At 57.7% G+C, this 57671-nt stretch carries 54 protein-coding genes and 1 pseudogene (1 of these 55 only partly in view); 40 read left to right on the forward strand and 15 right to left on the reverse strand.

The genetic code is table 11. The features are described 5' to 3' along the window. The 7 genes from VFQ24_00960 to VFQ24_00990 all read left to right on the forward strand — a co-directional run. Window positions 1–1882: the 3' portion of a carboxypeptidase regulatory-like domain-containing protein gene (locus VFQ24_00960; GenBank protein ID HET9176910.1), read on the forward strand. It extends 1397 nt beyond the left edge of the window; the window shows 1882 of its 3279 coding nt (coding positions 1398–3279); its start codon lies off the left edge, out of view; it ends in the stop codon at window positions 1880–1882. Window positions 1883–2086: 204 nt separating this feature from the next. Then, complete coding sequence (locus VFQ24_00965; GenBank protein HET9176911.1) at window positions 2087–4147, forward strand: beta-N-acetylhexosaminidase; 2061 nt, start codon at window positions 2087–2089, stop codon at window positions 4145–4147. 56 nt (window positions 4148–4203) lie between these two features. After that, window positions 4204–5199, forward strand: coding sequence for a 3-hydroxyacyl-CoA dehydrogenase family protein (locus VFQ24_00970; GenBank protein HET9176912.1), 996 nt, complete (start codon window positions 4204–4206; stop codon window positions 5197–5199). Window positions 5200–5316: 117 nt separating this feature from the next. Further along, window positions 5317–6627 carry a Gfo/Idh/MocA family oxidoreductase gene (locus VFQ24_00975; GenBank protein ID HET9176913.1) on the forward strand — a complete coding sequence of 437 codons (1311 nt, stop codon included), beginning with the start codon at window positions 5317–5319 and terminating at the stop codon, window positions 6625–6627. Window positions 6628–7142: 515 nt separating this feature from the next. Continuing rightward, a complete protein-coding gene (locus tag VFQ24_00980) occupies window positions 7143–8474 on the forward strand; it encodes an aspartate aminotransferase family protein (GenBank protein ID HET9176914.1) in 1332 nt (443 codons plus the stop codon). 5 nt (window positions 8475–8479) lie between these two features. Then, the gene (locus VFQ24_00985; GenBank protein HET9176915.1) at window positions 8480–9415 is read left to right on the forward strand and encodes a DMT family transporter; all 936 of its coding nucleotides are present in this window, start codon (window positions 8480–8482) and stop codon (window positions 9413–9415) included. 132 nt (window positions 9416–9547) lie between these two features. After that, window positions 9548–9931: a RidA family protein gene (locus VFQ24_00990; protein ID HET9176916.1), complete on the forward strand. Its 384-nt coding sequence runs from the start codon at window positions 9548–9550 to the stop codon at window positions 9929–9931. Window positions 9932–10960: 1029 nt separating this feature from the next. Here VFQ24_00990 and VFQ24_00995 read toward each other — a convergent pair. From VFQ24_00995 to ligD, 5 genes are all read right to left on the reverse strand, one after another. Then, a complete protein-coding gene (locus VFQ24_00995; protein ID HET9176917.1) occupies window positions 10961–11110 on the reverse strand; it encodes a lmo0937 family membrane protein in 150 nt (49 codons plus the stop codon). Between the two features lie 162 nt (window positions 11111–11272). Next, the gene (locus tag VFQ24_01000) at window positions 11273–11989 is read right to left on the reverse strand and encodes a lipid-binding SYLF domain-containing protein (protein ID HET9176918.1); all 717 of its coding nucleotides are present in this window, start codon (window positions 11987–11989) and stop codon (window positions 11273–11275) included. A 532-nt stretch (window positions 11990–12521) separates the two neighbouring features. After that, on the reverse strand, window positions 12522–13712 hold the full coding sequence (locus tag VFQ24_01005; GenBank protein ID HET9176919.1) for a DUF2914 domain-containing protein: 1191 nt from the start codon (window positions 13710–13712) through the stop codon (window positions 12522–12524). Between the two features lie 359 nt (window positions 13713–14071). Continuing rightward, a complete protein-coding gene (locus tag VFQ24_01010) occupies window positions 14072–14890 on the reverse strand; it encodes a Ku protein (protein ID HET9176920.1) in 819 nt (272 codons plus the stop codon). Between the two features lie 98 nt (window positions 14891–14988). Beyond that, a complete protein-coding gene (ligD, locus tag VFQ24_01015) occupies window positions 14989–17622 on the reverse strand; it encodes a DNA ligase D (protein ID HET9176921.1) in 2634 nt (877 codons plus the stop codon). Window positions 17623–17747: 125 nt separating this feature from the next. Between ligD and VFQ24_01020 the strand changes: the two genes are divergently transcribed. The 9 genes from VFQ24_01020 to VFQ24_01060 all read left to right on the forward strand — a co-directional run bounded on the left by VFQ24_01020 (window position 17748) and on the right by VFQ24_01060 (window position 24424). Then, window positions 17748–19157, forward strand: coding sequence for an NAD(P)/FAD-dependent oxidoreductase (locus VFQ24_01020; GenBank protein HET9176922.1), 1410 nt, complete (start codon window positions 17748–17750; stop codon window positions 19155–19157). A 213-nt stretch (window positions 19158–19370) separates the two neighbouring features. Then, entirely contained in the window at window positions 19371–19934 is a 564-nt protein-coding gene (locus VFQ24_01025; protein HET9176923.1) for a DUF3341 domain-containing protein, read from the forward strand. A gap of 36 nt (window positions 19935–19970) precedes the next feature. Next, on the forward strand, window positions 19971–20141 hold the full coding sequence (locus VFQ24_01030; GenBank protein HET9176924.1) for a DUF1328 family protein: 171 nt from the start codon (window positions 19971–19973) through the stop codon (window positions 20139–20141). A gap of 41 nt (window positions 20142–20182) precedes the next feature. After that, window positions 20183–20392: a CsbD family protein gene (locus tag VFQ24_01035; GenBank protein ID HET9176925.1), complete on the forward strand. Its 210-nt coding sequence runs from the start codon at window positions 20183–20185 to the stop codon at window positions 20390–20392. Window positions 20393–20512: 120 nt separating this feature from the next. After that, on the forward strand, window positions 20513–20668 hold the full coding sequence (locus VFQ24_01040) for a DUF3309 family protein (GenBank protein HET9176926.1): 156 nt from the start codon (window positions 20513–20515) through the stop codon (window positions 20666–20668). 172 nt (window positions 20669–20840) lie between these two features. Continuing rightward, window positions 20841–21023: a hypothetical protein gene (locus tag VFQ24_01045; GenBank protein HET9176927.1), complete on the forward strand. Its 183-nt coding sequence runs from the start codon at window positions 20841–20843 to the stop codon at window positions 21021–21023. Window positions 21024–21206: 183 nt separating this feature from the next. Next, entirely contained in the window at window positions 21207–21752 is a 546-nt protein-coding gene (locus VFQ24_01050; protein HET9176928.1) for an HPP family protein, read from the forward strand. Window positions 21753–21959: 207 nt separating this feature from the next. Beyond that, on the forward strand, window positions 21960–23240 hold the full coding sequence (locus tag VFQ24_01055; GenBank protein HET9176929.1) for a hypothetical protein: 1281 nt from the start codon (window positions 21960–21962) through the stop codon (window positions 23238–23240). 5 nt (window positions 23241–23245) lie between these two features. Continuing rightward, window positions 23246–24424, forward strand: coding sequence for a hypothetical protein (locus tag VFQ24_01060; GenBank protein ID HET9176930.1), 1179 nt, complete (start codon window positions 23246–23248; stop codon window positions 24422–24424). Window positions 24425–24433: 9 nt separating this feature from the next. On the opposite strand, the gene VFQ24_01065 is transcribed toward VFQ24_01060, so the two are convergent. Next, complete coding sequence (locus VFQ24_01065; GenBank protein ID HET9176931.1) at window positions 24434–25369, reverse strand: winged helix-turn-helix domain-containing protein; 936 nt, start codon at window positions 25367–25369, stop codon at window positions 24434–24436. 462 nt (window positions 25370–25831) lie between these two features. Between VFQ24_01065 and VFQ24_01070 the strand changes: the two genes are divergently transcribed. Then, complete coding sequence (locus VFQ24_01070; GenBank protein ID HET9176932.1) at window positions 25832–27487, forward strand: kelch repeat-containing protein; 1656 nt, start codon at window positions 25832–25834, stop codon at window positions 27485–27487. Between the two features lie 47 nt (window positions 27488–27534). Further along, on the forward strand, window positions 27535–27933 hold the full coding sequence (locus VFQ24_01075; protein ID HET9176933.1) for a hypothetical protein: 399 nt from the start codon (window positions 27535–27537) through the stop codon (window positions 27931–27933). A 226-nt stretch (window positions 27934–28159) separates the two neighbouring features. On the opposite strand, the gene VFQ24_01080 is transcribed toward VFQ24_01075, so the two are convergent. Together VFQ24_01080 and VFQ24_01085 are read right to left on the reverse strand one after the other, a co-directional pair. Then, window positions 28160–29794 (reverse strand): radical SAM protein, encoded by a 1635-nt coding sequence (locus VFQ24_01080; protein ID HET9176934.1) that lies wholly within the window; start codon window positions 29792–29794, stop codon window positions 28160–28162. 348 nt (window positions 29795–30142) lie between these two features. Next, the gene (locus VFQ24_01085; GenBank protein HET9176935.1) at window positions 30143–30571 is read right to left on the reverse strand and encodes a transposase; all 429 of its coding nucleotides are present in this window, start codon (window positions 30569–30571) and stop codon (window positions 30143–30145) included. Between VFQ24_01085 and VFQ24_01090 the strand changes: the two genes are divergently transcribed. Then, window positions 30557–31612, forward strand: coding sequence for a tartrate dehydrogenase (locus VFQ24_01090; protein ID HET9176936.1), 1056 nt, complete (start codon window positions 30557–30559; stop codon window positions 31610–31612). The two genes, VFQ24_01085 and VFQ24_01090, sit on opposite strands and share 15 nt — an antisense overlap. A 178-nt stretch (window positions 31613–31790) precedes the next feature. On the opposite strand, the gene VFQ24_01095 is transcribed toward VFQ24_01090, so the two are convergent. Further along, window positions 31791–32252 carry a DUF4019 domain-containing protein gene (locus VFQ24_01095; protein ID HET9176937.1) on the reverse strand — a complete coding sequence of 154 codons (462 nt, stop codon included), beginning with the start codon at window positions 32250–32252 and terminating at the stop codon, window positions 31791–31793. Between the two features lie 317 nt (window positions 32253–32569). On the opposite strand from VFQ24_01095, the gene VFQ24_01100 reads away from it, so the two are divergent. From VFQ24_01100 to VFQ24_01115, 4 genes are all read left to right on the forward strand, one after another. Further along, on the forward strand, window positions 32570–33223 hold the full coding sequence (locus VFQ24_01100) for a hypothetical protein (GenBank protein HET9176938.1): 654 nt from the start codon (window positions 32570–32572) through the stop codon (window positions 33221–33223). A gap of 63 nt (window positions 33224–33286) precedes the next feature. Continuing rightward, complete coding sequence (locus tag VFQ24_01105) at window positions 33287–33691, forward strand: spore germination protein GerW family protein (GenBank protein ID HET9176939.1); 405 nt, start codon at window positions 33287–33289, stop codon at window positions 33689–33691. 202 nt (window positions 33692–33893) lie between these two features. After that, window positions 33894–34373, forward strand: coding sequence for a hypothetical protein (locus VFQ24_01110; GenBank protein HET9176940.1), 480 nt, complete (start codon window positions 33894–33896; stop codon window positions 34371–34373). A 284-nt stretch (window positions 34374–34657) separates the two neighbouring features. After that, window positions 34658–35365, forward strand: a complete 708-nt coding sequence (locus VFQ24_01115; GenBank protein ID HET9176941.1) for an outer membrane beta-barrel protein — start codon at window positions 34658–34660, stop codon at window positions 35363–35365. 132 nt (window positions 35366–35497) lie between these two features. Here the strand turns inward: VFQ24_01115 and VFQ24_01120 are convergent, their stop codons facing one another. Continuing rightward, window positions 35498–36439: a YihY/virulence factor BrkB family protein gene (locus VFQ24_01120; protein HET9176942.1), complete on the reverse strand. Its 942-nt coding sequence runs from the start codon at window positions 36437–36439 to the stop codon at window positions 35498–35500. Between the two features lie 471 nt (window positions 36440–36910). Between VFQ24_01120 and VFQ24_01125 the strand changes: the two genes are divergently transcribed. Beyond that, window positions 36911–38275: a Gfo/Idh/MocA family oxidoreductase gene (locus VFQ24_01125; GenBank protein ID HET9176943.1), complete on the forward strand. Its 1365-nt coding sequence runs from the start codon at window positions 36911–36913 to the stop codon at window positions 38273–38275. A gap of 556 nt (window positions 38276–38831) precedes the next feature. Next, window positions 38832–39122, forward strand: a pseudogene (locus VFQ24_01130) (septal ring lytic transglycosylase RlpA family protein). A gap of 314 nt (window positions 39123–39436) precedes the next feature. Here the strand turns inward: VFQ24_01130 and VFQ24_01135 are convergent. Together VFQ24_01135 and VFQ24_01140 are read right to left on the reverse strand one after the other, a co-directional pair. Then, the gene (locus tag VFQ24_01135; protein ID HET9176944.1) at window positions 39437–39655 is read right to left on the reverse strand and encodes a hypothetical protein; all 219 of its coding nucleotides are present in this window, start codon (window positions 39653–39655) and stop codon (window positions 39437–39439) included. A 51-nt stretch (window positions 39656–39706) separates the two neighbouring features. Then, on the reverse strand, window positions 39707–40303 hold the full coding sequence (locus tag VFQ24_01140) for a hypothetical protein (protein ID HET9176945.1): 597 nt from the start codon (window positions 40301–40303) through the stop codon (window positions 39707–39709). A 184-nt stretch (window positions 40304–40487) separates the two neighbouring features. Between VFQ24_01140 and VFQ24_01145 the strand changes: the two genes are divergently transcribed. The 10 genes from VFQ24_01145 to holA all read left to right on the forward strand — a co-directional run bounded on the left by VFQ24_01145 (window position 40488) and on the right by holA (window position 50636). Next, on the forward strand, window positions 40488–42476 hold the full coding sequence (locus VFQ24_01145) for a hypothetical protein (GenBank protein ID HET9176946.1): 1989 nt from the start codon (window positions 40488–40490) through the stop codon (window positions 42474–42476). 399 nt (window positions 42477–42875) lie between these two features. Next, complete coding sequence (locus VFQ24_01150; protein ID HET9176947.1) at window positions 42876–43166, forward strand: GYD domain-containing protein; 291 nt, start codon at window positions 42876–42878, stop codon at window positions 43164–43166. 490 nt (window positions 43167–43656) lie between these two features. Beyond that, a complete protein-coding gene (locus VFQ24_01155) occupies window positions 43657–44172 on the forward strand; it encodes a transposase (GenBank protein ID HET9176948.1) in 516 nt (171 codons plus the stop codon). Between the two features lie 527 nt (window positions 44173–44699). Beyond that, window positions 44700–45653: a site-specific DNA-methyltransferase gene (locus tag VFQ24_01160; protein HET9176949.1), complete on the forward strand. Its 954-nt coding sequence runs from the start codon at window positions 44700–44702 to the stop codon at window positions 45651–45653. 8 nt (window positions 45654–45661) lie between these two features. Next, the gene (locus tag VFQ24_01165) at window positions 45662–46393 is read left to right on the forward strand and encodes a PaeR7I family type II restriction endonuclease (GenBank protein ID HET9176950.1); all 732 of its coding nucleotides are present in this window, start codon (window positions 45662–45664) and stop codon (window positions 46391–46393) included. 520 nt (window positions 46394–46913) lie between these two features. After that, window positions 46914–47333, forward strand: a complete 420-nt coding sequence (locus tag VFQ24_01170) for a heme-binding protein (GenBank protein HET9176951.1) — start codon at window positions 46914–46916, stop codon at window positions 47331–47333. Between the two features lie 471 nt (window positions 47334–47804). Continuing rightward, window positions 47805–48359 carry a sigma-70 family RNA polymerase sigma factor gene (locus tag VFQ24_01175; protein ID HET9176952.1) on the forward strand — a complete coding sequence of 185 codons (555 nt, stop codon included), beginning with the start codon at window positions 47805–47807 and terminating at the stop codon, window positions 48357–48359. Next, entirely contained in the window at window positions 48356–48733 is a 378-nt protein-coding gene (locus VFQ24_01180; protein ID HET9176953.1) for a hypothetical protein, read from the forward strand. Before VFQ24_01175 ends, VFQ24_01180 begins: the two co-directional genes overlap by 4 nt. Window positions 48734–48739: 6 nt before the next feature. Next, window positions 48740–49408, forward strand: coding sequence for a DUF4252 domain-containing protein (locus VFQ24_01185; GenBank protein HET9176954.1), 669 nt, complete (start codon window positions 48740–48742; stop codon window positions 49406–49408). Between the two features lie 175 nt (window positions 49409–49583). After that, window positions 49584–50636, forward strand: a complete 1053-nt coding sequence (holA, locus tag VFQ24_01190; GenBank protein HET9176955.1) for a DNA polymerase III subunit delta — start codon at window positions 49584–49586, stop codon at window positions 50634–50636. Window positions 50637–50694: 58 nt separating this feature from the next. Here the strand turns inward: holA and rpsT are convergent, their stop codons facing one another. Then, window positions 50695–50958 (reverse strand): 30S ribosomal protein S20, encoded by a 264-nt coding sequence (gene rpsT, locus VFQ24_01195; protein HET9176956.1) that lies wholly within the window; start codon window positions 50956–50958, stop codon window positions 50695–50697. 74 nt (window positions 50959–51032) lie between these two features. On the opposite strand from rpsT, the gene hpt reads away from it, so the two are divergent. The 3 genes from hpt to VFQ24_01210 all read left to right on the forward strand — a co-directional run bounded on the left by hpt (window position 51033) and on the right by VFQ24_01210 (window position 55447). After that, a complete protein-coding gene (gene hpt, locus VFQ24_01200) occupies window positions 51033–51581 on the forward strand; it encodes a hypoxanthine phosphoribosyltransferase (protein HET9176957.1) in 549 nt (182 codons plus the stop codon). Between the two features lie 82 nt (window positions 51582–51663). Beyond that, on the forward strand, window positions 51664–54270 hold the full coding sequence (mutS, locus tag VFQ24_01205) for a DNA mismatch repair protein MutS (protein HET9176958.1): 2607 nt from the start codon (window positions 51664–51666) through the stop codon (window positions 54268–54270). A 4-nt stretch (window positions 54271–54274) separates the two neighbouring features. Further along, complete coding sequence (locus tag VFQ24_01210) at window positions 54275–55447, forward strand: anhydro-N-acetylmuramic acid kinase (GenBank protein ID HET9176959.1); 1173 nt, start codon at window positions 54275–54277, stop codon at window positions 55445–55447. 8 nt (window positions 55448–55455) lie between these two features. On the opposite strand, the gene VFQ24_01215 is transcribed toward VFQ24_01210, so the two are convergent. Both VFQ24_01215 and VFQ24_01220 read right to left on the reverse strand, forming a co-directional pair. Beyond that, window positions 55456–56070, reverse strand: coding sequence for a YdcF family protein (locus VFQ24_01215; GenBank protein ID HET9176960.1), 615 nt, complete (start codon window positions 56068–56070; stop codon window positions 55456–55458). After that, on the reverse strand, window positions 56063–56692 hold the full coding sequence (locus tag VFQ24_01220; GenBank protein HET9176961.1) for an L-threonylcarbamoyladenylate synthase: 630 nt from the start codon (window positions 56690–56692) through the stop codon (window positions 56063–56065). The genes VFQ24_01215 and VFQ24_01220 overlap by 8 nt, the downstream gene beginning before the upstream one ends. A 237-nt stretch (window positions 56693–56929) precedes the next feature. Here VFQ24_01220 and rpsU point away from each other — a divergent pair, with 237 nt between their 5' ends. After that, a complete protein-coding gene (gene rpsU, locus VFQ24_01225; protein HET9176962.1) occupies window positions 56930–57127 on the forward strand; it encodes a 30S ribosomal protein S21 in 198 nt (65 codons plus the stop codon). 59 nt (window positions 57128–57186) lie between these two features. Further along, a complete protein-coding gene (locus VFQ24_01230) occupies window positions 57187–57486 on the forward strand; it encodes a zinc-ribbon domain containing protein (GenBank protein ID HET9176963.1) in 300 nt (99 codons plus the stop codon). The last annotated feature ends 185 nt before the right edge of the window (window positions 57487–57671 follow it).

A 57671-nucleotide genomic window follows, 5' to 3' on the forward strand; every position in this document is an offset into this window, starting at 1 on the left:
CTTCCAATTTGGTGGCAATTATGACTGGGTAGAGAATGGCCAACCCCTTAATGGGTTTGTTACCCCCAATGGCGCCGATGTTGTATCGAAAATTGGTTTGCAGGGCGTGAATCCCGGAAACTTGTCAGGCGAGGGCTTCCCTGACATGAGCATCAATGGATTGCCGACTATGAACGCTGCTGAGAATGGAGGAACCTCAGTCGATGCCAAAAATTATTCGTATACTGACGATGTGACTTGGGTGAAGGGCCGGCACGTCGTCAAGTTCGGTGCACAAATCAGGACGTACTACACCCGGAACGATCTGATTCCTGACACAACATTCGGAAGCTTCGCGTTTGACGGCCGTTTCAGCGGCTACCCCTATGCGGACTTCCTGCTGGGCCTACCTGGCACAAGCACACGGCTCGCTCCGATTGTGGACAGGTCGCAGCACGCTTACGAAATGGGCTACTACGCGACGGATACCTTCAAGGTGAATCGGCGCTTGACCCTGACCTATGGTCTACGCTGGGACTATTTTGGGTCGCCAACCTTTGGAGACGGCCTGCAGTACAATTGGGACGCGGCCACTGGAAATATCATCGTCTCGCAGGCAAATCTGTCCAAGGTCAGCCCCCTGTTTCCAAGCAACATTGGAGTTGTGGCTGGAAATCCCACGCCGAGCCCGGACGGCAAAAATTTTGTGCCACGAGTTTCGGCGGCATATCTCCTGGACGAGAAGACAGTCATTCGGGGCGGTTATGGAATCTTTAACGAGGCCTTGGGTCCGTTCACCATAACCCAGACGCAGCCATCGCAGGGAACAGGCCCGTTCGAACTTAGTGAGACCTATATCAACGCATTCCAAAACGGAACATCCGGACCAACGGTCTTCAGCTTCCCGAATCCTTTTCCCGGCACCGGCGCTCAGGTTCCATCGCAAAACCCTACCGGGTTTCCTCAACAAACGAAAAACGGGATGATTCACCAATGGAACCTCTCCGTGGAGAGACAAATCGCCAGTGTGGGCGTGCGCGTCTCTTATGTCGGCTCCAAGGGGAGCGATCTCAACTACTTCATCAATACGGACCTGCCTGTGCCGAGTTCGACGCCGTTCGACATCAGCTTGTTGCCGTACCCGCAATTCGTGGCAACCAACCTTCAACGTAACAACGGTAGCTCGGAATATAACGCTCTCAGCATCGAGGGGAAACGCAGAGTAGGTGCGGTTACCTTCGATTGGAACTGGACCTGGGCGTCGAATCTTGACACAATGGAAAACCTGCAAAATCCCTATGGTCCGCTTCCGTGGAACCATGATTATCTGACCCCTCATAACAGGGTTGTCCTGAACACAATGTGGGAGATCCCCGTTGGCAGAGGGCGGCGATTTGGTGCGAAATTGCCGGGCGCAGTCAATCAAGTAGTCGGGGGATGGAGCCTCTACTGGATAAGTTATTTCGAATCTGGCCTGTGGTTCACGCCGCAGTTTTCCGGGTCCGATCCTTCCAATACGAATACTTTCAGTCCAATTCCGGACCGGATTTGCAATGGGAACTTTCCGCCCAACCAACGCAGCATTAACGGGTGGTTTAACACGTCCTGTTTTGCTGTTCCTCCCAACGGAAGATTTGGAAACAGCGGTGTCAACATCCTGGAAGGGCCAGGCTTGAACAATCAAAGTGTCAGTTTGACCAAGAACTTTCCTGTGACTGAACGCGTGCACATTGAATTTTCGGCCATGGCCTCAAACGTTTTTAACCACCCGAACTTCGAAAATCCGGGCACCAACGACATTACGGTTCCGGGAGCGGGTGTGATAGGTGCCGTCCCCGATTATTACAGCGCAGTGAAGGCAGGGCCCCGGCTGGTTGAAGGACGACTCCGCGTCCTTTGGTAGTCTCTCCGGAAATTGGAGACGGAGCCAGACTTTTTGGAAGGGTACGTTTAGCTCTCAGGATAATTCTGCCTACGGACAGGGGGTCGCTTCGTTCTCATTGTGACAGAAGGTGGTTGCCCCAGTTGTTGCGGAAGTGTCGTCATCCTGTCTCTTTAAGCCTTTTTTTGCCTACAAGCAGTTGCAGCCGATGCAGGAGGCTCTTTGATGCGCAAGTTCGAGTTCACCACGCTGCTTATGTTCTTCCTATTTCCAGTCTGGGGGCTTGCTGCTCACAACCCCTTGCTGCCGCGGCCGCAGCAGATCACTTATGGCACAGGACATGTGGCTCTCCGGGGCCTGGCGATTGAGTTCGCTTCGGCGCCAGCCCCTGAAGATCGCTTTGCCGCTGAGCAACTCGCAAAATGGCTGGGATCCCGTGCTGGCGCTGAAATCCCCATTCGTGAAGTTAAGGGAAATGGTCCTGCCATCGTGCTGGAACGCACCGGAGCGGTGGATGCTCTGCCGATGCCGGGTGAAAAGCCCGGTCCTGATTCGCGCGAGGCGTACGAGCTGAAGGTCAGGCCCAGCGGAGTGACCGTCCGCGCTCGTTCCTCAGCGGGAATCTTCTACGGCGCCGAAACGCTGCGGCAATTGGTTGAAGGCGAGGGCGAGCAGGCGGTCCTGCCCGAGGTTGACATCCACGACTGGCCCAGCCTGGCTTATCGGGGAACAATGGTAGACATGAGCCACGGGCCGCTGCCCACGGCTGAGGAAGTCGAGCGGCAACTGGATTTCATGGCGCGCTGGAAGGCGAATCAATACTACTTCTACAGCGAAGACAGCATCGAGCTGAAGGGCTTTCCGCTGATCAACCCGGAGGGCCGGTTTACGCAAGATCAGGTCCGGGAGATTATTGCCTACGCCCGCCAGCGCCACATTGACGTGGTTCCCTGCCTGGAGCTTTACGGCCACCAGCACGATCTGTTTCGCGTGGAGCGCTACTCAAGCCTTTCCGACCTTGCCCATGGAACTGAATTTGATCCGCGCAACCCGGAAGTCATGAAACTACTCGCCAACTGGATCAATCAGCTTGCCGAGTTATTTCCCAGCCGCTTCGTGCATATTGGGTTCGATGAGACGTTCCAGATTCAAATGGCCGTGAAGGAAGGTGGTACCGGATCAAGCCCCACCAAGCTGTTTGTCGATCAGTTGAACAATGTCGCTCGGCTGTTCGAGCAGCGGGGCAAGCACGTGATGGCCTGGGCCGACATCATGGTGAAGTATCCGGAGATTGTGTCCCAAATGCCGGCCGGCATTGTTGCGGTGGCTTGGCATTATGAGCCCGAACCGGATCCGGAATACAAATACTGGCTGGGACCCTTGGCTGCCAAAGGCGTGCCCCATATTGTTGCGACTGGCGTGACCAGTTGGAACCAGATCGCGACAAACTTTGACAGGACGTTTGAGAACATCAGCACCTTTCTCGCAGCCGGCCGCAAGTCTCATGCCATCGGCTTGATCAATACCGTCTGGACCGACGACGGCCAGATGCTGATGCGGATGGCGTGGCCTGGCATCGCTTATGGGGCGGCGGCGCCCTGGCAATCGGCTCCGATGGATAAGGCGATGTTCTTTTCCGACTACGCGCGGGTGATGTACGCGCCGGCCGTCTCCTCTGAAGTGGCCGTCGCCTTGGAGGATCTCAACAAGTCTGAGTTGGCGTTGGAGGGAATTCTTGGGGACGAGACGATGGTCGCGCTTTGGCGGGAACCCTTCGATCCCCAGATACTGAAGAAATGTACGGCGGGCCAAAGTGATCTGCGGCAGACGCGCCTTCTGGCTGAAGACGCACAAGAGCATCTGGATCGCGCCTTGAGCCTGGGCGGCGACAGGACAACCCTCGAAAGCCTGCTGTTCGGCAGCCGGCTGCTTGACTACGCAGGTCAAAAATTCCAGACGCCGCCGGAGCTTGAGGAGCTGTGGCAGAAGCTGGGCCCAACGCGTCCTGGTAATGAGATATGGTGGAATGAGTGGGAGTCAATGACGACCTATCAGGACCATTCGCGGCTGGTCGACCTGATGGACACCATCACGGAGTTGCGTGCAAAATACCGCTCGGCTTGGCTCGAGGAATACACTCCATACCGTCTGGCCTCTGCGATCGGAAGGTGGAACGCGGAGTACGAATATTGGCGGCGCATGCAAAGCCGGTTGCTGACGTTCTCGGAATCTTCTCGGGAAGGAGAGAAGCTTCCGCCGCTTGAAACGCTTGCCGGGGCGCAGTAGCCTCGACCCCTGCAATGAAGTTCGAGAAAGCAGAAACCGAACGAGGAATTTCCACGATGAAGCGATCCAGTTGGCCGGACAAACCAGCAAACTTCCCGGTTGGCGTGGTCGGATTGGGATTGATGGGGACCAGCGTCGCCACATGCCTGCTGGCCGCCGGCCATCCTCTTGCCGCGGTAGAAATCGATGACAACAAACGGCGGAGTGCACGACGCAGAATTTTGAATTATTTGCGCCAGATGAAGAAGGAGGGGTTGCTGCGCTCCGATCCAAACGAGGTAATCGGCCGACTGACGGTCTCCAACGGGTATGCAAGTTTGGAAACGAGTCATTTGGTTGTCGAATGCGTTTTCGAGAACCTCAGCGTTAAAAAAGACGTTCTCCGAAAATTGGAGGGGGCGGTCTCTCCTAAGAGCATCATTGGCACCAACACTTCAGGCCTGCCCGTCACGGTGTTGCAGGAGGGAGCACAACATCCGGAGCGAATAGTCGGCATCCACTGGGGTGAGCCCGCCCACATCACCCGTTTCATGGAAATCATATGCGGAAAACACACCAACCGAAAATATGCGGACGACGCGGCGGCCCTATCCCATCGATGGGGGAAGGAGCCCTCCATCGTCAGGCGTGACATTCGAGGCTTTATCACTAACCGTTGCATGTACGCGTTGCTGCGCGAGGCTTTCTACCTGGTGGAGGCTGGTTACGCTACAGTCGCTGACGTGGACCGCTCGCTGCGGAATGATCTCGGGTATTGGATAACTTTGGCCGGACCCTTCCGCTTTATGGACCTCACGGGCATTCCGGCATACGCGGCGGTGATGAAAGATTTGTTTCCAGAACTGAACTGCGCCCAGAAGGTGCCCGCCCTGATGCGCAAGGTTGTGAAATCAGGCGCGAGGGGCGTATCCAATGCCAAGGGGTTTTACAGTTATACGCCGCAGGAAGCCGCGCGATGGGAAAAGCAGTTCATGAAGTTCAGTTACGAGATCCGGGCGCTGGCCCAGAGATATCCGGAGGTAACAGTCAAACAGGAGCGGGCAAAGAAGTGAGGTAGATTTTATTTTATCTATGAACTGGGAAAATAACCTGCGGCCCTGTGGCTTCGCAGGCAATGAGTGCGGCAGGAGTCTATCGGACGCCCCTCAAGGGAGAAAGAAATACTTTCCATGAATAGAAGAGAATTCATCAGTATGGCGGGCGCGGGAGTCGCGCTTGCGGGAAGTAGCCTGGGAGCCGAGGGACGCGTTCGTATTGGGGTGATTGGGACGGGGCACCGCGGCACCAGCTTGACGCGGCTCTTGACCTTGTTTGAAGAGGTGGAGATCCCAGTCCTGTGCGACATTAACCCCGAACATCTGGCGAACGGCCAGAAGGTGGTGACCGACTCGGGCCGGCGCAAGCCAGAGGGCTACTCGCGGAGCGAAGTGGATTACAAACGAATGCTGGAACGCGGCGATCTCGATGGCGTGCTCATTGCTACACCGTGGGAGTGGCACGTGCGCATGGCAACCGACTCGATGAACGCGAAGATATATACCGGCTGTGAGGTTCCCATTGCCAATACCATCGATGAGTGCTGGCAAATCATCAACACCCAGGAGGAAACTAAGACCCCTTGCATGATGCTCGAAAACTGGAGCTTCCGCCGGGATAATCTTGCCGTCCTGAACATGGTCCGCAAGGGAATGTTCGGGGATATCACCTATGCACAAGGCGCCTATGCGCATGAATGCAACGGGGAGTGGTTTTTCAATCCGGATGGCACCAACACCTGGGTGGGTGACCACTTAATGAATCGCAATGCCGACCAGTACCCGACGCACGGAATGGGGCCGATCTTGAGCTGGCTGGACATCAACTGCGGCGACTACCCGGAGTATCTGACCTCGACGGCCACGCGCGCCATCGCCGTCAACCGTTATTTCGAAAGGAGGTACGGCACCAACCACCCCACGGCCAAGCGAAAGGTCATGCAGGGCGATATTGTCACCACCGTGATCAAAACGATTAAGGGTAGAACTATCATGGTCTATAACGACATGGTTTCGCCGCGACCGTACGACAACAAGTGGCAGTTGTCTGGAAGCAACGGCATTTACAGCCACGAACACGATGCCCTTTACATCGAAGGCGTCAGCCCTCTTCCCCACAGCAATGAGGCCTGGGAACCCTTTGAGCCTTATCAGGAGAAATACGACCACACGTGGCATCGCGAAATCCAAGAGACCGCGGGCAAGCTGAAGACTGATGTCGTGTCTCACGGTGCTCCCGACTACCTGGAAGTCAAGTTCTTCGTCGAAGCTGTCCGAGACAACGGACCCCTGCCCCTGGACATCTACGACTCGGTGGTGATGAGCGCACCGGTTGGGCTGTCAGATATTTCCATCTCGAAGGGCAGCGCGCCTGTACCGTTCCCGGATTTCACGCGCGGCGCTTGGCGGACGCGCAAACCGTACTTCGCGCTGGAGCAATCCTGAGCAAGTTGTAAGTGGCGCGGACCATCGCCTCTACACCCCTTTTCATCAGCCTGGTAAGGAGGAGAAATCATGAAAGATTAGATAAGGATCGATTCCTTGTTGGAATGCGGTCAGCACAGTCTGCTGGCAATGTGCCATGGTTTGATCGTAGGAGGCCTGGAAGTGCTGGACTGCGGCCCGGCGTAAACCGGCATCAAAAATCGTCTCGATGAGGCTCGGCCCGGCGGACCAAAACCGACTGGGCCAGGTAAAACGACTCTGCGAGAGAAGTGGTCCCGAACCCGCCGGAAGCGCTCAACGGGAGCTTAGGGAACTAATTGGCCTTGGCGATGCCGATTTGTGCGTTCGCCAGTTAAGTGATTACGTGTATTCCTGAGGGCCATTTCGCATTGTGGCACAGCGTTGCTGGCCATGCCGGGATGAGGCCCGAGAAACGAGATAGGTAAACAGGTGGTTCCCGACCTGCAAAAAGCGCATTTCCAGTAGCAACATTTTGTTCCAAGGTTTTAGGTCAAATGGAGAAATACAAAAAGTCGGAGGAAGTTCTCGCCAAGAACCGCAATTTCATTAGCGGGGGAGTGGTTTCGGTAAACCGGGCCACACTCCCTGAAATCGTTTTTGTCAAAGGTGAGGGCGCTTACGTTTGGGATGCCGATGGTAACCGGTATATCGATTACCATGCAGCCTTCGCGCCGCATTTTCTGGGCCACAACGACCCTTATGTAACCGAGGCTGTGCTTCGCGTCCTACGGGAACGTGCCAGCCTTTACGGATCCGGCACGACCGTCCTGGAAGGCCGGCTTGCGGAGCTGATCTGCCGACACATTCCATGGGTCGAGAGCGTTCAATTCCTGAATTCAGGGAGCGAGGCCACTTATCAGGCCATCCGGCTTGCCCGGGCGGTCACCGGCCGGGACGACATCATTGTCATGCAGGGCGGATACAACGGCTGGCACAACGACGTCTGTTGTAATCTCATGACTCCGCTGGAGCGGCTGGGCGCTCGTATTTCTCCCGGCGAATATCGTTACGAGCCGATCAGCGCTGGCATCCCCCTGTCTCACCAGGCGCTGGTTCATCCGGTCAATTTCAACGATCTGGAATCGGTCGAATGCGTCTGCAGGAAGCATTCCATTGCTGCCCTGATTACAGAGCCTACTCTTCAAAACGTTGGGATCATCAAACCGCTGCCCGGATACTTGCAGGGTTTGAGGAGGCTGGCGGACCAGTACGGATTCATCCTGATTTTTGATGAAATCAAGACAGGATTCCGGCACAGCATTGGCGGTTATGCGCAAATCGCGAAAGTGGCGCCCGACTTGGTCGTATACGGCAAAGCGCTCGCAAATGGTTATCCGATCGCTGCCTTAGGCGGCAAAAAGGAACTGATGGACTGGTTCGTCCACCCTGATGCTTCGAAGCGTGTTCTGCTGGCAGGAACTTATAATGCCCATCCAATCCCGACAGCCGCTGCTATCGCGACCATCGAGCGCCTGCTCATGAATGACGGGGAGGTTTACAAGCACGTTGAACGCTTAGGGGATAAAGTCCAGGGAGGAATTGAAGCTGCCCTGCGTAGGTTCGGCCTTAAAGCTGTGGTGGCGAGGCAAGGTTCGGCTTTTTGTGTGTACTTCATGGATCACTGTCCGCAGGACTGGCACGATCTGGCATCGAATCACGACTTTGAACTGGATGGAGCTATGCGCCAAGGACTTATCGATCGTGGTATTTATTTCTTTCCCCTGGCGACCAAGCAGTGCTCGATTTCGTTCGCGCACACTGCAGATGACGTGGAAGCTACACTCCGAGCCTTCCACGAGACATTCGCTTCGATTTTAGCAAGGTAGGTCCAATGCGTTCCTGGCTTTTGCTCTTCGCGTGCAATCTGATGTGGGCCTTGCAGTTCACGTGCGTCAAATTGGTACAGGACCAGGTCGGCGCCCTGTTCACGGTTTGGGGACCGATGACGCTAGCTACTATCATGCTCATTCCAATGGTTGCGGGTGAACGGCGCGGGTATCACCCACAGGGCGGGCGATTCAGGAGCGACTTGCTCGCTTTCTTTCTTCTCGCACTGCTGGGGATATTTCCCGGGCAGGTCTTTATCACCTGGGGCACCCGCTGGTCGCTGGCGAGCAACGCGGCATTATTGATGCTGACGCTGCCGGTATCGACCGCCATTCTAGCCTACATATTTCTCCACGAGAAAATGACGCGGGTCCGCTGGATCAGTTTTGCCCTGGCAATTGCGGGCGTTCTGATGTGCTCCAACCTGGACTTCCGGCACATGAACTTCGGCAAGGGTTACCTGCTGGGGAACGCGCTGATCTTCTTTGGGACGTTGGGCAGCGCCTTCTACAATTCTTACAGCAAGAAGGTGCTTGAAAGGTACTCGCCGCTGGAGGTCCTTTTCTACACCTACGTGGGAATGTTCATTCTCATGACGCCGCTCGTCTTGGCCGAAGAATCGAGCGTGTTCCAGCGCATCCCGAGCTTCACCGCCAGGACCTGGGTGGGGCTGGCGCTGCTGACATTCTTTCACAACTTCCTGTCGATGGTGCTGTTCCTGAAGGCGCTCAAGCAACTGGATGCCATCCAGGCGGCCCTTTCGAACTACCTGATCACATTTTTCGGCATTCCGATTGCGGTCGTCTGGCTGGGAGAACGATTGGCCCCGCTGGCGCTGGTCGGGGGAATCATCATTCTCGGCAGCACCCTGCTGATTACGGTGTGGGAGAAGGAAAGCCCGCCCCCAGTGAAGTCGCGGCTGCCAACCATCAGCACTTGATTTGTTGAACACGGGAATCAAGGGCCGGGCGAGCTGACGATCACTTCACCTTCCGCAGAGAAGCCCTGCTTGTTAAGAGGCGGCGAGACCGGGGAAGAAGTGAAATCTTCCACAGCACCGGAGGCATGGCTCATGGCAAAGTCTGAAATTAAGCACCCCGAAAAGAAGGTTTCGACTGGGGCCTACTCGGCGGCTGTGTTGATTGATGGATGGCTCTACATCAGCGGTCAAGGCCCGCTTGACATGAGAACCGGAGCCATTGTCCACGGCACCGTCGAGGAGCAAACTCGTCTGACGCTCACGCACATCGGTAAGATTCTTGAAGCCGCCGGCTGCAACTTTTCTCATGTGGTGAAATGCACGTGTCATCTGAGCGACATCAGCGATTTCGATCGGTTTAACGGCGTCTATGCGGAGTTCTTCACGGGGGTTCGTCCGGCGCGGACCACAGTTCAGTCAGGCCTTGGCGAAGGAATGCGGGTGGAAATTGACGCGATTGCTCGGCTCCCAAGGTAGGGGCTGCGAGAGATGCTGTAACCTGACGTTGGTCTGCCAGACACAGATTGAGTGCATCACTTTTGGCTAACCTGAATTTCTGGGGACTCGCAATTCTAGTGGAACGATGCACCTTTACCGCCAGTCTCTCACGCGGACAACGTCGATCGATTGCGATAACTTGGTTAGAAAGCGATCTACGAATTGCAGGCCGGTACTGTATTGCCTATTCTCCGAACCAAGGCTGATGGAAGGCAGTCTTGGCACGACAGTCGATGAAACGGCTCTAGTGGTTCTGGTAACAGCCCATGTCCACCTTGCCGCCTTTCGTTCTCGGCCAACCATCGAGGTCCCTGACTCACAATGCCCCGGGGCAGAGTGCAATCTGGCAGGTTCCTATCAGCCGCATTTGGCCTGTTGCATGTCATTCCGGGCCGTCCGTCCTCCACTGGCATAAAGGCCTATACGAAAGGCAATCCCCGGCAGGTGCCTAAGGAGGCTTACAGTGCCAGTACTAACTCTCGCTCGGCTCGGAATGACATGCAGCAAGCCAAAGGCAAGCCGCAAATAGTGATTTCTTTGATACCTCCTTGTTCCGCTGCGCCGCCTTCTGGGGTCTGCTTTCAAACGCGCGATCGGACATACGCTGTGCCGCAGTGGACTGGGAACGCTGTCGGGAGCGCTTGGCTTCCATCGGTTGTGCGAAGATCACCCCACTCGCCCCGGATATCGCCTCATATGCTTTTCCAGCTGTTGCGAAGGGCTGCCTTGCCACTTGCATTCCTTCTTGTTCGTCTTGATAGATGTTATAGAACTGAGGGTACTGCCTTCAATGCCGAAGAGATCGTACGAAGTTTACGCGGTGATTTTTGCAGGAGGAACAGATCCGCGATCTACAGACGTTATCTGTCTGGTGAATGCAGTAATCACAAATATGGAACCGATGAGTGTGAAGAAGTCTGGCCGCCTCTTCCTGGGGGAATTACGACCAGAACGGATAGCCAGACTTCCATAAGCGAACGCGAGGCCTGACAAGCTATCTTGGAAATCTCAGACCACCCTGCGGCCCTGAATTATTCGGACCAGTAAAACCACGATCGCGATGAGCAGCAAGATGTGAATAAATCCGCCGAGCGTGTACGAGCTGATCATGCCGATCAGCCAAAGGGCCAGCAGGAGGACGAAAATGAATACCAGCATTCGATTTCTCCTTTCCCGCTTCGAGGCTCGCCATGAGGTTTCATCAGCACCGCCCTGAAGCGCTTTCCATTGCCCCTTGTGCTTACGTTACAGATTTGCTGCCCGGCAGAGCTTCCGCCTTGCCGGGCAGCACTGGGTTGCGCGGCGAACTCAGGCCGCTGGTTAAAGCGAAGACTCTTCCGCTTGTTTCCCGCCATGCGGCGAATACTTGGCCAGTGTGGCGGCGAGTTGCTGGGCCGCCTCTGTCGGCGGTTTCACCGTGCCGCTGAAGAGAATGGTTCTGGGCTCGACGGGATGACCATAAAGGGCTGTGTTGTCGTCCGTATCCTGCTTCAGGACGGCCCCGCTTAAAGCTACGCCCGCAAAAGCTCCGCGCGAGCGAGAATAGCTCAGGATTTCGGCGTGGAGCTTGAGATCGGTCTCCCCTGCCGCCGTACGGCCCACCGGCCCTGCCGCAACCGAAGCATCCGCACCGAGCTTGACCTTATCCTGCAGCAGTTTTTGTGCGCCCTTCTGGTTCATCACCAGAAACACCACGTCGGTGGCCTTGGCGCCAATCTGGAACCCAAAGCTTCCGCCCCCCAGGGTGAACAGAGAAGGCGCGCCCCAGTTGCCGTTTCCGTGTTCGCGGCATACCAGCACCCCTTTTCCATAGGTGCCTCCCACACCGAAAGCAGCTTTGATCTCGGAGGGCACAATCCCCACGCACACTGCCGTATCGAGCAGATCGTGCGGGATACCCTTGTCGGGTGTCTGCATGATTTCGTTCATCACCATGGAAGCTTTTCTCAACTGGTCATTCTGCTGAAGCTTGCTGTCCTTCGCAAACGCTCCGGACCATGGAGCGAGCATCAGAAACGCAATCAATATCGTTTTCATTTTTCAATCTCCTTTCATCCTGTCCCTGCTCCCCAAGCGCGCTGCCGGGCCTCGTGGATCTGCTTTTGCTGATGACCAGCGCGACTCCGCTCCGTGGCTCTCATTGTTCATCCAACATTTCCTCATTAGCTACAACGGGCCTTGCGGACTCAACCCTCGATCAATCTTCTGCTCTGGCGGCACCCCGGCCTTCTCCGCGAATTCGGAGCAAGAGCGGCCCTGCCAGAGCAAGTGTTCGATTGAGTCCCATCGAACAACGAGCACGTTCCCTTCCATGACGGCGAGGCAAACTGGAGTATGCAGATCAAGCGGTTAGAGGCCAGACAGCAGCTTGGTCTCCCGGCAGCCAGTCAAAATACCTAAGAAAGACGTACTCGCAGACCGGGAAAAATTCCACGGTATTCGCGGGTGTGGAGAAAAAAACCTCACAGGCTCAGAACCAACCAAAGCAGCGGAGCGACAGCGATTCCGGCGTCTCAAAAAACGCACTGGTGCGCAAAGAGAAGACTCTGGAATTCTCCATTACGACGGACTAACTGATTATTTCTTGCAGGAGTGGCGGCTCTTCTTTCTGTACGATAGCGTCGAAATTCAAGCGCCCAATCAGCCGGCCGGTTTGCGTTTCCACATTCACCCGCCACCGACCGGGGGTGATGCCAGACTCTCTGGAGAACGTCCGGTAGCCGCCTCCTCTCCCGCCTACCACGGTAAGCGGAACGCGGTGCCGGGTGGTCCAGGCGCCTCTCGTCGGGTCGTAATATTGCCATTCATGGATGATCTTCATGGAGAGGGCGGTCGGAGCAAAAACCGCGGTGTAAACCGCCAGTGACTCGCCGGGGGTGATGTGGACGGTCTCGGTGAAGGCGAAAAAACGGGCAAGAAAGTCGATGGATGCCAGCGCGTTTGTGTGAGGTTCAACGGTCGCGGTGTAATCGCCGGGACCTTTTGCGACAATCGAGTGGTAGACGCCAGCCTCCTTCAGGGATAACGGAAGGGGCGGAATAACGTTGAGGAAGTACAGCCCGTTCACAACAACGAGAATGCCCGCCAGAGATCCGAAAACGAACCATCCACGTCCTCCTGCGAAGCGCCGGCGGGAGAGAACCGCCACAATGAGCAGGATGGCAGCAATCGCCCCCACGCTGACCGCGCTGCTTAGCCAGAATACTCTTGTGCTGACTTCGTGGACGAGGATCGGCATCATGTAAATAGCAAAAGCATAAATCGCCAGGAACAAGAGTGCGATCTGGAACCACAGGCGGGCAAATCGTCGTTTCAGAGAGCCGTTGGCGATAAACGTCAGGGCAAGAAGTGAAAGAAAAGGCCAACTGGTGGTGATGGTACCGCTCCTGAAGTAGAAAACGAGATAGACGGAAAGAATGCCTCCGAAGAAGAACTGCATGACGTTTACTAACCAGAAGTGAAGTCTGCGCGGGTTCGCTTCGGGCCGCGCTCCACTCTCGTCCGCGGAATCGTCCAGCAGATTGATCCAGACGACGCAGGCCGTCACGATGGCAAGGTGGGCAACGACCCAGAAATTATCCCAAAACACGTCAACGCGGCGCAGGGCGAGCGCGTCGAACGCGAATCCGCCTACGATTGAGAGGGACGAAATCGGTCGCTCAAAACGCCCGTACAAGCGCCACAAGCCCAGCAAAAACGATTTTATGCGAATGGGAAGATGACCAGAGGTTGAAATGGGGTCATTGCAGAACTGGCTCAATGATGCTCACCTTACTGGAACTTACCGAATCCAAGGCCGTGACGGAAAACCTGAGGGCAGAGCCACAGCGCCCCTCACTGTAACAAGTGATCCAGACGCATTGAGACGATTCGGCACTGATATTATGACATCGCTTCAACTCGATTGAACAGGGGACCAGCCGGACGCCGCTGATGCTTCGGTCAGGAAAATTCACATGACTGCTGAATGAAGATCGATCGAGGGAATGCCGTCTGCAGAATCGGGCAACTCACCCGCCCGTCATACGGGCCAGCCCAGGGTTCGCTTCTGGTTTTTTACGCAGAAACTGCAATCGGCCACGCCGGACGATGAAGCCCTCGAGTGAAAGAAGCAGAAGATCAACTGGCTTTCTTGCGGGCTTTTTGCCGGGATTCTTTGGCGGACCGGCGTGCCTGTTCTTGTTCCGCCAGGCTTTTCTTGAGCGCATCCATCATGTTGATGACTGGAGCCGGTTTTCGTTCGGCGGTGACAGGGACTTGTTTGCCCTTCAACTTGGCCTCCACCAAAGCCTGCAGTTGTTCCTGGTATTTGTCGTGATACTGCTCCGGTTGGAAGTGTCCGGAAAGGTTGTCGATCAGTTCCTTCGCCAATTTGAGTTCCTGCTTGTTCACTTCACCGTCCTGCTGGCCGTATTCCGCCACCTCACGGATCTCATTGGCAAAATACATCGTGTGGAGGGTCAAGCCGTGAGTGCGAGGACGAATCACCACCAGGTACGAACGCTGGTACATAACGAACGTCGCTATGGCCGCCTTGTTGGTCTGCTCCAGGGTCTCAACCAGGAGCCTGTAAGGTTTTCCACCTGACTTATCGGGCACCGCCAGATAGGAAGTTTCGTAGTAAAGCGGGTCGATTTCCGAAAGCTCCACAAACTCGCTGATCTCCATGGTGCCGCCGGTCTCCGGCTTCATCTTTTCGATCTCTTCCTTGTCAATCAGCAAGTATCTTCCCTTTTCGTATTCATAACCCTTGACGACTTCTGAATTGTCAACTTGCCGATTACAGTGAGGACAGTAAAGTGGACGCTGCAGCCTGGTCTGGCAGGCTTTGTGGATCTGATGAAATTCGATTTTTTCTTTTCGGGCAGCAGGATACAGCTTTATTGGAATGGAGACTAAGCCGAAGGTGATGTGCCCTTTCCACGTCGTCGAAGGCATAACTCTCCTCCGCTCTATTACGCCAGATGGGATGTTTGGCGACACCAAAAGGATTCAGGCCGGAGTCCAGTTATCGTGCCGGGGCTTGTCGAAATCTCTTACCGGGAACTCTGCTTGAGCCGGGCATCCAGCAGGTCGATGGCCTTCGTCAGCGGCTGGGGCGCTTTCCAGAAGTCTTTCCAAAGGTCGCCTTTCTTCTCCAGACGCTTGAATATGGAATTCAGGTTGAATCGCTCTGGTTTCAGACTGCCGGTCAGCTCATCGGATGAGACCGGGCAGGAAATCGATGCTCCGGGCACCGCCCGCAGGGAGTATGGAGCTGCAAGAGAACGGCCGTAGGAATTCTGTGCGGCATCGATCAGAACGGTGCCGGCTTTGCGCTCTGATACCCTGCGATTGCTCGTGACCAATGCTGCTCTCTTCCCTGACGCGACCTGTCCGACGATTTCCGCGAAATTTCGGACCTGCTCATAGTCATATTCTCTTTTGATGGGCACGTAGATGTGAAATCCTGTCGCGCCGGAAGTCTTGAGAAACGCGCGTACTCCAAGCTCGGTGAGTACCCGATAAATTTCCCGCGCTATGGTGATGACCGTTTTGAAGCTGGTCCTTTCGCTCGGATCGAGATCGAAGAAAAAGTAGTCAGGGTGTTTCAGATCATCCCGGCGGCTGAACCAGGGATTATGGTCGATGCAGCCCAAATTGGTGAGGAACAGAAGAGAGGCGCCGTCCTGCGCGAGGAAGTAGTGAGTGACCTCTCCGTTTTCCTCGGATCTAACTGCGACGGTTTCCATCCAGGACGGGTAGGTCTCGCCAGCTTCTTTCTGGAAAAATGCTTTCCCTCCGGCGCCATCCGGATAGCGGCGCAGGACCAAGGGCCGGTCTCGTAGAAAAGGTAGAACCAACGGCGCCACCCGGTAGTAATAGGCAATCACGTCACGCTTGGTATGGCCGGTTTTCGGATAATAAATTTTGTTCAGATGTGTCAATCGCAGCGGCTTGCCGTCGAGCTTGATGTTGATGTCGTCGCGGCGGCCGTGGAATAGCTCATGTTCAATGTCGCGCTTTCTCGTGAGCGTTCCGTTGGTGGGGGTGCGGCGGGTGGACCGCGATTCCTTCGGATGCGCCGGCTGGATGCTGGGCCCCGGTCGTTGTGCCTTGGGCGATGCCTCGGTTTCAAACCGGCATTCCCGTGGATTATGGTCCGGCAACAGGCCGAGGAAAACGGGCGACCGCAGGCGTTTCTCGCGGGTCCAGTTGGCATATCTGATTCGCGCGACCAGCTTGGGTTTAATCCAGTAAGCCTTCTCTTTTGTCTCCGGGCGTTCTTGAAATGGGCAATGCTGGGTCCGCAGGCGCTCCATCAGGTCAAAAATCTTTTTTCGATACCCTTGGTCAAACCCGGTTCCCACACCACCGACGTAGAGCAACTTGCGGTCACTGTAAAGTCCGAGCAGAAGCGCGCCAAAATGCGTTCTGCCGCCTCGCGGAGCCGTGTAGCCTCCAACCACGGCGTCCAGTTCCTCGACAGTCTTGAACTTTTGCCATTGGCTGGTGCGCTCGCCGGGGTATAGACTCCGCATCTGTTTCGCGATAACGCCCTCGAGCCCTTTCTTTTTGGCCAGGTCGAAGAGTTCCTTTCCTTTCTCAATCTGGTGGTCCGAATACATAATGGGCGGGGTGAATTCGATGGCGTCTCGGAGCAACTTTTTGCGCTCGGCCAGGGCAGCGCGCCGGAGGTCATATCCGTCACAGTAGAGCAGGTCGAAAACAAAGTAGGTGACCGGATTTTGTTTCACCAGCGAAGGCGAAGGGTTGCTAACGTTCATCCGTGACTGCAGGCGCTCAAAGTCGCTATGCCCCGATTCGTCCAGAACGACAATTTCCCCGTCAAGGATGGCCTCTTTAACTCGCAGACGCTGGGGGAGCCCCGCAAGTTCCGGGTAATTGGATGTGATGTTCTGGTCCCGGCGCGACCGAAGCTGCAGGCGCTTCTTATCTACCCGGGCCAGGGCGCGGACGCCATCCCATTTGATCTCGAACAACCAATCAGGGTCGGAGAATGGACGCTCGGCAAGAACTGCCAATGTGGGCGAGACATGGGACGGTATTGGCGCTTTGCGCGCGCCTTCCACGGACTCGGGCGAAACTCTGCCGAATGGCTGGACATCCTCCTCTATTTCACGAATGCTGCGGCCGGAGATGACGGATTCACCGCGATCGTCAATGTTCCAGCGTGGATCGGCTGAGGCATCCCGGTGCTTGATCATCAGCCATGATTTGCCGTCCTTGCTTTGCCGCGAGGTCCTAACCAGGACGAATCCGCCGTGCAGTTTTCGGCCGTGCAGCACGAACTTGATCTCACCCCTGGTGATCTGTCGTTCGGCGTCGAGGCCGTCCTCCACCTCGTAGGTCCCGTTGTCCCATACTTCAACGGGTCCCGCGCCATAGTTGTTCTCCGGGATGACGCCTTCGAAATCGATATAATCGAGCGGATGATCTTCCGTCTGGATGGCCAGCCTTTTGTCGCCGGGATTCATTGACGGCCCCTTGGGCACGGCCCATGAAACCAGCACTCCTCCAACCTCCAGCCGAAAATCGTAGTGCAGGCGTGATGCGTCGTGCTTCTGGACTACGAAACGGTTTCTGCCTGAACGCATGCGGCGAGTTCCGGAGGGCTCTGACGTTTTCCGAAAATCTCTTTTGTTCTTGTATGCGCTGAGCTTAGCCATAGCATTGCCCCGCCCGCTGCCTTCCGGCAGAACTCATCAATTCAGCGTGGCTTCCTGAGAGTAAGATGCAGATAGGGGCCAGAATGGGACTAGTTCAATAAGGCAGCCGCTAAAGGGGTTCCGGGGTGGGTAGCCATGACGCAATCGTCGTAGGCTCTGGGCCAAACGGGCTGGCCGCTGCCATCCGGCTGGCGCAGGCGGGTCTATCGGTGCTGGTGCTCGAAGCTCAGCCTCGCATCGGCGGAGGGGCCCAGACCATGGAACTGACGCTGCCGGGTTTTCTGCATGATGTCTGCTCGGCGGTGCATCCTCTTGCCGCAAGTTCCCCTTTTTTCAGCTCACTTCCGCTGCCGTCCCATGGATTGCAATGGATTCAGCCACCACTGGCGCTCGCACACCCGCTTGACGATGGTACGGCGGCCATCCTGTCGAGGTCCATGGAAGAAACCTGCGGGCCGCTCGGGTCTGACGCTGACCAATATTGCCGATTGATGTCGCCTCTGGCTGCGAACTGGTCTGATCTTATTCAGGATGTGCTGGGGCCGCCGCGGGCTCCGAGGCATCCCCTGACCCTGGCGCGCTTTGGCTGGAATGCCTGGCGGGACGTCAAGAGTTTGGCCGGAAGGTTCAGAGGCCCGCACGCCAAGGCCCTCCTTGCAGGTATTGCCGCCCACTCCATGCTTCCTCTGGAGCGCGGCCCCAGCGCCGCCTTTGCCTTATTGTTGGGGGCCGCCGGACACGCGGTTGGCTGGCCCATCGCGCGCGGTGGGTCACAGGCCATTGCAAATGCCCTGGCCGGTCATCTGCGCTCCCTGGGTGGCGAGATCCGAACCGGGGAAAGCGTGAAGAGCGTGGAGGAACTGGCGGCGGCCAAGGTCATCCTGTGCGATGTGTCGCCACGCCAACTTCTCGCGATGGCTGGCGCCCGGATCAGGCCTCGCTACCGCCGGTGCCTGGAGCAATTTGAGTACGGCCCTGGGGTATACAAGGTTGACTGGGCGCTTGCAGGACCGATTCCGTGGACGGCCAAGGTCTGCCATGCAGCAGGCACGGTCCATCTGGGAGGAACGTTTGAAGAAATTGAGAATTCAGAAAGAGCAATTTGGCGGGGCGAGATCGATCCTCATCCGTTCGTCATTCTGTCGCAACCCTCTTCATTCGATCCAAGCCGCGCTCCGGGTTCCAAACACGTCGCCTGGGCCTACTGCCATGTTCCAAACGGATCCACTGTGGAGATGGTTGAGACCATCGAGAACCAGATCGAGCGTTTCGCGCCAGGGTTCCGCCGGCTGGTTCTTGCCCGCCACACCATGGACCCTGCCGCGCTCGAGCGCCACAATCCAAATCTGGTCGGAGGCAGCATCAACGGCGGCGCTCAGACCTACAGGCAGGCTATTCTGCGGCCGAGCTACAAGTTGTATGGGACTTCTGCACGAGGGATTTATCTCTGTTCGGCTTCGACTCCTCCCGGCGGGGGCGTGCATGGCATGTGCGGCTATTACGCGGCTCAAAAAGCTCTGCGCGATCTAAGCTAAAAAGAATGGCCTTGTTCCCTTCCTAGTAATTCTACGTATCAACCGAATACGATCTTTAACGAATTGTAATGAGGCCATGAGGCACCTATAGTCAGGTCGTAGCTGTGACAAAAGGCGGAAGTTATTGCTGGCCATGCAGGCGCCTTGCCTACGGCGGCTGTTTTTGCCGAGCCTGACGCTGAGCGATGCCGGTTCGCCAGAAAGAGGTCAACCATGGCTGAGAAAACGATCGCAAGCTTCGGTCTCTATCCAACTTACGCCGATTTGGAAAACGCTATCAGGTCTTTCAGCACTGAGGGCTTTCGCGATGCTGATATTTCGGTGCTCATGCCAAAGAACCTGGGTTCAAAGCACCTGGCTCCGGCGGAATCCACAAAAGCTCCGGAAATCGCCTCAGGGGCAGCGTACGACGGCGCCCTGTCGTGGTTTACCGCCATTGGCGTTCTGGCCATTCCGGGCGCAGGGCCATTTCTTGCAGCCGGCCCGATCGTGGCTGCGTTTACAGGGACGGAATCGGTGGGCGTTACGAGAGGAATTGCGGGAGCTCTCGGCGGGCTGGGAATCCTCAACTTCGAAGCCAGGCGCCTAGAAAGGCACATCTGGAACGGCCAGATCTTTGTTTCCGTCGATTGCGAGGGCACCGATTGCGTCAGGCGAGCCACCGAGATATTGCAATCCACCGGCGCCAGCGATGTCTCGACCACACATGGGACCAGTGCTGGGTACGCCGGCACAGACCAGCCCCTGCGCCGGGGCGAGTCGGGTGACGCGATTTAGGAAAAATCCTCCGTCACCTTCGAACAGCGAGGACAAGTGCTCTACTACACAGTTGTTTTTCTCATCATCGCGATCATTGCCGCCGTTCTCGGTTTTGGCCTGTTGGCCTACGCGGCGGCCACCATCGCGAAGATTCTATTCTTCGTGTTTCTCATCCTTTTCCTGCTCACTCTGATCAAACATCTCTCTCGGCACAGGGCGCATTAGGTTGCGATGCGCAGATCCCATGAAGAAAGGAGATTCCAGAATTGAACTGGGACCGCGTTGAAGGAAAATGGAAGCAAATGCGAGGAGCGGCAAGAGCAAAATGGGGCAGGTTGACGGATGACGATCTTGACCTGATCGCCGGCCACAGAGATCAACTGATCGGAAGATTGCAGGAACGCTACGGCATTGCCAGGGATGAAGCGGAGAAGCAAACCGACGACTGGGCTGCGTCTACGGTCGAAGATTGTTAGGGGCAAGCTCGCCCCGGTAGAGGGCAGGCAGTAGCGTGGAGCACAAAAGTGGGGCAGCGTCCTGGACAGCGATCCTGCGGTTCGCAGTCAAGCAGGACATGCGGCAGAAAGGAGACACTGATGCTCGGCACGGTCGTGGTGGTCATTTTGCTCCTGTTACTGATTGGCGCCTTACCGTCCTGGCCCTACAGCCGCCGCTGGGGTTATTACCCAAGCGGCGGACTCGGTCTTCTTCTTGTCATTCTGCTGATTCTCTTGCTGTTCGGATGGTGGTGAGACGCTTTCGCCGTCTGGACCGAAACCCAATACAGGGTTCCTGTTTCGAGTCCGAAAGCAGGCGAGGCCCAAGAGACCGACGAGCAAGCAAGCGCGGCGCATGCGTCCGGTGGGTTCGAGCAATGCCCCATCGATCAAGCGCCTGGCGCAACATCCGCCTGGAGGTTTAAAGATGCCATTAGAACGTCGCTGCCTCATCACGGACTGCGATTGTCCTGGCTATGCCTTCGACATGGATAACTACGAAGGGACGGAGCAAGAGATCGTAGAGACCGAGCGGGATGAACTGCAGCTCTACTGTTCATTGTGCGGTCATGCCGAGGAGGAACATGAAATGACGCGCTCCGATGAATGAGTGGCTGTAGCTTAAGGGCCTTATTTTCAAGACCCCTGAATGGCCGCAGCCAACCATCAGGAGCCCTCGCCTGGGCGCCGCGTTCATCCTGCTGATCGGGTTCGAATAATGTACAATTGACCCTGACTCTCCAGAGTGTCTTCGCGACTCGTGAAGGCGCTACCCGCCTGAAGGAAAACGTCCATGACACCTGACAAATCGCAAGGTATGGCGCCATTATCGCGGAAGCAGAACCTTGTTATTTCAACCTTGGGCGAAGGCGCGCTGATATTGGTCCTTGCTGCCATCGCCTGGATCACGCATGGGCCCTACATTTTCGCGAGCCTGGGCCCTACGGCGTATGAGCAGGTTGAACTGCCGCGATCCAGGTCCTCGCGACCCTACAACATCATCACAGGCCACCTGGTGGCGCTGGGCTCCGGGCTTTTCATGTTGTGGGTCCTGAATGCCTGGCACAGCCCGAACATACTGGCGCTCGGATACGTCTCCTCCCAGAGGCTGTGGGCGTCGGCCATCGCAGCCGCATTGACCGCAGGGATCACCCAGGCTCTTTACGCAAGCCAGCCGGCTTCACTGGCTACGTCCCTTCTCGTTACGCTGGGATTGATGCAAACCCAGAGGGACGCCATGGCCATTGTTATTGGCGTGCTTCTCCTGACCTCTGTTGGCGAACCTATGAGAAGGCTGCTGGCACAGCATCCGCCTCTCGCCAAAAACCAGCCGTCGTAATCTGGACCCATCATTTAAGCTCGAAAGCGGCCCCGGCCCGCCTTCCGATTGATATCCACCGGCTCTCTCCGGCCCCAAAATACAGTTGCAGGTTGCCTAAGGCTGTAGTAGTTTGCTGTTTAACTTGCGCGGCAATTTCGCGAAAGCCTCTGAAGACGATCCAGCTTGTTCAGGACCGATCCGGTCACGTTTCCATGGGAGTGTTCAATGATGACTCGGCGTGAATGGTTGGCGGGGATGCTGGCCTCCGCTGCCGGACCCAAGGCATGGGCCAAAGTTGTTGCCGGCGTGGGAAAGGGAAACGCCCGGCCAAAGATTGCTGCGGTCACCACCATCTACTTCAAATATTCTCACACGCAGCATATTGTGGACCGCTTCCTGTTTGGGTACGGCTGGAACAGCCAGTGGCATCACCCGCCCATGGACCTGGTGGGCCTGTACGTTGACCAGGTGGGCAAGGACGATCTGGGCCGCGGGCGGGCCAAACTTTTTCCCAGCATGAAGCTTTACCCCACCATCGAGGAGACCCTCACACTGGGCGGCAGCAAGCTGGCCGTGGATGCCGTGCTCCTGGTCGGCGAGCATGGCCATTATCCTCAGAATGAAAAACACCAGACGCTTTACCCCCGCTATCAGTTCTTCGAGCAGATCATAAAGGTGTTCAAATCCAGCGGCCGCGTTGTGCCTGTTTACAATGACAAGCACCTTTCCTGGAACTGGGACTGGGCCCGGAAGATGTATGACACCTCGCGCGAGATGGGATTTCCGTTTATGGCCGGCTCGAGCCTGCCGGTCACCTGGCGCACGCCGTCGTTTGAAATGCCGTCCGAGGGCCGGGTGCGAGAGGCGGTTTGCGTGGCATACGGTGGAGTGGATAGCTACGATTTCCATGGCCTTGAAACGCTGCAATGCATGGTGGAACGGCGCACGGGCGGCGAGCAAGGCGTGAAATGGCTCCAAGCTTATCGTGGAGAGGATTTCTGGAAAGCGTATCAGGAAGGCGTCTGGTCAAAAGACCTGATGAAAGCGGCCCTCTGCCGAAGCCACACGCTCACACCCGCCCGGCCAACCTTCAACGACATCTACCCCACAGACGACGAGATGCGCCGGCTGGTGAAGGACCCCGTGGCCTATCACTACGAGCACCTGGACGGCGTGCGGTGCACCATGATGCTGATGAACGGCCTCGTGCAGGATTTCAACTTCGCCGCCCGCATTGACGGCCGCCCGGGTATTTTCTCGACGCAGATGTATCTGCCCATGCCGCCCGGCCGCACGACGCTGGCAAATTTCTTCAGCCCGCTGGTGCATCACATGGAAAAGATGATACTGACCGGCCGCACCTCCTACCCGGTGGAACGCACTCTGCTGACCACGGGCTTGACGGCGGCTGGAATGGAAAGCCTCTATCGCAAGGCGCGTTATGAAACGCCCCACCTGAAAATCAGCTACCAGTCAACAAAAGAATCCACTTTCTGGAGGACCTAGGCGCCATGCCACAGCGCATCGCCGTCATAGCAACCGTTTACTATTATCTGTCGCACGCCCAGCATATCGGAGACCGCTTCCTGGTGGGCTATCCGCATGCAGGCGAGTGGCATCACCCGGACATGAAGGTGGTGGCGCTTTACGTTGACCAGAAGCCCGAAAACGATCTGAGCGCCGAGCGCGCCAAGGAGTTCGGCTTTACCGTCTATCCCACCATTGCCGAGGCGCTGCGGTGCGGTGGCGATAAGCTGGCCGTGGACGCGGTGCTGATTATAGGCGAGCACGGCAACTATCCGCGGAACGAAAAGGGACAAATCCTCTACCCGCGGTACGAGTTCTTCAAGCAGGTTGTGGACGTGTTCGAGAAGGACGGGCGCGTGGTTCCCGTCTACAATGACAAGAACCTCTCCTACGATTTCAAGAAAGCGCAGTGGATGGTTGCAGCCGGGCACAGGATGAAGTTCCCGATGCTGGCCGGCTCGAGCCTGCCAGTCACCTGGCGCCTGCCGGACATCGAGCTGCCGCTGGGCTGTGAGATTGAAGAGGCGCTGATGGTGGGCGAGGGCGGTTCGGACGCCATGGACTACCACGCGCTCGAAGGTATGCAGTGCATGATCGAACGCCGCAAGGGCGGCGAGACAGGAGTGAAGTCGGTGCAGTTGATCACCGGCGATGCGGTGTGGAAAGCGGGCCGGGAAGGGCGATGGTCGAGAGACCTTCTCGAAGCCGCGCTCTCCCGCAGCGACACGCCCCAAGGCCTAACCGTTGAAGACGGTCGCACCCAGGACCTGCTGGCCAACGGAACGCTGGAAGGCCTGGTGAAAGACCCGTGGGCCTATTTTATAGAGCACAACGACGGCCTGCGCACCACGCTGCTGATGCTGAACGGCGCCATCGCGGACTTCAACTTTGCCGCTCGCGTGAAAGGCATGCCGCAGATTCAGTCCACGCAGTTCTTTCTCTCCCCCAATCCCAACGTGACCTATTCGGCCTGCCTGGTGAGCAAAATCGAGGAGATGTTCCGAACCGGCAAAGCCCCTTACCCGGTGGAGCGGACCCTGATGGTGAGCGGAATTCTCGATAGCTGCCTGACGTCAAAGTACAATGGGCAAAAGCGCCTCGAAACTCCCTACCTGAACGTGCGCTATCAGGCGCCTGTGAAATCCCAGCGCGCCCACGAATAGCACGCGTTCCTACGGAGAGACCTCTGCCTGGACCTGCCCGGCTATGGCGCGCGCCACTTCATCCTGCAAACCGAGTTCGTCCTTCAGGTCACGCTGGTAGCTTTCGGCCCATATATGGCGATCATTTGCAACCTCGATCAACTGGGCGGTAATGCGAAGCCTGTTTCCTGACCGCGCCACCGAGCCTTCGACCACCTCATCGACGTTCAGGTCGCGCGCAATCTTCGCGAGCGGTAAAGTAGTCTTCTTGTAGCGCATCGCCGAGGTTCGTGAAACAACCCGCAAGGTTCGGATTTTTGCCAGGTCCGTGATCAAGGCATCGGTCATCCCGTCCGCAAAATACTCCTGGGCGGGGTCGCCGGTAAGGTTTTCAAACGGTAGTACAAGGAGAGAATGAATGCGTGGCCCGCCGGGTCTATGGGTGAGGGCCTTTCGGAATCCTCCGACATTTAATCCGAAAAGGATAGCGAGGAACGCGGCCACTACAAAAGCGCCCACCCACAGCGGTCGCAAGGACCGTCTTTTTTCTGCGCCGCTCTGAGTGACGGGCGGTTCGACCCGCGGAACATTATCCATGACCGGAGGGACAGCCTGTAAGGAGGCTGGAGCGACAATCTCGACTGGGGCGATTAATCGATACCCTCGGCGCGGCAAGGTTTCAATGTAACGCGGCCCTCCGGCCTTTTCGTTGAGCGCGTCGCGCAATCTCTTGATCGCAGTGTTCAACCCTACATCGAAGTCTACAAACGTGTCCTGGAGCCAGAGCCTCCTGCGCAGCTCGTCACGGGTGACTAATTCTCCCGGCCGCTCCAGCAGGATTGCCAGCACCTGGAACGGCTGCTCCTGCAATCTGATTTTAGACCCGTGCTTGCGCAGTTCCCGGGAATGCAAGTCAACTTCAAAGTGGCCGAACCTGATCCGCCGGGCCTGAAAGGAGGATGGCATGGGTAAAAAAGCGTTTGCGCCCACTCTAACACCAAAATAAACAGAATTCAAGAGCCGCCAACGAGACCCATGCTCAGCCCAACCCTCTATTTATCAATAGATTAGCCCGTCAGATTTTTTTCAGTTACTCGTCAGATGCGATCCATTGACCCGTTTCCTGGCGGGCCTCATTGTCAGCGGTATTGCGGGCAGCACTCCGAAAATGGATTTGGATTGTGCCGTGGGGAGGGCTATTGCAAAACAATCAAGTTCGCCTGAATTGAATCAGGTCCGTCTCAATTTCTTACGACCGAAATCCTTCGACGGGATTACTCACGGGTATGTCCAGTCCAAAATGGCTGCCCTCGCGAGAGTCCTACAGCAACGCTTTTTCCCGATGTGAAGGTGACGGTCACAGCCGGCGGTGGCCAGAGCGAGCTGGATATGTCGAAGAGGCTGATCTGAGAAAAAGGAGATACAACGATGAGCACCAGACCGAGACAGAGGGTCCGCGTACCGGGACGCAAACTGGCAAGCCCTAGAGCATCGCTGTTGGCCCTAACATTCCTTGCCATAGGCATGCTGTCCGCCTGCGGTGGAGGGTCCGCGAACTCAACGAGCAACCCGAGCACACCCGCTCCGGTGAGCGTCAAGGTCTCACCCGCAGCCACTTCGGTGGATCAGGGCGATACCCTCCAGTTCTCGGCCAGCGTGACTGGAGGCGGCAATCAAGCTGTAACCTGGAGCGTTCAGGAAGGCGCCGCGGCAGGGTCCATCACGCCGGCTGGCTTGTATAAGGCGCCGGCTGCGGCGATGGACGTTCATGTCGTCGCCACCAGCGTCGCCGACCCGAGCAAGTCCTCCAGCGCCCTGGTCACCGTGAAAGCGGTCAGCGTGTCCCTGCCTGCGACCGCCGGGGCGCGCTTCGGACGGCAACAGCAGTTCACCGCCGTCGTAGAAGGGACGGTGGTGACGGATGTGACCTGGACTGTTGAGGAAGGGTCTGCCGGCGGGACCATCACGGATGCCGGGGTTTACTCCGCGCCGATGAGCGGCGGCCCTTTCCACGTGACCGCACGCTCCGTGGCCGACCCTTCCAAGGCCGCGACAGCCGCAGTCATCTTAACCGACCATGGGTTCAGGATGCTGAACTCATCGACGTTGGAGCCGCGCTATGCCCATACTGCCACCCTGCTGCCCAGCGGCAAGGTGTTGATCGCGGGAGGTATCTCAATAAACGTTGACGGTTCTTCCAGTCATAGTCTATCGAGCGCCGAATTATTCGATCCGGCCACCGAGACCTTCACCGCGACCGGCTCGATGTCCTCCCCCCGGGCCGGCCACACCGCCACTCTGCTGAATAACGGTACGGTGCTGGTCACCGGCGGTCGTAACGCCACCGCGGAGGTTTACGATCCCGCTACCGGCGGCTTTACCCAGGTTGGAAACATGGTGGCGGAACGGGGTGCGCACACGGCTTCACTGTTGGGAGACGGGCGAGTGCTCATTGCCGGCGGCCAGCAAGCAGGCCCGGATGCCTTTGGATTTTATCCTGTGGCGACCGCGGAAATTTATGACCCGACTGCCCAGACCTTCACCAGGGCGGGAGACATGCCAAATAAAGCGGCATGGCACACTGCGAGTGTGCTTCTCGACGGCAGGGTCCTGGTGGTTGGCGGCTACAGTGATAGTTGCCCCGGTACGCAGGATGGGGCCGCCATCTTCGATCCAGCCAGCAAAAGTTTCAGCGCCGGTCTCAGCCTGCCAGGCGCTCGAGCGGAGCACACTGCCACGACGCTGAATGACGGGCGAGTGTTGATCGCTGGGGGCGCATTCGAAGACGACTGCAACTTGGACGGCTTGATTTACGACACGGCAGTGGTCTTCGATCCCGCCACCTCGAGCTATTCCTCGGAAAAGAAGATGAGCGAGCCGCGGTACCAGCATTCCGCGACGCTGCTTCTGGACGGGAAAGTGCTGGTCGTCGGCTCAACGGCGGATCTGTTCGACCCGGCGGCCTCCAGCTTTACCATCACCGGCGGTCCCAATGTGGACCGTGCGGACAGGCGCGCCACCCGGCTGGCCGATGGGCGGGTGTTATTTACCGGTTCCACTGCAGTCGCGGAAATCTACGAATAGCGGGGCGATGGGCGCCGGGACATTATTCTTTCGGAGGTGAATCACTCATGGGATTCAGACTTTCCTCTACAGCTAAGTACGTCTTTCCGGTCCTCTTCGCGGTTGTCGCCGTGGTGGTTTTTGCAGCTCCGGCGAATAATAAAAAGATATGGCCGAATGCGGTTGACTTCTCGGGCGGGAAAATTAGTGGGTCATTTGTGATTACCACCACAGGGGGAGCGGGCTCACTTTTAAGCAGCGGGACCGGGGGTGCCTGCCTGGTGAGCAAAATCGAGGAGATGTTCCGAACCGGCAAAGCCCCTTATCCGGTGGAGCGGACCCTGATGGTGAGCGGAATTCTCGATAGCTGCCTGACGTCAAAGTTGGAAGGGCAGAAGCACCTCGAAACTCCCTACCTGAACGTGCGCTACCAGGCGCCCGTAAAATCCCAGCGCGCCCACGAATAACCCGCCACCCGCGGCAAATAGTTGTACGCGGCACTGGAAAACCGTTAAGTCGTGAAGTTGAAATTTTTTAAAAAATCCGTGCGGAGCCGAGTCGCCCCTTAATCTGAACTTTCCGAAGTATGTCGGAGATCATCTTAAAGAGGATTATGCCCAGGACCAGGCCGGCAAGCCTGGCTGTCCCGCGTACATGTGTTGTTCTGCCCTCCTTGGCGCCGAACTCTGGTCCTTACTCGAAACCAGACTCTTCGGCAATTGGCCGGGCATCAAAAGCAGCATCTACGCTGCGGCCAAAAGCGCCGTCTGCGGCGGGCCGCGTGGTGGGAATCACGCGCATCTTCAACCGCATTTGTTTCTCGCGGTGATAGCGGTTAAAGGCACCCACGGCGGCTTTGATCATCAGTTTGGTGACCGTCCCGTTTTTCTTTCTTCGAACGCTGTCTGCCGCCATTCCGTATCCCGCGTAAGCTCGCTTGAACAGCAGGCAGACCAGGAGATACGTCAGCCTTGCGGGCATGGACCATCCTTTGGCCGCTCCGCTCCGGGTCCGTTTGAGACTTTCGCTCAATGAGTAAAAACCGTCCCAGCATTTCTTATTCTCGGTATGCAAGTCACTCTTGGTAATGTTGGGATGCTTGATGATGTCAACAGGCCTCAGCGGTTTCAGCCAGTAGTCATCATAAAGGATTTGAGCCTTATGTTTGGGATGGAAGTCCGGCCTGGCAAGATTCTTCCGGTCGCTCATCATCTCATAAAAGTCCTTGGTACCGGGGTAGGGGTTAAAGACCGTGAATTGAGCGAAGAGGGTGCCCGACTCCTTCGCAAAATTCCTCATGGTTCGGATGGTCTGGATCGTATCGGATTCCAGGCCGCAAATGATCGAGCTCAAAACGAAAATGCCGCTGTCCTGGATCTTCTGGATGGCCTGGACCATTCTCTCCCCGACCGGGTTCCACAGCTTTCCTGCACTCCGCAATCCTTCTTCTGAAAAGGACTCCACTCCGATCAGCGCCACTCTGATCCGCATCTTCTCGTACATCGCCTGAAGGTATTCTTTATCGGTTGTCGCCTCGGTTGTCATCTGGGCAAAAGCGTACATGTCTTTCGGCACCGAGCAGTCGTATTCCTCAAAGAACCTCAAACGCTCCTCGCGGATTTTCTCGAACTCACGTTTCTTGTTTTCACCGGGCTCGCGTGCGATTCTTCCCAGGGTCGCCGGGTTGAAATTGTCGTCCGCGAAGACGATATATCGAAAACCCAGGTCATGCAGCTCATTTACTTCCTCAATGACCTTTTCGCTTAGACGCTGCCGGGGTCTGCGCCCTTCCGTCACCCAGACGGAGCAGAAGCTGCAGTTCTCCGGACACCCCGCCACAGTTTGAACGGAAGGGAAAACGTACTTGGCGGCATCAAGCAAATCCCATCTTGCTTTGCGCATATCCTCTCCGGCGATTCGCCCGCCCGCGTACTTCCGCTGCAAACGATTCTCCAGAGCCTGCTTGACAGCCTGACTCCACACAGCCTCCCCACTGCCGGTCACCACGGCGTCCGCGCCCATTTTCAGAGGTTCCTCAGGGAAAATTGTGGTGTGAATCCCTCCCATAATGACCGTCGCACCACGAGACTTCGCTTCCTTTAATACCCGGTACCCAGGAATGCAGTTGCCCGTGGTGATACCGATGCCGACGATATCCCCGGGATGGACGATATTGGGATTAAACTTTTCGATCGATTCATCCACTAGGATCGGATTGCCGACCAGATCGATGGGCGTCGCCTGAGCGATAACAAAAAGCCATCGCGGCGTAATAAAACTGTAGCCCACGGTGGACATGGAAGGATTAACCAGTATGACATTTGCCACAAGGCCTCCAATGGCTCCAAGATCGTTGTGACTGGGATTTTGAATGAAGTGCCCCGTAAGATTCCCTAGCCCCATCAAAGTCTACACCAAATCTCCGCACCTATCAGATAAAGGTTCGCGGCTGGCGCATCTATGAAGGTGACGGCGGTGTCAAGGGAAAAACCGTGGTGCTTTGTTTTGAGTGGCGGAGCGAGCAGCCCCCCTTACCCGAAGCTGGGGGATGCGAGCGGAGCCACACTTCTGCCTCGACGCTGTTGCGCCGTTTCCTTTTTGGTTTCTCAGCGAGCCCAAGCTCACTCATCTATCCGGTCTCGAAGACCAGGATGTCGATTCCGAGTCGGGAGTGTCCTAATCAGACGTGAGAGGTCGATGTTCTGACCATGCGCCACCCGAGGTGCGCTCCCGAACTTTTTCTACTGGCGGCAGCGACTCCTGAACGTGCAGGGCGTGCCGCCAGCGGTAGAAGGCAATCACCGCCAGCTTGCGAGCCAGAGCCACGGCCGCCCGGCTGGCTCTGTGCCGCTGCCGCCGGTAGAAACCATAGAATCTCGGATTCAACGCCGCCCGATGCGCCGCCTGCACCAGCGCCCAGCGCAGTGCGCTCGAGCCCTGTTTGGTGATCGGCCCGCCCCAGCGATGCTCGCCCGAGGCATACAGCGACGGCGCCAGCCCCGTGTAGGATACCAGGTGCTTGGCCGTGCTCCCATGGCGGCGCACGCCTGCGGGCAGCGGCATGCGGAGTTTCCGTGTAAAATCGAGCGCATGTCGAAACACCATCGCATTGCGCTGCTTCCTGGTGATGGCATTGGCAAGGAGGTTGTGCCGCAGGCCGTCCGGGTGATCGAGGCCGCGGCCAGCGGATTCGCGCTTGATTTCGAATCCTTCGAGTGGGGATGCGAATATTATCTGCGCACGGGCCGCATGATGCCAGCGGACGGGCTCGAGCGGTTGCGCCCTTTTGACGCCATTCTGCTGGGCGCCATCGGACATCCCAGCGTGCCGGACCACATTTCGCTGCGCGATCTGCTGCTGCGCATCCGCTTCGGCTTCGACCTTTATGTAAACCTGCGGCCAGTTGAAATCCTGCCGGGGCTTGAGCCGCCGTTGCGTGGCAAGACGGCAGATGACGTCAACATGCTCTTCGTCCGCGAAAATTCCGAGGGCGAGTATTGTGGCATGGGCGGCCGTTTCAAGCCGGGCACGCCGGACGAAGTGGCCGTGCAGCAATCGGTCTTTACGCGCAAGGGAGTGGAACGCGTGATGCGTTATGCCTTTGAGCAGGCCCGGCGCCGCCCGCGCAAGCGGTTGGCCAGCGCCACCAAGTCAAACGCCATGCAGTTCACCATGGTGATGTGGGATGAAGTTCTGCGCGCCGTGGCCCGCGATTATCCTGACGTGGCCGTGGCCAGCTACCACGTGGACGCGCTGGCGGCCCGCATGATCACGCATCCGGAGAGCCTGGATGTGGTGGTCGGCTCCAACCTTTTTGCCGACATCCTCACCGACCTGGGCGCGGCGATCCAGGGCAGCCTGGGACTCGCGGCCAGCGCCAACCTTAATCCCACCGGCCTGGGGCCGCCCATGTTTGAGCCGGTACACGGCAGCGCTCCGGACATTGAAGGCCGCGGCATCGCCAATCCCATTGCCTCCATCTGGACGTCAGCGCTGATGATGGAGCATCTCGGCGAGCCCGAAACCAGCCGGCGCATCATGGATGCGCTGGGGCAGGTGACGGCGGAAAAGAAAGTGCGCACGCCGGACCTGGGCGGGAAAAATACAACCGCGGAATTCGCCTCAGCGGTAATCCAGAAGCTCTAGCGGGTGTTGAAAAAAGTTACCCGTCATGCTGAGCCCGTTCGCCCTCCCTTTGCGAACGGCCCTGAACGGAGTGAAGGGGCTCAGGGTAAACTCCGCGAAGCATCTGCTGTATCTCACTGAAAATGGCCAAAACAGATCCTTCGCTTCGCTCAGGATGACTTGGTACAGAGGGTTTTCTTCAACCTGCTAGCGGGCGCACCCGAATGTGGTTCTTCAGCGAGATGTGGTAGCCGGCTACAAGCCACTTGCCGTTGCTCTGCAACTCCATCGAGACAATTTCGGTAGCTGCTCCCTGGGCCCTGAAACTCACTCCAAATCGCAGAATCTCGTACTCGCCCGGGACAAATCCCGGCGGGTTCGCAGCATAGGTGGAAGTTTCGAGTTTGCGGGAGAGGACCCTGCCGTAGAACCGCCGGGCCTTGGTCATTCCCACAATCCAGCCGGCTTTGGTGATGCTCGACTTGAACGGTTTCGCTGACTGTTCCCAGCTTTTGCCGTACTCGCCCTCGTCCAGCAGAGCAAGCCATTTTATGGCGGCCTCTTTCCCTTCTGAAGTCGGCTTCACGATCGCCTGAGGCGCCGCGAAGGCTGTCAGGTTGAGGCAGACTAATGCGCAGATCGTGCGGATTGCCCTCTTCATGAATGCGACTCCCGGCGTGGTGCGAGTATTATAGCCCCGCCGCCGGAATACAAGAAACTTGGGGGCGCGGCCTCCCCCATCTACTGAGGATTGCAAAATAGGGTGACAAGCTCGTTTGTAGTGCCGCCGTCCCGGCGGCACTTTCCAGGACCGGTCCCGCTGGGCGGGACCGGCGCTACGGAAGTCCGGCACGCGATTATGCAATCCTCATTAAGCAATCCGGGATGGTGTCTGCGCCCGGACAGGCGTAGAATCGTGGAAAGGGCAGAAATTCGAGGCTGGAAGATCAGCTTACTGGAGTGACCAGGAGGCACTTTGTGGAAACCTTGCTGATCGTGCTCCTTGCCATTGCCGTCATTCTGGCGATAGTAGTGTGCAGCCCGATCATGATTTCGGTTGATTCGCGCAACCGGCAGGTGAGGGTCCGCTGGCTATTCGCGCTGGAATTCCAGACGCCGCTGCCCGGCGCCGCAGGCCAGAAATGCTTCACCATTTTCCGGAGGCCGGTCCCTTTTCGTGGCCGGCAGCTGAGCGCGGAAGCGCCAGGCGTGAAAAAGAAAAAGCCTGCCAAGACGGCTGCCGAGATGCCAAGGGTCCGCGCGAAGCGCCGTGCCACAGGGCGATTTGTCGCGCGCTGCCTGGGCGATTCCGCCATTCGGCGCGCTCTGACGCGGCAATTTTCCACGCTGCTCCGGCGCATTTTCCGCTCCGCAAATCTGACCCGCTCCGACATCGAGATCTCAACGCCCGACCCTGCGCTCAACGGAATGCTGGCGGGCGTGCTGACGTCCATCAAGCCGGTAGACCGCTCCGGGGCGCGGGTGAACTTCAGGGGTGAAAACAGCCTGTTCGTCGAGCTTCATTTTCAGCCGCATCGCGTCCTCAAAGCGTTGCTGTTTTTCCTGACCGGCCTGCCCCACCGGGCCCTTTTCAGGCAATGGCGGTCTTTTGCAGCCGCCCAGCGGCACTGAACGCAATCCTGGCAGGGCGTTCGTGCTGGAAACATAAAACATTCACGGAGACAGGAGGCAATCATGAATCCGGCAGAGGAGATTCTCAAAGGTTTGATCGGAGAACTCAAGGACATGGCGAAAACCGAAACCATTGTCGGCGCTCCCATCACCATGGGCGAATATGTCATCGTGCCCATCTCCCGCGTTTCGCTGGGAGTCGGAGCGGGCGGCGGAGTCGGCGAGTCTGACGGCAAAGAAAAAAGGGGCGGTAGTGGTCAGGGCGGCGGCGGGGGCGGCGGCATCCGGGTGCATCCCGTGGCTCTGGTGGCTGTCCACGGCAGCGAGTTGACCGTGCATCGTCTCGGGGCCGGCGGCTCCCTCGGGCGCACGGTCGAGCGCATGCCTGACGTTCTGGAAGCGACGCTGGAAAAGGCCTTTGATCTGTGGCAGGCCCGCAAAGGCAACGATCAAAAGCAGGGTTCCTGAAGGCATGTCACGACTAGATATTCTATAATAAGTTAGATATGCGCAACCCAACAATTATGAATTATGAATGATAAATTATGAATCAAGTTTTCACGTGGAGACGCAGGTTTTACAACGTTTCGCTTTATACTTCATAATTCAGAATTCATAATTTCTTGCCCGGCGCTTCCTTTGGAGGTGTGTCATTCGAGCGTCGTTTTCCGTGGTGGTTCGGCTGATCGCGCTTCTACTCTTCATCAGCGCGTTCGCGCAGGAGCCGGCCCAGACCATCCACGGCACCTGGATCGCCACCGCCGGCAAGGGGCAGACCCTTCAGGGAACGTGGGCAGGCAGCGCTCTTCCCGAGCACACCGATGTGGCCCAGGGCGTCTGGTCGCTGGCCACCGCTGGAGAGATTGTTATCCGGGGAACCTGGCGGGCGGAGAAGGACAGCCGAGGATGGCAGGGCCACTGGACCGCCCAGACCGAGCGGGGAGAGTCTTTCGCCGGCTCCTGGGGCGCCGACGTCGAACACTGGCAAGGCAAAACGTTTCAGGACTTGCTGACTTTGACGCTTCAGCAGGAAGTCTCCGGCTGGTGGCAGATCGGCGCCCGGCAAGGCAACTGGTGGCTGAAGGGCTCGACGAATCGCCAGCATAGTCCACAAGTTTCCGGCCCTAAAGGGCGCCCGCTAAAGCGATAAACTTCCGGCCTGCGGCTCCCGCACCCGCGACCTTCGAAATTGTTGCGCCGTTATCCCTCAGAACCACTGCCCCGCTGCCGCCCGCCATTGCGCCCATTGCCCACAAAATCCAGCTTTGTCGGAAAACCCGAACGAGCTTTTTAGACTCAAATGACGGGACCGGCCAATCGCGTGTAGAATTCCTATTCCCCCACGTTGCACTGGGGAGAAGCCGGCCCGCCGAGGATGTCTCTTTGCCCGGCATCACCAGAACACGCACCACCCAGTTGATCGGAGGCCCGCATTTGAGCATTCGCAGACTGCTTCAGGGATTCGTTATCGTTATTCTTCTCGGCGCCGGCGCCGCGGCCCTGCGCGCCCAGGACTATCGCGTGTTCATCGAGGGCGGAGTCTCCACGCTGTACGACAAGCACTATTACAACGTTTACGGCGCAGCTTTCGGGTCAACCTACAGGACGGGCAACAACTTTACCGCCGGGGGCGAATATCCCATCTTCAAGACCCTCAGCGCGGAAGGGTCGTACAGCGTATTTCGCAACAATCTGGCGGTCACCAACTTCATCAATTCCACCACGCCCAACGACCAGATTGGATATGGCATTCGGGGCCAGAGAATCAGCATCGATGCGAATGCCCACTCGGCGAAGCCCATCAAGGGCGTGCGGCCCTACCTGGCGGTGGGGCTTGACCTCAACCGCTTTTCGCCCACCAGCGGAGGCTCGGCGCGGGCGCAGACACCCGGATTTAACGGCGTGCCCGGCACGGTCCTGAAGTCGGATGACCAGTTCGGATACAATTTCGGCTTCGGCTTCGACATCAGCCTCACCCACATGCTGGCTGTCCGGCTTGACGCTCGTGACCACCGCTTTGGCTCGCCCACTTACGGCCTGCCCGGGTCCGCCAGTTCAGCTTTTACGGCGTACTTTCCCATCAAGGGCACTGTCAACAACCTCGTCTATTCCGCCGGCATTGTCGTCCACTTCGGAAAGTGACTTCAAGCCCGCATGACGGTCGCGCCCGATCCCATGGCGCCGCTGTGCAGGAGTAGCGGCGCGTTTACTGCGCCACATCTGCAAATGGCGGCTTAAAGCCGCCGCTACGGAGGCGTCCGGTGAAGGTCGTGTTCAACTGGCCACAAACATGCGCCGCGCGACGTGTTCCGAGTGAAAGGTGCGGGCGGCTTTTTCCAGTTCCGAATCCATCTCCGCCGCCACCAGAAAAATGTAGCTGGTGATGTAAATCCAGGACATGAGGACGAAGAACGTGCCCACGGCGCCGTATGCGCTTTGCGTGGTGAAGTGGCGCACAAAAGCGTTCAAGCCCAGCGTCGAGGGGAACCACACCGCCACCACAAACAGACTGCCCGGGGTCACCCAGCGCCAAGGGCGCTTGCTGTTTGGAAGAATATAGTTGGCAAAATTGACAGCCAGGTTCAGCAGCGCCAGCGGAATCGCCCATCGCAGCACATGCCACAGCGCCACGAAGGCGATGCCGGGCCCGGAACGGGTCCCCAGCCAGTGGCCAATCAGGCCGCCAAAAGCCAGCAGCCCGAACGCCGTCAGGAAGGTGAGCGCGAACACCAGCATAACCCCGCAAGCCAGCAGCCGCCTTCTAAAGCAACTGCGGGTTTCCGTCGCATTGTAGGCTTTATTCAATCCGTCCATCAGACTGATAACGGCGCGCGTGGCAATCCAGATGGAACCCGCCAGGCCAAAACTGAGCAGGCCGCCCCATTCATGGGTCAGGCTGGTGACGGTTTTGAAGACGTAAGGCTGAACGGCGTCCGGGAAATACTGGGTGATCCAGGTAAGCACGTGCGGCCAGGCGCCTGTGAACGGAAGATAGCCCACAATGGCCCCCAGAACAATGAAGAAGGGGAACAAGGCCATTGTGAAAAAGTACGACATCTGGGCGGCCAGGTCCTCGCAGGCATCGTGCACCATGGCTTCCCACACCCGGCGCAACCACACGCGCACCGGCAGATTGCTCTCCAGGCCAACCAGCCGCGTCCAGGGCAACCCGTGCATCTCTGCAGGTCTGAGGTTGCCTTCTGGGACGCGAGGCAAACTTCCTTCCTGTTGGGGTTGGGTCAAGGGAGGGCCGCTCCTGGAATCGGCATTCATTTCCGGACCAATAGTTGCCGCGGAGGGCTTGCGCCAGGTCCGCGGTCCTGAGACTACCTCTTATTATACGTGGCCCACCGCTTCTTCTGCGCTCGAACCAGAGTGCATACTTATCCGATTGGTTAACGGGGCCGGCTGGCGGAGACTGCTAAAAATGCACCGCGCCGGCCCAATCTCGTTTGTAGCGCCGCCGTCCCGGCGGCAATTTTCAGGGCCAGTCCCGCTTGGCGGGACCGGCGCTACGGAAGTCCGTCACTCTACTATGCAATCCTCATTAAGAATCTGCTGATTGCCTTTATCGAAAACGCTCGCAGCGCCGTTGCCTTTCACCTCGTCGAATGATGTACAATCGAACATACTTCAAGGCCTGTAAACACTGGTTCCCGAATCTCAAACAGGGAGGGGCCGTTCACCATGGCAAAGAGCGGTTTTTCACGACGCGAATTTATGCGTACCTCAGCAGGAGCGGGCATCGTGATGGCAGTCCCGCCATTCCTGCTGAAGAACGGAGATGCCGCAGCATCGCCGCCATCCACCGAGACCGTCCGCTTTGGCATGATCGGCATTGGAATGGAAGGCTCCGGCGTGCTGGAAACTTCGATCGGCCTTCCAGGCGTCGAGTGCGTTGCTGCGTGCGATCTGTATGACGGCCGCCATACGCTGGCCAATGAAATCATCAGCGGAGTCACAGGCAAGACGGTGCCAACCACCCGCCGCTATCAGGACCTGCTCGACAACAAGGAGATCGACGCCGTGGTGGTCGCCGTTCCGGACCACTGGCACGCCAGAATCATTGTGGATGCCTGCAACGCCGGCAAGGATGTCTATTGCGAAAAGCCCATGACTCACAAGGTGGAAGAAGGATTCCAGATCATCGCGGCGGCGCAGAAGGACAATCGCATTGTACAGATCGGCAGCCAGCGGCGAAGTTCCATCCACTTTGCGAAAGCCAAGGAACTCATCGAGCAGGGCGCCATCGGCGAAGTCCGGTTTGCGGAAGCCGTCCTGGGCCGCAACTCTCCCTGCGGCGCGTGGGTGTATCCGCCTCCGCCAGATCTCTCACCTCAAAACCTGGATTGGGATACCTGGCTCGGCGACGCGCCCAAGCGCCCGTTTGATCCCATACGCTTCGCGCGCTGGCGCGCCTTTCGAGACTACGGCGAAGGTTTGCCCGGCGATCTTTTTGTCCACACACTGACCGGCATTCACTATGTAATGGGCCTGGACGCGCCTCCCCAGCGGGCGCAAACTTACGGCGGTCTTTATTACTGGAAAGACGGACGCGACTTCCCGGACCTGATGACCACGCTTTACGAATATCCGAACCTGCAGGTCGCCGTGTTGATGACTCAAATGACCAATGTCGATGAGGTGACCCGCTTCTTTGGCACGCGCGGCATCATCGAGGTGTACGGCGATGGCGACCGTCTGACCATTGCGCCCCAGGATGGCAGGGACAGCGGGCCCTGCTACTACGATTCGAGCTTTCCAGCGAAGATGCGCGCCGCCTACGAAAAGGAGTGGCACACCAGGAATGATGCGAAGCTCGAAACCGCCAAGCCAATCGAAGAGCACGCGTCATACAGCTATCCACCGGGCTACAGCGAATTCCGCCATCACTTGTGGAACTTTTTCGAGTCAGTGAGAACGCGCCGGCCGTCGGTGGAGGACGCGACTTTCGGCAACAACACCTCCATCGGCTGCCACATGGCCAACTATTCCTACTTCCATAAATCCGCCGCGGTGTGGGACGCCGCCAGTAAGACCATAACCGGCTAGTGAAGATACGACGCTCGGGAATAACCGTTACCACGCCCTTTGGAAAAGAGCGCTGGCGACGGGAAAGCAGATTCTCCATCGTCCCGCTGAACTGTGACGAGACTCCTCAGGATGATGGTAGGGGCGTGCGCGGTCCTGCGAAATGTCCCCCGCATTGCCCCCAGCGGAGTACACCTCTAACCTCAATGGATTTAGCCACTTCCGCACCACGATTCCCTCATCCGGTCCGCTGATTACCAGTTGATTAACGTAGTAAACAGGATAATTCCCGGCTGGATTCAGGAGATCGCCGGATTGTTAGACCTGTAGCCTCGGATTATTCTGCTCACCAAGGGTCCCGCTATTTAGCACGAATTAGCACGAATCATTTCGACACTGTGGATCGCACGTGCACACAAGGTACGACGAGTGCCTTCTTCTGCGGTGAATGAGCGGAGGTCGAATGAGGAAGCTGATGATGGGGTGTACGGTGGCGGCCCTTACCATGATCGCATCGCCATCCGAGGGAAGGCGAGCGGCAATGAATCCGCTCAAGACGCCCTACCCTTCGATCCAGAGCCAGTATGGCGTGGCAAGCTGGTACGGCGCCGAATTCCAGGGGTTGCCGACTGCCAGCGGACCGCCCTTCGACATGAACGCCTTGACCTGTGCCCACCGCGAGCTGCCCCTGGGCACCCGCATCCGAGTGACTGATCTGATGAACTTGAGATCTGCGGTGCTGAAAGTCAATGATCGCGGGCCGTTTGTCGGCAACCGGGTCCTCGATGTCAGCCGTGCTGCCGCAAAATGTCTGGGCTTTCTCGGGGCTGGCCTCGCCCCTGTCCGGATTGAAGTGGTCAATTATCCGGGGCAGTGCGTCGGCATCAGGCCCGTCCCAATGATGGTGGCCGCCGCCAGCGGGCCAACGCCTCAATAAGCCGCGGCCCTGTTGCTGAGGGTCCTCTCGCAGGGAAATGGCCCTGCTTTCGAGAGAGCGCGGATTCATCCGCATGGTCCACGGACGCTTGCGCGCCGGGACGACGATCCAAAAATCAAGGCTGGGCGGGAGGGGATGTGCCCAGCCTTCTTTCCAACGGGGGACCCAACCGTTAGCCCCCGTATTCACACAACCACATGGTCCGTGCTCAGGCTGTGTAAAATCCTGGGTCTTTCATCGCTAATCTAATCAGCCACAACTCCAGCGCCCGAATTGGCTGGCCTGCGGGCAGCGGCATGGCCCTGCGCCCCTTTAGCTCGCGAGGTCCGTGTGCGCCGGACCATCAACAGTGCCTGCCCCACCACCACAAAGGCCGTCATCAGCGCCAATGCGATCAGCAAGCCTCCGGCCAGGGCGCTTGCAGTCGCGAGGACCACATCACTCAATAGCTTCCCTGTTGCCATGTCGCCCTCATCCCAGCCTGTCGAACTTGCGGTAGCCTGGCTTGATTACCGTCACTTCGCCTTTACCACCAGGGATGCGCCATACAGGCCCGCTTTTCCAGTGATCTCACTCATCGCCTGGAGGTCAGCCTGACGGCCGCCCACTGAAAGAACCGAAACCGAGTTCCAATGGATTTCCCACTTGTCTCCGTGCCGCATGGCTATTCCTAGAACTTCGCTGCCGGCAGGAATCATCACCGTATCATCTGGAAACACGTATGACTGCGCCCGCGCCAGGACCGTGGCTTGCCCCAACCCGCCAAACCGGGCCGACTCAATCTCCACCGGGATCAAAGTCCCCTTCGGTATGGCCTTCAATCCCCTGGCAGTCTTCGAAATCGTGCCCTGCAACTTGCCAAGCCAGGTCGCCTGGGACGTCTGCGCAACCAGTTGGTTATGCCCGACGCCCTGTGAAGTAGCTTGCTCTGCGAGGTTCTGGACTTGCTCGCCGGCCAGCCAGAACCGTTTATAGCAATACATCGTCGCCAGGACCAGCACAACTGCGAATGCCCATTCCTGCAGCAGCCAGAGCCTGGTATGCCTTTCCTCGCGCACCCTGGGGACCCGTTCCTGATCTTGCGTCGATAGACAATCTGCGTGTTTCAACATGAGTGAACTGTAATATCAGGTATTCCTGCGCGCAATAGTACCGCCGTACCAGTTATCGCGCTGATATCCTTCATAATTCAGAATTCATAATTTCTTTCGCCCGCCACTCACCACTATTCACTATCCGCTGGTTTTTGGTGGCTTTTGCGCTATGCTGTGTTGATCGGATCGCAGGAGGCGTCGCATGGCTCTATTTTCCTGGCAATTGTCCCGGCGGAAATTCCTTGCTGGCGGCACGCTGCTTTCCGGGTTGGCAGGCGGAATGGCCGGCCGCCTCCGGGCGTTTGCGCGTGGTTCGGATTCCGCAATGCCGCGAGATCCTGACGAGCCTTCGCGCGCCGCGACGAACGCCGCAACTGATGCAGGCATGAACGTCTGGGCCATCAATGACACTGTGCGTGTCGATCCCATCCGCAACCGCCCCTTTGAAGAGAATCTCAGCCTTTTTCCGGACGGCGTCCGCTCCGGCTACAAGCAGTCCAATCTGGTTTGGGACGCGGCTGCGCGGCGCATCAAACTGAAAGCCGCGCGCAATGAGACGGTGGCATTCCAACTTGTGATCGAGCGCACCGGAGCCAAGCTGACCAGCGTGAACGTGGCGCTGGCTGATCTGGCCGGGCCGTCTGGCGCCAAAATCCCGCTCGACAATTTCGACATGTTTCGGGAATGGTACGTGCATGTCCAGCATCCCTCGAAGCAAACCTACACGCTCGGCACAGGCTGGTATCCTGACGGTCTGCTGCCCTGTCTTCGCTGGAGCGGCAATCTCTATCCGCACACTTACGTGATGCCGTTCGACCTGCCCGATCCTTTGAACAACGTGGGCAAGGATCAGCAGAGCCAGGCCATCTGGGTCGACATCTATATCCCTCGTTCGCGTGACGCCGCGCCGCCGGGCAAGTACTCCGCGCCCATCACGATTTCGAGCGACCAGGCGTCAGCGCAGTTGACGCTGGACCTTCAGGTGTGGGATTTCGAGCTTCCCGAGGAGAGCCACCTCAAGCCCAGCATTCACACCGACACCGAAATCAACAGCTTCTCCGAGGAGCTGGAACTCAAGTATTACCAGCTCGCGCGCAAACACCGCATTGCGATCTCCTGCCTGGGATACGCCCCGGCCCTGAAGGTGCGCGGCACCAACGTTGAGATTGACTGGAGCAAATACGACGCGCGGCTCTCCAAATATTTCGACGGCAGCGCCTTCACTTCCCAATATGGATATAGCGGTCCCGGCTACGGCGTGCCAACCGAATACATCGTTACCCCGTTCGACGCCTATCCCTGGAACCTCTACAAGATTCCGCGTGGCATCCAGCTCAGCGGAAAAGAGTGGAAGTTCTACGCCCCATGGCCGGTGGCTCCGCCTCGCGAGGGCCCCACGCCCGAATATCGCGCCATCTGGAAAAACGCTTTTCAGGCTTACCAGGCCCATTTTGACCAGCATCCCAACTGGAATAAAACGGAGCTGGTGGTATTTTTCAACAGCCTCGACGAGTCATATGACGATCTGTCGCGCGGCCGCATGTTTTACTTCGGGCAGCTTCTCAAGGAATCGAACGTTCCGCGCCTCCGTTATCGCGTGGACGGTTCTTATCCCAGGGAGACCACCAAGCGCCTGGAAGACATTCTCCACATTGCCAACCTCGGCCTCGACGACTGCACTCCCGAAAACGCCGCGGAATTCAAAAAGCGAGGAATCGAGCTCTGGTACTACGAAAATGACGCCGCCATCACCGACGGTGATGGGCTGAAATGCCGCGCCCTGAGCTGGTTCGCCTGGAAGCAGCACACCGACTCCTGGGACATCTGGGAAATGGATTTCAATTCGCTGCGCGCCTGGCAGTACGCTGCCACATACGACAACCGGAATGGGGCCGGCATGCTGGTCTATCGCGGTGAAACTATGGGTCTGGATGAGCCGGCCGCCAGCATTCGCTTTAAGGGAATGCGGCGCGGCAGCCAGGACTACGAATATTTCTGGCTGCTCGCACAGACTCCGGGCGGCAGAGAAGTGGCGGACGAAGCCGTGCGGCACGTTGTGCACGGCACTTACCAGCCGAGCAAAGTGTCCTTCGGCGCGCCCGGCATGTGGATCCACGATCCCGACGAATGGGACCGCGCGCGCCTCAAAATCGGCGACGCCATCGAGAAGGCCCACGCATCCCCCACGTAGCGGCGGCTTTACGCCGCCATCACGGCCCGAACGTGGCGAGGTAAACTCGCCGCTACTCCTTGAATCTGGAATCTTGGATCTCAAATTCCCCAGGCTACCGCCGCCAGCATTTTCTGATTCTGAAATCTCCAATCTCAAATCTGCGACCCCCGATCGAGGTTCCGCCCCGCCGCCCTTAATTCCCAAACCCGCCTCACTACCACTCATCACTAACCACTGCTTCCTGGTGTCGGAGGTACCACGACGGGTGAGGGGTCTTCAGGAGGGTCGGGCTCCAACCGGCAGAGTAATTCCGGCTTGATTCCATTTCCTCTCGGCGAGAGAATCGAATCACACAGCCGGTCTTCGCTTGTGAATCCTGGGGGTGTGGTTGCGGAAGCAACTGGAAGGAGCAGACTGATGCCTACCTACATCTCTCTCTGCAATTGGAGTCAGCAAGGGATCGAGAAAGTCAAAGAGAGTCCCGCCCGGCTTGACGCCGCAAGAAAAGCCTTTAAGGCTGCGGGGGCGGACCTCAAACAGTTCTATATGACCCTGGGCCGATACGATTTTGTGATCCTCACCGAGGCGCCAGACGAAGCGACAGCCGCCAAGGCGGCACTTAACCTGGGGAAAGCAGGAAACGCCCGCACGGAGACGTTCCGTGCTTTCACTGAAGACGAATATCGCAAACTCCTGGGCAGCCTGTAGAGGGGCGTCCCACGCCTCGGCTTGCCGGGCGCTCTTCATCGGTAACTTAGCCGGTTGGCTCAGCAGAAATCGGAGAAGCAAGGAGAGCAGGTCATTCCTGCTCTCCTTTTCTGTTTCAAGCTTTACTTCCCAGCCGGGCCAGCGTTCCGCCACGACTTGCCTGTCGCCCATCATTAACCACTATTCACTATCCATTGCATTTTTCATCCTTCATACTCCACACGTCATATTCCCCCGTCCTTCAGAATTCCTAATTTTCCTTGGCCACTAATCACTGACCACTAACCCCTGACCACTGCTCTTTTCAATTGCCTCTCGCCCCTGCGCGTGGTATAAATCCATGGAAATTTGCAAGACCCACAGCAAGACCAATGCAGGGTGGGCCTAGCGGCTCGCCCCTCGTGCTTTTATTTGTAGCGGCGGCTTTACGCCGCCATCCGGTTCGAAAGTGGCGAGATAAACTCGCCGCTACGGTGCTACGATTCCTGCGATGTCACCGCCCAGTTTCATTCGTAAACGCAACCGGCTCCCACGTTCTTACTATCTAGGTCGGCAGTGGTACTTCATTACAGTTTGCAGCGCAGGTGGTAGATCGGCCTTTTCCGGCGGCGGTCTTGTAGAACTCCTGCTCGACCTCCTGAGGAGGCAGTGCCACGCGAGCTCATTTGACCTGCACGCCTACTGCTTTATGCCAGACCACGTGCATCTTGAGTTGGCTGGACAGTCTGATGACTCAGACTTGATTCAGCTTCTTCACGATTTCAAGGGCGTAGCCACGGCGCTGGCCCGCCGCCTGGGCGTCCGGAAACTTTGGGAGAGAGGATTCTACGACCACATACTCAGGGAGAATGATGACCACAACGCTGTAGCATGGTACATCTTCAACAACCCGGGGAGGAAAGGTCTCACCCAGGACGCGCGGGATTGGCCCCATTCGGGTTCCTGGATGTTCGACTGGAAAAAGGCAATGGCCCCAATCAAGCCCTACCTCCCACCCTGGAAGTAGCGGCGCACCCGTGCTGCCGTCGTAGCGGCGGCTTTACGCCGCCATCAGGTTGGAACGTGGCGAGGTAAACTCGCCGCTACGCCAGCCTCCATCAAAGCCCCTCTCGCCGTTTGCGTCTCTGTCTTTGTAGCGGCTTCAGAATTCATAATTTTCTTGGGCGACTAATCACTGACCACTAACCCCTATCCACTGCTCTTTTCAATTGCCTTTCCACTTCACAAGTGGTATAAAACCGTCGCAATTGTAAGACCTACAGCAAGACCAAAATTGCAGCCCGTGGCCGTCACAACACGCACGCTGAACAGCCTTCCATCTGTGATATTCTTGGTAGCTGTTTGCGTGACCAGCGATATATTAATTATTCTAAAGACGTGGGGGTAACTGCCGAAACCTAGGTAGGATCGGACGCGAAAATGGGAACTAGGCTTCGCGACGCGAATTCGGCATTGGTACTCAGCCAGCCTGATTGGCCGTTGGTTGAATCGGTTGCTGAAGAGGCTGGCCTGGTCGCCGAGGGTGACCATCTCATGGCAAGCTTTGTTCCGCCGGAGATTGGCCACATCGGTCGAGACCACCAAACGGCCCTGCCTCGTATCGCCAAAGATCCCCACTTAACCCGTTTGATTGACCAGGCTCTCCGGCAAATCCCGACACAACACGTGATTTATTCGGGAGATGCAAGGCGCATGGCTTTCCTCATGCCTGAGAGCGTGCACCTTGTCGCCTGTTCGCCGCCGTACTGGACGCTCAAAGAGTACAGGGAGACGGAAGGGCAGCTCGGCCACGTTTCAGACTACGAGGGTTTTCTGGCAGAACTGGACCGGGTATGGTCACACTGTTACCGCGCACTGGTGCCGGGCGGCAGGCTCATCATCGTGGTCGGGGATGTGTGCCTTTCCCGCCGAAGGAATCATGGCCGCCATACCGTTGTGCCTCTCCACGCTTCGATTCAGGAGCACTGCCGCAAGCTCGGCTTTGACAACCTGCAGGGTGTCTTCTGGCACAAGATTGCCAACGCAGCGTATGAAGTTGAGAACGGTTCCGGCTTTCTGGGCAAGCCTTACGAGCCGAATGCGGTGATCAAGAACGATGTCGAGTATATCCTGATGCAGCGCAAGCCCGGAGGCTATCGCAGTCCTTCAGTAGCCACGCGCGTCATGAGCGTCATCTCGGAAGAGAATTACCAGAAATGGTTTCGCCTCGTGTGGGATGACCTGCCCGGCGCGTCAACAAGGGACCATCCTGCCCCGTATCCCGTCGAGCTTGCTGAAAGGCTCATCCGCATGTTCAGTTTCGCGGGTGATACGGTTCTCGACCCGTTCCTTGGGACCGGGAGCACCAGCATTGCGGCAGCCCGATGCGGCCGCAACAGCCTTGGCGTCGAGATCGACCCGCACTACCGTAAGACGGCGTCTAACCGACTCGCCAATGAGACGGCGGGTCTCTTCAGCAAAGTCACCCTTCAACTCCACGGAGATTAGCGTGCCGAATGGATAAGCCAGATGACAGGGTTCGCGCTGCCGTCAGGTACTTTTGGCAGACCAGAACGAAACAGGCAACCACTCAGGGCAACAAAACCGGAATTAAGGATTATGGCAGCCGAGGGGCAGTGACCGGCGGCAAGCAGATCGATGGCTTTATCAAAATTGTTGCTGATCTGCTCAAGGAAAGCGAGCTTTCTCCGGACTCCATCCACATCGACAAAAAGCACGTGGTGCTTCCAGGATGGTTCCGGCCCTCAAAGGAATGGGACCTGGTTGCCCTCATAGACGGAACGCTTCTGGCAGTCGTGGAGTTCAAGTCGCAAGTCGGCTCTTTTGGGAACAACTTCAACAACAGGACAGAAGAAGCGCTGGGAAACTCGACCGACATCCTCACAGCGTACAGGGAGGGCGCTTTTAAGGGCTCGCCGCGCCCCTGGGTTGGATACCTCATGCTCTTAGAGGACGCACCGAAGTCCCGAAACCTCGTTGACGTTCAAGAGCCGCATTATCCCGTATTTCCTGAATTTCAAAATACGTCATACGCTGATCGCTACCGTATCCTTTGTCAAAAACTCGTCCGCGAAAGGCTCTACGACGCCACCTGCCTGCTCCTCTCTGATGCGGTGGGTGGCCTGCGCGGCGAATATTCTGAGCCCTGCGCAGAGATCGGCTTCCGGAATTTTTCAGCATCACTCACCGCCCACGCCCTGGCATTTGCAAGGGCCCATAGGAAGTAGCGGTGGTTGTTAAGCGGGTAGCCACGGTCAATGACTTGTTGACCGTGGGTCCTTACTGAGGTAAAAGCCCACGGACAGGAGAACGCTGTCCGCGGCTACCGTCTACCGAGCTCCGGAGGAGCGGCAGAATTTAGCCCATAGCGCAAGCCGTTAAAAGGCAGTGGTTGGTGGTTAGTGATGGGTGGTGAGTTGTAGGGGAGGGCTTCGCCCTCCCGCATTGTTTTTACAGCGTGTTTATCCTGCCGTCAGTAAGCGATTATCCGCCTTTTCAATCACCCAATTGCAAATCGCTCAAACATTCAATCGACTGACCCCTCACCCGTCCCGTCCACGCCGGGACACCCTCTCCCCAAGGGGCGAGGGATTTGGCGGGAAGTTGAACGATTGCCAACGGCCGCCACTCCCCGTAAGATGGGCATGGAGGATGTCGCGCCGGGCGATGAATCCTCAGGCGCTGTGGGCCATGAAGCCCGCGCTACAAAAACTCGCCCGCCCGGCAATTCAAAAGGAGGATGCTGGCATGGAAGCACTGAGCACCAAGGACATCAGTTTAGAACAGGCCCTGCTGATCGTTGGGAAGGCAATTGAAAAGGCAAAAGCCATCAAGACCAAAATGGACATTGCCGTGGTGGACGCCGGCTGCAACCTGAAGGCCTTTGCCCGCATGGACGGAGCGTGGCAGGGCAGCATCGACATTGCCATCAGGAAGGCTCGTACCGCGCGCTTTTTTGACATGCCAACGGGCGAGATTGGTAAGCTCTCGCAACCCGAGGGCCCGCTCTATAACATTGAGCATTCGAACGGCGGACTCATCACCTTCCCGGGCGGCGTGCCCATCAAAACAGCCGACGGAACCATTATCGGCGCGGTGGGCGTGAGCGGTTCAACCGTGGAAAATGACCATGAGGTGGCCCAGGCCGGCTCCGACGCCTTGGGATAACATCGTAGGCGAGGGCCCCCGCCCCCGCGCCGGGTTTTTGATTCTAAAATCTCCAATCTGCGATGCACCGAGCGTACGCCGTGCTGGCCCTCCGTCCACGTCATCCTGTGGGACCTGTCCGCAAATCATCGGGACGACGAAGGATTTCCTGCTGCCTGCCAGCAGGTCAGCAAACGACACACATGTAGGCTATCACCCTCAAAACACCCCGAAATGAGACGCATGGGATTTTCGGCATTCGGATTCCAAAAATTTCAAGTTGCTGACAACGCAAAGGTTAAGCGAATTTTGGTTATCTCCATTTTAGGGTCTTTGGAAAAGCTGTCCCATTTTCGCGCACTGAGCACAATTTACACTTGCGAAACATAATCCATTGTCTTCTAGCCTCCCGCAAAAACCAGCCGCGCGCTGGAAGAAAATTGCACCATTCCCTTCCGCGTTTGCGTAATAGAGAATAGACAGGAAGGGCATTTGAGCAGGGTTGCCGAACAGGTTGTTGATGCTGCAATCGCGCGATGCGCCGATGGCGACCATTCTGCCTTCGCCGAGATCGTGCGCGAGCACCAGGCGATGGTTTATAGCGTGGCTCTGCATTTCCTCAAGAGCCCGTCGACGGCGGAAGACGTTGCGCAGGACGTCTTCCTGGAGCTTTACCGCAGCCTCGGCAGCATCAAGTCCGGCGCGCACCTGCGATTCTGGCTGCGAAAGGTCACGTGCCACCGCTCGATTGACCGCGTGCGGCGCACCAAGCCGGACGGAATGCTCAGTCTGGAAGACGTGCCGGAGCCCGCAGAGCTGGACCACACGCGCGATCCGCTGATGGAAGAAAGGCTGTGGAAGCTGGTGGGAACGCTTCCTGACAAGTCGCGAATGGCGGTCATCCTGCGCTACCAGGAAGAGATGGAACTCCACGAGATTGCCCAGGTGATGGAGATTCCAATCAACACGGTGAAGAGCTCGATCGACCGGGCGCTGGAACTTTTGCGCACCAAGCTCACCCGATCGATGGCAGGAGTAAAGGTATGAAGCCGCTTGACGACGAACTTCGAGGTCTGCTGCGGCGAAAAGAACCGCCGGCGGGTTTTGCTGAGCGAGTGATGTCGCGCCTGGAAACAGAGCCCCGACGATTGACGCTCGTCCAACGCCGGTTCGCACTCTTCCGAGGGCCGGTGCTGCGCTGGGCTGTGGCGGCGGTAGTGGTTTGTGTGGCGGTGATGGCCGGCATCCTTCGATACCAGCACCAGCAGCAGAAGCGCGCGCAGGCCGAGCGGGCAAGCCGCCAGGCGATTCTGGCGCTTCGCATCACGAATGAACAGATTGATGCAGCACTGGTACGGGCGCAGCACGTCACCGCGCAAGCGCTGGAGGGTCGTAAAAATCTAAAACAGCAGATGGAGTGATGACTCATGAAAACATTGACATGTTTTACCGGGAAGCAAACCTTTGCGCGCGTATTCTCAGCAGCGCTGCTGACGTCGTGCCTGACGGCATTTGGCGCTGCAGCAGCCTGGGCGCAGAACGCCAGGCTGGACCTCAGCCAGCTCGACAAGCTGGCCAGCAAGGCGTCCGAAGTTACGAACGTGACCCTGGACGGTTCCATGCTGAAGCTCGCGGCGGAGCAGATGTCACAGAAGGCGGCCACATCAAAGTCACAAAACAAGGCCTTCGCGGCCAACATGGTCCAACGGCTGAAAGGCATCTATGTAAAAAGCTTCGAATTCGACCAGCCGGGCGGATACAGCAAAGCCGATCTCGAAGGTGTAACCAAGCAACTTGAGTCAGGCGGCTGGAAAGCAATCGTCCACGTGGAAGAAAAGAAGTCGGGCGAGACCACCGGCGTCTACTTGATGCAGGAAGGCGGAGAGACGGTTGGCATGGCGGTCGTGGCTGCTGAACCCAAGGAGCTCACCGTCGTGAATCTTGTGGGCCCTATTGACTTCAGCCAGCTTGGCAGTCTGGGAAGCCTGGGCGCGCTCGGCCAGCTTGGCGGTCTGGCGGGAAGCATCGGGAGTTCGAAGCCGCAGCTCGAGCACCGGCAACCGACAACCCAGAAGGGACAAGCGGATTCCAATTAGCGCTAATCTCCGACGCGGAATGAGGCGCATTCTCCGCCGATCGCATAAGCCGCGGAGTTTCACTGTCAAGCAGAACGAAACTCCGCGCCTCCCTTTCATCATCCCTGTTACAATCCCTTCGAAAACCAAGTAAACTGATCTGAAGGCAGTCTGAAATTTCTGCTCGGAATGCATAATGGGTCCTGAAGAATTCATTACCGCGATTCGCAAAGGCGGCCTGGCTCCCGTCTATTTCCATTGCGGTCTCGACAGATTTCTCCACCAGGAGTGCCGGGACGCCGTCCGCGACGCGGTTCCGGAGGAGTCCCGGGCCTGGTGCCTGAACGAGATTGAATATCAGCCGGGCATGCTGGCGCGCGAGTTGCAGACGGCGCAACAAATTCCCATGCTGGGCGGGCACAGTTATTTTCTCGTCTCGGACGCCGATGACTTCAGGCACGCGGACGAAGATGATGCCAAGGCGCTTGCCGCTTACCTCGAGAATCCTTCACCGTCCGCAACTCTGATCTTTTCAGCCGTTGAGCCCGACCGCCGGCGCAAGTTCATTCAACTTCTGGAGAAGCAGACGGTGGTTGTGGAAATGCGTCCGCTCTCGATCCGGCAGGCGGCGGCCTGGGCAAAAGAATTCCTGCACCGCGCGGGCGTTGAAATGGACGCCAGACTGGCTGAGGAGATCGCCTCAAAATTCCTGCCGGGAAGCTCATCGCGCGACACCAATCCCCAGGGCGTGAACCTGCTGTGGATGCGCACTGAACTTGAGAAGCTGATCACGGCGATCGATGGAAATACGAAGCTGCAGCCGGATGATCTCCAGATCATCTCGACTTTCCAGGAGGAGCACGAGATCGGCAAGATGCTGCGCGCCATCGCCGATCGGCAATGCGGAGGTGCGCTTGGGTTTCTGCGTTCGCTGGTGGCCAGCAAGGTGGCGGAAACGCTGCTGCTGTGGTGCATTGGCGATCTGTTTCGTCAGGCGCTGAAGTCCAGCGGACAGAGCAGCAGCTTCGGAGGCGGGTGGGGACGGCAGTCAAACCCGTTTGCCACGTGGGAAATCGCTCCAGTGGCGCGGCGCCGATATACTCACGAGGAATTACTGAAAGCTTTGACGCTGATCCACCAGGCAGACCTTGGAATCAAATCCTCGTGGAAAGATTCCACTATTCTACTGGAATTTCTGATCTGGCGAATTACGTCTGCGCCAGGCGACCCAAAACCGACAACCCGCTGAATCGAGTTTCTCAGCAGCCGGCGCCACCCAGAGTCATGAAGCAGGCAGGCCAAATACTTTAGGACAGGGAATTGAAACGCAGGCGCAGCCTCGATTTATACCGGGCGGCCGTGTTGCGGTGAAGAACACCCTTTTGGATCATGCGGTCCAGCATGGAAAGCGTGGGTATCAGCAGGCTTTCGGCGCGCGCCTTGTCCCTGGCGTCCAGCGCCTGGCGAAGCTCGCGGATCTGGTGCCGCATCCGGCTGCGATGGGCCCTGTTCCGCTCAGTGCGTTTTTGCGTCTGCGAAAGACGCTTCAGAGCAGATTTATGGTTTGCCACACATTCTCCTTTGCAAAAGCAATATAAACTTTAACAGAGGCCCCGGATACCCGTCAACGGCGAGGACTGCCAGAATGGACCATGGCGCATCAGATAAAGCTCCTGAAATTCTACTCTCAAGGCACGAGATCGAGCAGCGGGTCCGTGAACTTGCGGTCGAGATCGCGAAGGACTATCGGGGTTCTACGCCGCACCTGATTGGCATTCTAAAGGGAGCCTGGATCTTTATGGCTGACCTCATCCGCCACCTGGATATCGACGTTACCATCGATTTTCTGGGAATCACCAGCTACGGCTCCAACGCACATTCGTCCGGTGAAGTCAAAATCACCAAGGACCTTGACAACAGTATTAACGGCCGTGAGGTTTTGATTGTTGAGGACATACTGGACACAGGGCGCACGCTCAGGTATCTGGAGGAAGTGTTATCCGCGCACAAGCCGCACAACCTCCGCGTCGTAACTTTGCTGGACAAGCGGTCGCGCCGGGTTGTTCCTGTGAAGGCGGACTATGTCGGTTTTGAAATTGCCGACGTTTTTGTGGTGGGTTATGGTCTCGACTTCGATCAGAAGTATCGGCAACTTCCCGACATTCACGTGCTCCGAGGGGAACGCTCGCGCTAAAGGCCTGATTCCAGCTACTAAAAAAACTCTAGTGTACCGGCGAGCATTGAGCACGGTATAATATCCGCCGCCAACCATACCCATGAGCGAATTTTCCACTCCACTGATGCGCCAGTACAACGGAATCAAGGAGCACTATCCGAACGCGCTGCTGTTGTTCCGTCTGGGGGATTTTTACGAACTTTTCTTTGAAGACGCCATCGTCGCAGCGAGGGAACTGCAGATCACGCTCACTTCCCGCAACAAGGAAAAAGGAGTTGCGGTGCCGATGTGCGGCGTTCCCTATCATGCCGCGGAAGGCTATATCTCCAAGCTGATCCGCCGCGGTTACCGTGTGGCCATTTGCGACCAGGTTGAAGATCCGCGCAAGGCAAAAAAACTGGTGAAGCGTGAAGTCACGCAGGTAGTGACGCCGGGTACGGTGACGGGGTCCCAGGTGTTGGAGCCGCGGGACCACAACTATCTTGCAGCCGTGGCCGAATCGAATGACGCTATCGGCCTCGCGTTTGCTGATCTGTCCACGGGCGACTTTCGCGTTACGGAGATCGCCGGGGAGGGCCGCCAGGAACGGCTGATCGAAGAGCTGGTCCGGATGCGTCCTCGGGAATTACTGCTGGCCCCAACCGCTTCCGTTCATTTCTCTCCGGAGTCCGACCCACCGATCACTGAGACCCGCTTGGAGGAGTGGGTTTTTGGAGGAGAATACGGAGAGAGACTGTTGAAGGACCATTTCGGAGTGGTCTCTCTGGCGGGCTACGGCATGGAGAGCCATTCGCTGGCTGCCGGCGCCGCCGGAGCCATCTTCCATTACATTCGCGACACGCAGAGGGGCTCCCTGTGTCATTTCGATACGCTCCGCTTCTATCAAGAAAACGACTCGCTGGTCCTTGATTCCGCCACGCTGCGAAATCTGGAATTGATTGAACCTCTGACCGGCGGCCCTCGCCATGCAACATTGCTCGCCGCGCTGGACCGGTGCGTCACTTCCCTGGGCGCGCGCAAACTGAAGATCTGGCTGCTGCGGCCTTCTACTGATGCCGCTGAAATTGAAGCTCGCCTGGACGCCGTTGAAGAGCTTTCCACCACCACGATCGCTCGCGAGGAAGTTCGGCGGGTCCTGAATGGTATCCAGGACCTGGAGCGCATTCTCGGCCGCGTATCTCTGGAATCCGCAAACGCCCGCGACCTGCTGGCCCTGAAGGCGTCGATCGAGCAGTTGCCGCTGGTTCGAACGTACCTTGAAAGCTTCAACGCCAGACGATACCGGGAACTTCACGAGCGCATGGACGAGTTGAGGGACGTTCACGATTTGCTCGATCGCGCCATCCACCCGGAACCTCCGGCGCTGCTGACGGAGGGCAATCTCATCCGGCCAGGCTACCATGCCGAACTCGATTCCCTGCGGGAAATCAGCCGCAACAGCAAACAGCTCATCGCCGGGATCGAAACGCGCGAGCGCCAACGCACCGGCATTAATTCCCTGAAGGTGCGCTTCAATAGCGTCTTCGGCTATTACATCGAAGTCACAAGGGCCAACCTTCACATCGTGCCCTCTGATTACCAGCGCAAGCAGACTTTAGTAAACGCGGAACGCTTTTCCACGCCGGAATTGAAAGAACTCGAGGCCAAAATCCTGGACGCCGAGGAAAGGAGCCAGACGCTCGAGCGGGAACTGTTTGTGGAAATCCGCCGGACAGTCGGGGCTGGAGCGCGCAGAATTCGTCAGACGGCCCAGGCGCTGGCCGAGCTCGACGTGCTGGCCTGTTTTGCGCACCTGGCAGCGGAAAGAAACTACCGCCGTCCGGAATTTTCCGACAACGGCGAGATGGCGATCTTCCAGGGGCGCCACCCGGTCATCGAACACATCATGACCAGGGAAGAGGCGGGGCATTTTATCCCGAACGACCTCTACCTGAACCCAATGTCCGACATCCTGATTATCGTGACCGGCCCGAACATGGGTGGGAAATCAACCTACCTGCGCCAGACTGCGCTGATCGCCCTCATGATGCAGATGGGCAGCTTCGTGCCTGCCGAGCGCGCCAAGCTACCCATTTTCGATCGGATATTCACTCGCATTGGAGCTTCCGACAACCTGGCGCGAGGCCGCTCCACATTCATGGTGGAGATGACGGAAACGGCCACCATTCTGAACACCGCGACGCCGCGCAGCCTGGTGCTGCTGGATGAAATAGGCCGGGGAACAGCAACATTTGACGGCCTGGCCATCGCCTGGGCAGTCGTCGAGCATCTGCTGATGCACACGCGCGCCCGGACGCTCTTTGCCACGCACTACCACGAATTGACCGAGCTCGAAGACCTGCTGCCGGGCGTCCGCAACTATCACGTTTCGGTCAAGGAGTCCGGTTCGAACGTCATCTTCCTTCGCAAGGTAGAACCCGGCAGCGCCGACAAGAGTTATGGGATTGAGGTCGCGCGGCTGGCCGGTCTTCCTGCCCATGTTGTGGAGCGCGCGAGAGAAGTGCTGAAGCGACACGAGCAGAGTGAACACGCCGTCAGTGGAAAGCTGACCGAAAGAAAACACGAACCCAAAGACGTGCAGTTGATGATATTTACTCCCTTGAACTCTGAAGTCGTCCAGGCCATTGAACAGGTCGATCTGGACAATCTGAAGCCGCTCGAAGCCTTGAATCTGCTTGCCGAACTCAAGAAGCAAATCCAGTCGTAAAGTTGTGCCGTCCGCCGCTCCGCGTCTGCTGGTGGGCCTGATGGCAGGCACATCTCTCGACGGTGTGGATGCGGCGTTGGTACGCATAGCAGGGCCGGCCACAGCGCCTCGCGTCCGCCTGCTGAAATTTGTTTCGATTCCATACTCGCCGGGCGTCCGGCGCCGTTTGCTGAGAATTGCCGCTGGGCATACGGTTCCGGCCGGAGAGATCAGCCAGCTCAATTTCCTGCTGGGCGCGCTCTTCGCAGATGCAACAATCGAGCTTTGCCGAAAAGCCGGGATCACCCCTGGGAACCTGGCCGGGATCGGCTCGCACGGCCAGACGATTTTCCATCAGGGGACCACCACAGTCGAGGCCGGCCACAAGGTCAGTTCCACGTTTCAAATTGCTGAACCTGCCGTGATTGCCGGACGGACCGGCGCAACGGTGGTATCCAGCTTCCGCACAGCCGACGTGGCGGCCGGCGGCCAGGGCGCGCCGCTGGTTCCGTTGCTGGATTATCTCCTGCTGAGCGATAGGAGCCGGGGAACCGTCGCACTGAACATCGGCGGGATTGCCAATGTCACGGTGCTCCCGGCGGGCGCAGCGCTGGAGGACGTATACGGCTTTGACACCGGCCCCGGCAATATGATTATGGACGGCCTTGTGCGAGCCTTCACCGGCGGGCGGCGGCATTATGACTCGAATGGCCGACTGGCCGCCCGCGGTAAAGTCATCGAGGATCTTCTGGTGCTGGCGCTCCGGTATCATTTTTTCCGTGAGCGGCCTCCGAAAAGCGCAGGACGAGAGCAGTTTGGAGAGGAATTTGTGAAGCGATTTTTCCTCAGCAGACTTCCAGGCGCCCGCAAAGAAGATTTGCTTCGGACGGCAAATGAGCTGACCGCCGCCGCCGTTGCCGGCGCGTTGCGACAGTTTGTTTTTCCTCGAGTGGACATCAGCAGGCTGATCGTTTCAGGAGGCGGCGCTCATAACCGGCTGCTGATGAAACGCATCAGTGAACAGTTGCCAGAAATCAAATTGTTGTTTTCAGATGCCTTCGGGCTTCCAGTGGACGCCAAGGAAGCCATCGCTTTCGCCATCCTCGCTGACCGGACCCTGCACGGCCTGCCAGGGAGTCTGCCCGCCGTGACGGGAGCTCGCAAAGCCGTTGTGCTGGGAACCACATCCCGGCCGTGAGGAGGCCGCTAGACGTGGAAACCCAGGTGCCAAAGGTTGAGGATCAGCACCTCCCTCAGCGAGTAGAGGGCACGCGCAAAGGGATCGGCCTCAATCGGACTTGCGGGCGCGGGCGAGGTGTAGGCGGCGATGCCAAGGGAAGAAAACAGCCGCTTGATCCGGTAAAGATGAAAACCGTCGCTGACCACAACGCAGGTCGATTCCCCGCGGCCCTTCAGAATTTTCGCTACCGCCTTCACCGTCTGGAAGGTGGTTTCGCTGCGGGTCTCCTCCACAATTTTGCGCGCGGCGACTCCCTGCTGGATGAGGTAGTCCCGGCCTACGCCGCCTTCCGTAAAGCGGCGGTCACCACCGCTGCCCCCGGTGGTAATGACCAGCAGGGCGAAGCCATGCTCTTCCAGGTAAAAAGCACGATCCAGGCGGGCCTTATAAACCGGTGAAGGGCGCCCGTTATATTCCGCCGCCCCGAACACCACGATGGCCGCAGCCGGCTGCGCTTCATCGCTGGCGGCCTGGCGCCGGATGGTCTCGTAAAGCGACACTTCCAGCAAGGCAGCGCCGGCAAGTGAGGCAATCAGTATCAGGAAAATCCAATGGCGCAGTCGCAAGGGAGACTCAGGCAAGGAATTCTTCCAGATCTGCTTCGCTGACGCCGCCGCGACGCAGGATGCGGGCCCGCCCGCCCTGGAGTTGCACAACCGTTGAAGGATTGTCTCCAGTCGTGGAGCCACCGTCCAGAATGAGCGGGAGCGAGTCGCCAACCTGTTCCTCAACCTCGCCCGCCGTCGTGCAGGCGGAATGCTCCGACAGGTTGGCGCTGGTGCCCGTAATGGGTCGGCCCACGGCTGCAATCAAGGCTTCTGCGAGCGGAAAGCGCGGCCAGCGTACGCCGACGCAGCCCGTGTTTGCTGTCAGCTTTAAGGGGATCAGGCACGACGCGCGAACGACCAGGGTGAGCGGACCCGGCCAGAATTTTTTCGCCAATGTGAAAAAGAGTTGCGGCGGGTCGGCCACCAGGTCGGCTGCCTGGTCGAGCGACGCGACCAACAGCGGAATGGGCCGATCGGCAGAACGGCGCTTGATCCTGAAAATTTCGGTGATCGCGGCTAGATTAAAGGGATCTGCTCCCAGCCCGTAAAAAGTGTCCGTCGGGAAGGCGATAACTTTGCCGGAAAGGATCAACCCGGCGGAGTGCTCCAGCGCGTCTTCGAGGTTCGCCTTGTCTACCTTAAGAGTCACTGCCATTGAGCACTGCCGGAACCCATGATCGATAGTGAATCTGACCGTAGCATATGGCGGTCCGAGGGTCAAGACGAGGGCTGTGAGGCCGGCGTGGCGCCGGCGAGGCGACCCGCGCAGAGACTCCAGAAAACAGTCTGCCCAAAAAATGGCCTTGACTTCCGTGCGGTAACTGGGTGAGAATTCTGGTAACCAGAGGAAAAGTGTGTCTTTTATTTCACTAGGAAATGGGGGTGTTTGTCATTGGCTGAAGTTAGACTTCAGGAGGGAGAGTCTTTGGAAAGCGCCCTCCGCCGCTTCAAGCGAAAGGTTCAGCAAGAGGACATCATCAAGGAAATCAAAAAGCATTCCTTTTATCTGAAGCCAGGAGAGAAAAAGCGAGTCAAAGCAGCCTTGGCGCGGAAGAGAGCCCGCAAAAAGGCCAGGCATGACCACGACTAAATCCTGATTAGGAGCGAGGGACGATCAGGTGAGGGACTGGTCAGGCAGGGGGGCAACTCATGGAATACCGGGATCGGGTCCTCAAGTGTATCGATTGCGGAGCGGAATTCGTTTTCACGGCAGGTGAACAACTTTTCTTCGCGGACAAGGGGTTCAAGAACGAGCCGAAACGCTGTAAGCCTTGCAAATCCAAAAGAAGCCAGTTGCTGAACGGGCAAGGTCATCGGCGTGTGGAAACCAGCACCGTTTGCTCGCAGTGCGGTAAGGAAACAACGGTACCTTTCAAGCCGACTCAGGGGCGCCCCGTCTATTGCAGGGAATGCTTCGAACTGCGTCGAGCCGCGGGAGCTCCGGCTTGATCTGATCGCAGACTTCCGCCTCTTCATTTTTCCGGAAGGGATCATGTGCGGCGTGCGGAGGGGTAATCGCTGGGCACAGGCGGGTGTCGTGTGCCTTCAGGCCGGCCGTCTGGTTTTCGATCACCGCAACCCCAGCCAGTAGCCTCCCACCGAAGCTCGACGAGAGTCCCCCCTTTTCGTCTTCT

Source organism: Terriglobia bacterium (assembly GCA_035712365.1).
Lineage (GTDB): Bacteria > Acidobacteriota > Terriglobia > UBA7540 > UBA7540 > SCRD01.

What these genes read in the sequence shown, in the direction of transcription:
- VFQ24_00965 (HET9176911.1), top strand. Translation starts at nt 2,087, where the DNA reads ATGCGCAAGTTCGAGTTCACCACGCTGCTTATGTTCTTCCTATTTCCA.
- VFQ24_00970 (HET9176912.1), top strand. Translation starts at nt 4,204, where the DNA reads ATGAAGCGATCCAGTTGGCCGGACAAACCAGCAAACTTCCCGGTTGGC.
- VFQ24_00975 (HET9176913.1), top strand. Translation starts at nt 5,317, where the DNA reads ATGAATAGAAGAGAATTCATCAGTATGGCGGGCGCGGGAGTCGCGCTT.
- VFQ24_00980 (HET9176914.1), top strand. Translation starts at nt 7,143, where the DNA reads ATGGAGAAATACAAAAAGTCGGAGGAAGTTCTCGCCAAGAACCGCAAT.
- VFQ24_00985 (HET9176915.1), top strand. Translation starts at nt 8,480, where the DNA reads ATGCGTTCCTGGCTTTTGCTCTTCGCGTGCAATCTGATGTGGGCCTTG.
- VFQ24_00990 (HET9176916.1), top strand. Translation starts at nt 9,548, where the DNA reads ATGGCAAAGTCTGAAATTAAGCACCCCGAAAAGAAGGTTTCGACTGGG.
- VFQ24_00995 (HET9176917.1), bottom strand. Translation starts at nt 11,110, where the DNA reads ATGCTGGTATTCATTTTCGTCCTCCTGCTGGCCCTTTGGCTGATCGGC.
- VFQ24_01000 (HET9176918.1), bottom strand. Translation starts at nt 11,989, where the DNA reads ATGAAAACGATATTGATTGCGTTTCTGATGCTCGCTCCATGGTCCGGA.
- VFQ24_01010 (HET9176920.1), bottom strand. Translation starts at nt 14,890, where the DNA reads ATGCCTTCGACGACGTGGAAAGGGCACATCACCTTCGGCTTAGTCTCC.
- ligD (HET9176921.1), bottom strand. Translation starts at nt 17,622, where the DNA reads ATGGCTAAGCTCAGCGCATACAAGAACAAAAGAGATTTTCGGAAAACG.
- VFQ24_01025 (HET9176923.1), top strand. Translation starts at nt 19,371, where the DNA reads ATGGCTGAGAAAACGATCGCAAGCTTCGGTCTCTATCCAACTTACGCC.
- VFQ24_01040 (HET9176926.1), top strand. Translation starts at nt 20,513, where the DNA reads ATGCTCGGCACGGTCGTGGTGGTCATTTTGCTCCTGTTACTGATTGGC.
- VFQ24_01045 (HET9176927.1), top strand. Translation starts at nt 20,841, where the DNA reads ATGCCATTAGAACGTCGCTGCCTCATCACGGACTGCGATTGTCCTGGC.
- VFQ24_01050 (HET9176928.1), top strand. Translation starts at nt 21,207, where the DNA reads ATGACACCTGACAAATCGCAAGGTATGGCGCCATTATCGCGGAAGCAG.
- VFQ24_01055 (HET9176929.1), top strand. Translation starts at nt 21,960, where the DNA reads ATGATGACTCGGCGTGAATGGTTGGCGGGGATGCTGGCCTCCGCTGCC.
- VFQ24_01060 (HET9176930.1), top strand. Translation starts at nt 23,246, where the DNA reads ATGCCACAGCGCATCGCCGTCATAGCAACCGTTTACTATTATCTGTCG.
- VFQ24_01065 (HET9176931.1), bottom strand. Translation starts at nt 25,369, where the DNA reads ATGCCATCCTCCTTTCAGGCCCGGCGGATCAGGTTCGGCCACTTTGAA.
- VFQ24_01070 (HET9176932.1), top strand. Translation starts at nt 25,832, where the DNA reads ATGAGCACCAGACCGAGACAGAGGGTCCGCGTACCGGGACGCAAACTG.
- VFQ24_01075 (HET9176933.1), top strand. Translation starts at nt 27,535, where the DNA reads ATGGGATTCAGACTTTCCTCTACAGCTAAGTACGTCTTTCCGGTCCTC.
- VFQ24_01090 (HET9176936.1), top strand. Translation starts at nt 30,557, where the DNA reads ATGTCGAAACACCATCGCATTGCGCTGCTTCCTGGTGATGGCATTGGC.
- VFQ24_01085 (HET9176935.1), bottom strand. Translation starts at nt 30,571, where the DNA reads ATGGTGTTTCGACATGCGCTCGATTTTACACGGAAACTCCGCATGCCG.
- VFQ24_01095 (HET9176937.1), bottom strand. Translation starts at nt 32,252, where the DNA reads ATGAAGAGGGCAATCCGCACGATCTGCGCATTAGTCTGCCTCAACCTG.
- VFQ24_01105 (HET9176939.1), top strand. Translation starts at nt 33,287, where the DNA reads ATGAATCCGGCAGAGGAGATTCTCAAAGGTTTGATCGGAGAACTCAAG.
- VFQ24_01125 (HET9176943.1), top strand. Translation starts at nt 36,911, where the DNA reads ATGGCAAAGAGCGGTTTTTCACGACGCGAATTTATGCGTACCTCAGCA.
- VFQ24_01135 (HET9176944.1), bottom strand. Translation starts at nt 39,655, where the DNA reads ATGGCAACAGGGAAGCTATTGAGTGATGTGGTCCTCGCGACTGCAAGC.
- VFQ24_01140 (HET9176945.1), bottom strand. Translation starts at nt 40,303, where the DNA reads ATGTTGAAACACGCAGATTGTCTATCGACGCAAGATCAGGAACGGGTC.
- VFQ24_01145 (HET9176946.1), top strand. Translation starts at nt 40,488, where the DNA reads ATGGCTCTATTTTCCTGGCAATTGTCCCGGCGGAAATTCCTTGCTGGC.
- VFQ24_01150 (HET9176947.1), top strand. Translation starts at nt 42,876, where the DNA reads ATGCCTACCTACATCTCTCTCTGCAATTGGAGTCAGCAAGGGATCGAG.
- VFQ24_01155 (HET9176948.1), top strand. Translation starts at nt 43,657, where the DNA reads ATGTCACCGCCCAGTTTCATTCGTAAACGCAACCGGCTCCCACGTTCT.
- VFQ24_01160 (HET9176949.1), top strand. Translation starts at nt 44,700, where the DNA reads ATGGCAAGCTTTGTTCCGCCGGAGATTGGCCACATCGGTCGAGACCAC.
- VFQ24_01165 (HET9176950.1), top strand. Translation starts at nt 45,662, where the DNA reads ATGGATAAGCCAGATGACAGGGTTCGCGCTGCCGTCAGGTACTTTTGG.
- VFQ24_01170 (HET9176951.1), top strand. Translation starts at nt 46,914, where the DNA reads ATGGAAGCACTGAGCACCAAGGACATCAGTTTAGAACAGGCCCTGCTG.
- VFQ24_01180 (HET9176953.1), top strand. Translation starts at nt 48,356, where the DNA reads ATGAAGCCGCTTGACGACGAACTTCGAGGTCTGCTGCGGCGAAAAGAA.
- VFQ24_01185 (HET9176954.1), top strand. Translation starts at nt 48,740, where the DNA reads ATGAAAACATTGACATGTTTTACCGGGAAGCAAACCTTTGCGCGCGTA.
- holA (HET9176955.1), top strand. Translation starts at nt 49,584, where the DNA reads ATGGGTCCTGAAGAATTCATTACCGCGATTCGCAAAGGCGGCCTGGCT.
- hpt (HET9176957.1), top strand. Translation starts at nt 51,033, where the DNA reads ATGGACCATGGCGCATCAGATAAAGCTCCTGAAATTCTACTCTCAAGG.
- mutS (HET9176958.1), top strand. Translation starts at nt 51,664, where the DNA reads ATGAGCGAATTTTCCACTCCACTGATGCGCCAGTACAACGGAATCAAG.
- VFQ24_01220 (HET9176961.1), bottom strand. Translation starts at nt 56,692, where the DNA reads ATGGCAGTGACTCTTAAGGTAGACAAGGCGAACCTCGAAGACGCGCTG.
- VFQ24_01230 (HET9176963.1), top strand. Translation starts at nt 57,187, where the DNA reads ATGGAATACCGGGATCGGGTCCTCAAGTGTATCGATTGCGGAGCGGAA.